This is a genomic window from Bacillus cereus group sp. MYBK5-2 (assembly GCF_051915685.1).
Taxonomy (GTDB): domain Bacteria; phylum Bacillota; class Bacilli; order Bacillales; family Bacillaceae_G; genus Bacillus_A; species Bacillus_A cereus.
Genome location: NZ_JBQAFE010000004.1, coordinates 115,344 through 173,014 on the forward strand (window position 1 = coordinate 115,344; position 57,671 = coordinate 173,014).

The following is a 57,671-nucleotide window of genomic DNA, read 5'->3' on the forward strand; positions in this document are numbered from 1 at the left end:
CGGACAATCCATCTACAAATAAAGAGAAATCAAAGAAATCATTCCAAACTTTCGGAGCGTCTCCCTTCTCGTTACTTGGCATAGTTGTCGTTTTTGGAATACGAAGGTCTTCTTGCGCATGCTCAAGTTGTCCTGGATTAAACGAACCAAACACATCATTGAAAGAACGCGTAACATTTTCATAAGAAGCAAAATCAAATTCTTCTTCTAAGAAATATTGCTTTACTTGATTATATTTTGTCCTGCTCAATCGATTGTATAAAAAGATACTTAAAACAATATCATCAAAAAACTGCTTCGGAGATAAAGGTGGTTGCAACTCATATATGAACATTCGAATATCTTTTTCTTTCTTAATATATACCTTCAAAAGCCCAATTGCCTCTAACTTTACTCGTTCCTCATATACTTCAGGAAGTTGCATTTGCATAGTCACCATAAGGGAATGATGCGTATTCTCTTTTCCAAATACACGATCTTGCTCAAGCTCTCCCCATAGTGTCATGTATAAGCTAAAAGCTCTACTACCTATTAACGGCTGATACAACATCGTTAACACTTTTCGGTCGTAATTGTGCAGTAGTCCTTTCGCACTTACTTTATAACGATCAATCGGCAATAGCTCCATCCATGACTGTTTTTCCATTCTTGCTTTTCCTTTCTCTCATCCAATCTATCCTCTACTTCATTCGTTCTATCTTCATTATATAAATTCTTAGTGAAAAAGAGCTATTAGCTTGCGCTTCTAGCTCTCTTATCCTATTACTTACGGTATGTAAAGAGAATAAAATACAACTTCTACTCTCTTTCTTTTTGCAGTATATCTTTTAATTCTTCAATAAATACATTTAAATCTTTAAATTGACGATATACAGAAGCAAAACGTACGTAAGCAACATCATCAATATCGCGAAGTTCTTCCATAACAATTTCACCAATCATATCACTTTTCACTTCTGATATACCTAAATTACGCAGTTCACGTTCCACGCTTTGTGTTACTTCTTCTAATTGTCTTAAAGATACTGGTCTTTTTTCACACGCTTTAATTAAACCGCGTAAAATCTTTTCTTTATTAAACTCTTCTCGTGTGCCTTCTTTTTTTACAACGATAAGAGGTGACTCTTCTACCCTTTCAAAGGTCGTAAAGCGACTTAAGCAGCTTTCACACTCTCTCCTTCTTCGAATAGAGCGCCCCTCGTCTACCGGACGCGAATCTAACACTCTTGTACCATTATGAGAACAGGATGGACAACGCAATTCATTCACTCCTTTACACTATACTCTTTATTTTTCTCTACTCACTTCACCTAAAATATATATACAATATTATATAACTCATTCTAACTCTCTTACCACTTTAAGTTCCAGCGCATCACTTTATCATCTCATCCTTAAAAATAAGATGGTATATAGGGCACTACCTCATTTGCAAGAATCCAATTTATTCAACTAACGAGTACGTTATATTTTCCCTTTTTTATAAACTAAAAAAGAGGTGCATTATACACCTCTTTACATTTTAAATCAATTATGTTCTTTTTTAAAGAGCTTTTGTTTCTCTCTGCTTAATTTCGAAGCTACCAGTGCCTCGAGGAAGCTCGATGCTCTCACGCGTTTTCGCGTTTAAACCTTCTGCAATATATTCTGCAGCAACATTTGGATCAATACGATCCCCACAAGTATAAACATCAATACTTGCGTAACCGTGCTCCGGAAAGCTATGAATTGTTAAATGTGATTCTGAGATAATTACTACTCCACTTACACCTTGTGGTGCAAATTTATGGAAAGCAACCTCACGCACTTCAGCACCAGCTCTTAGTGCTGCATCCACAAATAATTGTTCAATATACGGCATGTCATTAAGCTTGTCGAAATCGCAATCCCAAAGTTCAGCGATCACGTGACGACCCATCGTATCCATAGTATCCATTCTACAGTTCCCCCTTGTAAATTTATTCTAACTGTTCGAATTGAAAACTAATTTGCAATTTGGCTTGCTCCACTACCACGGGGGAAAGTTAGTCCAGAGAGGTCCTAACCCTTTAAGTAGTGACTACGTACCTCAGCTCTTAAGTTTACGAGTGTTAGTATACTTTGTTTATTTTCATTTTGCAACAACAGTTTTTTCGATTTTCTGTCATATTTTCCTCTTTACTTTTCCCTAAAAAAAATAAACGATTCACAAATGCAGTAATCACAACGTTTCGTGGTATGTCCACTTTTTAAAATATACTTATATAATTTTTTTCCTTTTCAGAAAAAATTAAAAAAAGAGGGCAAATATCGCCTTGCCCTCTCCTCCCTTATTCACTTAAATGTGTTGCACATTTTCTTGTTTCGCTAACTCTTCAACAACTAACGTTACAAGATCTACAACACGACGAGAGTAACCCCACTCGTTATCATACCAAGCAAGTACTTTCACTTTACGATCACCCATTACCATTGTAGATAAACCATCGATAATAGCTGAGTGTGTATTTGTATTAAAGTCGATAGATACTAAAGGCTCTTCGCTGAATTCTACAATACCTTTTAACGCACCGTTTGCAACAGTTTTGAATGCATCGTTAATAGCTTCAACTGTCACATCGCGTTTTACATCTACTACTAAATCAACAAGAGACACGTTTGGTGTTGGTACACGAAGTGCCATACCATGAAGTTTTCCGTTTAAATGTGGAAGAACTTTTGCTAGCGCTTTCGCAGCACCTGTCGTTGTCGGAATGATTGATTGTCCGCAAGCACGTGCTCTTCTTAAATCTTTATGTGGGTTATCAATATTTTTTTGGTCATTTGTATAAGCGTGAACTGTCGTCATTAAACCGTTTTCAATTCCAAACTGCTCATCTAACACCTTCACAACAGGCGCTAAACAATTTGTTGTACAAGATGCATTTGAAATAACAGTATGTTTTGTAATATCTAATTGGTCTTCGTTCACACCAACTACAATTGTTACATCTTCATTTTTACCAGGCGCTGTTAAAATAACTTTTTTCGCTCCAGCTTCAACGTGAAGAATTGCTTTTTCTTTCGAATTAAATTTACCAGTTGCTTCAATTACAACTTCAACACCTAAATCTGTCCAAGGCAATTCCTTTGGATCGCGGTTGTTTAAAAGGCGAATCATTTTTCCATCAACTAATAAGTGATCTTCAAATGCTTCTACTGTTCCGTCAAACTTGCCATGAACTGTATCATATTTAATTAAGTGTGCTAACGTTTCAGATGGATAGCTTGCATTGATTGCTACAATTTCGAATGCGCTTTCTTTTATTGCTTGACGAAATACCATTCTCCCAATACGTCCAAATCCATTAATTGCCACACGAGTCATAATATGTTATCCCCCTTGAATGCGTTATACTATTTATCTCCAATCCCAATAATAGTATAACACAAAAAGGGGATATGTCACTAAGCATTTTCATTAATTTCACAATTTTTTAGTCAATAATGTTCCACTTTTTTAAAATTACCTGCAATTGTGTTTTCGTTCCCATAATTGTGCCATCATTATTTATCACTTCATCTGCATTTTTCACTTTTTCTTCTAACGGCATTTGAGATTGAATACGAGCTGTTGCTTCTTCTTCTAAAAAGTTATTTCGTTTCATTAAACGTTCTAATTGCGTATGCGGCTTAACCGCTACAACTAAAATGCGGTCAACGAGACTTGTTAATTTGCTTTCAAATAAGAGAGGAATATCTAACACAACCGCTTGCATACCTTCTTTTATGTACATTTCCTTTTGCCTATTCATTTCCTCACGCACTGCAGGATGAACAATTTTATTTAACTGCAATCGTTTTTCTTCATTATAGAAAACGACACTTCCTAGTTTTGGACGATCTAGTTCTCCATCCTCTTGTAACACTTCTGTTCCAAATACTTCTACTATTTTGTTATATGCTGGTTTTCCTCGCTCTACAACTTCTCTTGCGATAATATCTGCATCAATAACTGGTATGCTCAGTTCACGAAACATTTGAGACACTGTACTTTTTCCGCTTGCAATGCCTCCCGTTAATCCAATTACTACTGTCATAATAATCCTCCTCATAATAAAAGGCGCGAAACTAATGTTCCACGCCCATACTTACATTTTCCAAATTCCAATAATGATGAGTAATACTCCAGGCAGGAATGTAAATTTTTGTAACCACTTCATATTTGATAAAACCGTTCCAAGTTTCATTCCAATAAATAAAAACAAAGAACTCATAACTGCAACTAATATCGCCATCATAGCGGGTGCATACCCTAATAAAGATGCACCAATTCCGGCACCAAATGAATCTACAGAAAGAGCTATACCAAGAAGTAATGCTTCTCCTGCAGAAATGGTGCCTGATTTATCAAAATCTGCAACAGTCGGTTTCCGTAAAATTTGAATCACTAGGCCTAGCGAGGCAATCTCTAATTTCCAGACCTTCTCCTCTTGCTTCGGTTCTTCTTTTCTCTCACTTCGAAAAAATTGATATAATACCCAAATCCCTATTCCAATAAGAACAAGCCCACCGATACGCGTTGCGATAACAGGTGAAAATACTTTCGCGATCATATGTCCAATTCCCATTGAAACAAGCATAACAGCCGCTGAACACATTCCGATAATTATAATTGATCTTAGTGGAATTCTTACGCTTCTTAAACCATATGTTAGCCCTACACTACAGCTATCTAAGCTTAATGTAAAAGCTAATAAAATAAGAGATAAATAAAGGTACATCAGTAAGCTCCTCCCTTATACATAGCTCTGCTGTATGTATATGACAAATGCCTATCCGATGTTATCTCTTTTCTATATTCTAGGCTGACAAATTGGGCAGTAATGCGTTCCTCGCCCGCCAACAACTGTTTTTTCTAATATCGTGCCACAAGTTACGCACGGCTCTCCTTTTTTCCCATATACATTTAGGAGTTCTTGGAACGAACCAATTTGCCCTTGTGAGTTGATATACGTCCGAATTGTACTTCCGCCACGCTTTACTGCTTCGCCTAGCGTTGTAACGGTAGCCTCATAAATTCGCTCAATTTCTTCTACTGTTAAAGACGAAGCTTCTCGTTCTGGATGGATTTGAGAACGGAATAAAACTTCATCTACATATATATTTCCAAGCCCTACTAAAAGACGCTGGTCCAGTAGCACAACTTTTATTTTACGATTTGTCTTTTGTAATCTTTCTTGTAAATACTGCGGTGTCATTTCAGCATCAAATGGCTCCGGACCTAAGTCAGCAAGAGGCATTTGGTTCATTTCTTCACCTTTCTTAAAGAGATGCATCGTACCAAACTTTCTCACATCTTTATAATGTAATTCCGTTCCATCTGTAAATAAGAAACGGACGTGCGTATGTTTATCAATCGGCTCATCCTCTTGATGTAATAAAAACTTACCTTCCATACGCAAATGTGAAACAATGACATAATTCGTTACATATAAAAGCAAAAACTTTCCTCTTCGCTTTATATTTTCAATCTTCTCGCCTTTTAGCATTTCTTTAAAGATTTCTGCATCATCCGGTCGTTTCACTATTTTTGGATAAGTAACAATAACATCTTCAATCGTTTTTCCTGTTACAAGATTTTCAAGTGTCCGTCTGACGTTTTCAACCTCTGGTAATTCAGGCATTTCATCACTTCCTTATTTTGCGTCGTACCAAGTTGGACCGTAAGAATAATCAACTTTCAGCGGAACTGCAAGTTCAATCGCATGTTCCATTACTTCAGGTACAAGCTGCTCTAATTTTTCGATTTCTTCTTTTGGTGCTTCAAATATTAATTCATCGTGTACTTGCAGAAGAAGACGCGCTTGTAATCCTTCTTCTTCTAAACGATCTGCCATAATAATCATCGCTTTTTTAATAATATCTGCTGCAGTACCTTGAATTGGTGTATTCATCGCTGTACGCTCAGCGAAGCTACGCAAGTTAAAATTACGACTCGTAATTTCTGGAATATAACGGCGACGATTTAATAATGTAGCTACATATCCTTTTTGTTTCGCATCTTTTACGATGTCCTCCATGTATTCTTGTACACCAGGGAAACTTTCTAAATACTTTTCAATAAATTCCGCTGCTGCTTTTCTTGTAATTCCTAAGTTTTGTGAAAGACCATAATCACTAATACCATACACAATTCCGAAGTTAACAGCTTTCGCTTGTCGTCTCATATTTGAAGTTACTTCATCTTTTTCAACGCCAAATACATCCATAGCTGTTTTCGTATGAATATCCATGTCATGTTGGAACGCTTCAACTAGCCCTTTATCATTTGCAATATGAGCTAATACACGCAGTTCGATTTGTGAATAATCAGCCGCATACATAATCCATCCTTCTTCTGATGGAACAAATGCCTGACGAATCTTTCTTCCTTCTTCTAATCGAATCGGGATATTTTGCAAGTTCGGATCCGTTGAACTTAATCGACCTGTTTGCGTTAACACTTGATTAAAGCGAGTATGAATTTTAGATGAATCTTCATGTACAACTTTCAGTAAACCTTCAATGTAAGTTGAATTTAGTTTCCCTAATTGACGATAATGTAAAATATTTGGAATAATTTCATGGTGATTCATAAGCTTATCTAGTACATCAGCTGACGTAGAATAACCTGTTTTCGTCTTTTTAATAACCGGTAAGTTTAAGTTCTCAAACAGAATAACACCAAGCTGCTTCGGTGAATTAATATTAAACTCTGTTCCCGCAAGCTTATAGATTTCCTGTTCCATTTCCTTTAATCTACCCGCAAGTTCTTCTCCCATATTACGAAGACGCTCTGTATCAACTTTTACACCCTTTACTTCCATATCAGCTAATACACGTGCAAGCGGCAATTCTAACTCTGTAAACAGTTCATATTGCTCATTCTTCTTTAACTCTTCAACGAATGTTTGCTTTACATCATATAATACATGCACTTTACGAGCCACATGCTCCGCGACTACCTTTAACTCTGGAACAGCACGTTTCGCACCTTTTCCGTAAACTTCTTCATCTGATTTCACAGCATGCGTTTCTTTCATTTTCGCTACAGTACGGAAATCTTTATCTGTATCAGCCGGGTCAAGTAAATAAGCAGCGATTAATAGATCAAAGTCAATCCCTTGCATATCTATCCCATTCCATTTCAGTGCAACGATTGCACGCTTCGCATCAAATGTATGCTTTCTCATCTCTCCATCTGCAAGCCACTCTTTAAAAGCATCTGACTTAAGAGCAATGTCTGTCTGAATAAAGTAACATCCATTTTCATTTTGAATACCGAAACCTTGAATGTCTGCTTTATGATAGTTATCTTCTTGTACTTCAACGATAAGCGCACTATCTTGCTGAAGCATTTCTTCTGTAACTTCTTCCACAATATCAAATGTAATATCATCTAATTCAGCTGGAGCTGTTTCTTCTGGCGTAACGCCTAATTTATTTAAAAGAGATGTAAATCCTAAACTCTCGAACATTGGAATGACATCACTTGCTTCATATCCTTTATACGCCATATCATCCACATGAACTGTAATCGGCGCATCTGTAATAATAGTTGCAAGATCCTTACTCATAAGAGCTTGTTCTTTATTTTCTTCCAGTTTTTCTTTTAATTTCTTCCCACTTACTTGATCTAGATTTTCATACACTTCTTCAACCGTTCCAAACTGTGTTAACAATTTAATCGCCGTTTTTTCACCAACTCCTGGTACACCCGGAATATTATCTGATTGGTCTCCCATTAAACCTTTCATATCGATAATTTGCTTTGGTGATAAGCTGTATTTTTCAAATAAAGCTTCTTTCGTATATTCATCCACTTCTGTAATCCCTTTTCGCGGAATACATACAAGCGTGTTATCAGAAACAAGTTGAAGTAAATCTTTATCTCCTGAAATAACTTTTACACTCGCCCCTTGCTCACTCGCTTCTTTCGCTAACGTTCCCATGATGTCATCCGCTTCATAATTTTCTAATTCATAACGCGGTACATTGAACGCATCCAGCATCTCACGAATAAACGGGAACTGCTCTGATAATTCAGGTGGAGTCTTTTGACGTCCTCCTTTATACTCACTATACGTTTTATGACGGAACGTTGTTTTGCCTGCATCAAACGCCACTAACATATGAGTTGGCTTTTCTTCCTCTAATATTCTCATTAACATCATTGTAAAACCGTAAATTGCGTTCGTATGTATACCTTTGTCGTTATTTAAAAGCGGTAGTGCAAAGAAAGCACGATACGCGATATTATTACCATCTACTAATACGACCTTTTTTTCCAAAATTGAAACCTCCCCATACAAATTTGAAATGATTTTTTTCACAGAAAAAAACCGTTCCTTTCCTCTCTCTATATTAACATGACTAATAGAGAGAAGAAAAATAACGGCTATTTTCTTTCATATATAAAACAGACTTATATTGGCATAAAGGGAAGTGACGAGAACAGCTTAACTATTCTCGTCCAAAATTACTCCTTGGATGAAGGGGTTTTCATGTATTATATTAACAGAGCTTTATTAATATTTAATTAAGCCATTGTTAATATATTGTAAACATCCTTCATCCTATTTTTCAGTTGCTGATTTCGGTAAAACAACTGTAAACGTTGTCCCTTCTCCAACTTCACTATCTACTGTAATCGTACCTTGATGCGCCTCAACTAAATGCTTTACGATCGACAATCCAAGGCCGGTACCACCAGTATTTCTACTTCTTGCTTTATCCACCCGGTAGAAACGTTCAAAAATACGCGGAATTTCCTCTTTACTAATACCAATTCCAGTATCCGATACTTTTATATAAGCATTATATTTATCTTCCGCTAACTCTACTGAAACAACGCCTCCAGCCGGTGTATATACGATTGCGTTATTAATTAAATTAATAAAGATTTGTTTCAAACGACTTGGATCTCCAATAACAGAGGCACGTTTTAATACATTAACTTGTAAAGAGATTTCTTTTTCTCCTGCTTTATTATCAAGTACCATATGAATATCTTCAAGCAGCCCCTTCATATCAACGGTTCCCATATTTAATTTAAATCCTTGTTGTTCGATCTTCGACAAATCTAATAAATCTTCAATTAATCCTTGCATGCGCTCACTTTCTTTTAAAATAATGTGCAAGAAATGTTCGCAGAATTTTTTATTATCCATCGCTCCGTCTAAGAGTGTTTCTGAAAAACCTTTAATAGAAGTAATCGGTGTCTTTAATTCATGAGAAACATTCGCTAAAAAGTCTTTTCTCATTTGTTCTAATTTCTTTAACTCTGTTATGTCATGGAATACGAGAACAATCCCTTTCCATTCATGGTTTGTCCCGATAATCGGCGCTCCATATACTTCGAAATGCTTCCGTTCAATTCCAAGTGGCAATAACATTTGTTTACGCACTTTCACTTCTGTCATAAAGATTTCTTCTACAAGCTCAATAATTTCTGTATGATGAAACGATTCATAATATAAGCGATCTAAATATTCTTCATCTGTTACGTGGAAAGTTTCCTTATAAGAGCGGTTTACAAGGTTTATATATCCTCGGCTATCAATTAAAATCATTCCGCTTCCCATATTTTCAATTAACGTATGCAGACGATCTTGCTGCATTTCTTGTTCAAGTGTCATCTCTTGTAAATTTCGAGCTAAAATATTAATCGCTTTACTCAGCATTCCAGTTTCATCCGAATGACTTTCGTATGCACGTGCTTTATAATTGCCCTTTGCCAATTCAATTGCAACTTTCGTAACCGATTCAATTGGCCTAATATATTGCCCTGTAATTTTCATACCTAAAAATACAACTACGAGACAAGCAATGACAAATCCGATAATTAATAATCCCCACGTTTTTTGATGTACGTCTCTTAAAGGATCAATTATACTTTTCACCAAAATGTATCCTTGTTTTCCTTCTACATCTTGAACGAACACCGCATGATAAAATTCATTCTTTCGATCCGTTTCTTTCGTAATCACTTTACTTCGTTGTTTTGCCACTTCCGAAGAAAGTTCTTTAATCGTCTCTGGACTAAATGCCAATTCTTGTCCTTTTCTATATTGAACTTTCTTTTTTTCATCCAAAAATACGATAGAAGCTGGTATTTTTTCTTCTAACTTTTCAAATATGTATGGTTTTTTTAAGACATTATCAAAACCTTGCTCTTCTGCTAACGTCGCAACATACTCTGTCTCTTTTACCATTCTCTCTTTAGCATGATCTATATAGTAGTTTTCAAACACAGTTTCTAGTAATAAACCTAGTCCAACTAAAATAAATACAATAAGAGAAACAAATGTAAAAAGAAGCCTGGAACGAAATTTATTCATTCCCTTTTGGCTCCTCTAATTTATATCCTAAACCACGTATCGTTTTAATGTACGTCGGTTTTTTCGTATTTTGTTCAATTTTATCGCGCAAATGGCTAATATGAACATCAACAATTCGTGTATCACCAGCAAAATCGTAATTCCATACAGCACTTAGTAATTGATCACGTGTCAACACGCGACTTTTATTTTTCGCAAGATACACAAGTAGTTCAAATTCTTTTGGTGTTAATTCAAGCTTTCTTCCTTGGAAATAAGCCTCATAAAATTCCGGTAAAATTTTAAGTTCTGCAATTGTGATGCTATCTTCATCTGGCGCTTCTGCAACTTGTTCTTCTTGTTGTAATTTCGTACGACGCAAAATCGCCTTCACACGAGCAACAACTTCTCTTGGACTAAATGGCTTTGTCATATAATCATCCGCCCCAAGTTCAAGGCCTAGCACCTTATCAAACTCATCATCTTTTGCCGTTAACATTAAAATCGGCGTCATAACGCGCTGCAATCGTAATTCTTTACACACTTCCATACCATCCATTTTCGGAAGCATTAAATCTAATATAATTAAATCTGGGCGTTCTGTTGTCGCTTTTTGAAGCGCCATTTCTCCATCCATCGCTGTTATAACTTCAAACCCAGCTTGTTGTAAATTAAATTCGATTAAAGTTAAGATAAATTCCTCATCATCAACTACTAAAATACGATTGTTCATTCTTTTCCTCCAAGTTATAGACTTGAAACCTTCTTCATCCTAGTATTTTCCCCGTTATTCTCATCATACTAGAAAACAAGGTCCCTCTCAATATAATTGTCTATTCATGGAGATCGTTTGTTTAGAATTGAGAAAATAGAAGTAATTACGATTCACCTGCAACTACACAGGATTTTGCCAAACTTTATAGATTGCTCTCTCTTCTTTAAAGCTCACTTCCGTATGAACTATAAAATCTTGATTTTGTGCTAGGAAAAACGAAAGAGCATACGCTATTTTATAATCTGGTGTTTCATATCCATCAAATACTCTCCCGTACATTTCATTCGCAACCCCGTCTGCCCACACTTCAGCTTCTCTTACCGTTTCAAAGATCACGTCTTCTCTTTTCCACCTCACCTAAAAAACCACTCCTTTAATTGACTTCAATTACCGATAATTATATTATTAATCTTAATATATAAATTAATAATATAAGGAGGTCTATTATGCGACTAATACTATCCATTCTATCTTTAGCAGTCACATGTATCCTTGCTTTTAACGCTCCGAGCTGGGATACGATTAAAACGGGGTGCTCAGAATTTGCTGAAGGGTTCAAAGAAGGGTTCTTCAACTAAAAATAGCGCTAGCATCCTTATTAAAGGTATGCTAGCGCTATTCATATTTTCATCTTTTTAAAAATTATCTAATGCTTTTTCCATAATAGAAACTGATTTAAAAGGTGGCGTTACTGTTAATGAACCTTTCACAACAGTTTCTCCTTTTTCATCATGAGCAGATACAAGCATATCAATTGTATGTTCCTCCTCAGAAACAGCCACAACTTCAAAGTGGATTTGTAACGTTTCATAATGGTGAACATGTTTCACGAATGTAAGGTCCTTTCTCGTAATATGACTTCCTGGACCCGGTAAATATTTCGTAACCGCCGTTGTAATCATTCCCGTTAGCATAATGCTTGGTACAATCGGCTTTTCATACGGAGTTTGGGATGCGTAATCATGCTGAATATATAATGGATTGGCATCATTCGTTAACCCTAAGTACAATAACAAATCTTTATCCTCAATTTTTTCAGTGATAGATAATTTCTCTCCTACTGTAATTTCATCCATTTTACGACCAATTTGAACTTTTTTCTTTAACATGTTACAACCCCCTTCGATTTTTTCACCTTATTATCCTACTAAAAGCGATACCTTATCCGAAATTTACTATGATGAGGGCAATGTATAGTATAAATCTACAGTTTCATTATAGGACATTACAAATGATAGCGTTTTCATATTATTTCAAAAAAACAATTCGGTAAATATTAGAAAAAGATTCGGAATCCCGAATCTTTTTCACTACTATTCAATTATTAAACAAGAACTTTCATTACATTACGTACAGATTCTACAGAGCGATCTAATGCTTCTTTTTCATCTGCAAGAAGTTCTAATTCAATAATTTTTTCAATTCCGTTACCACCTAGAATTACTGGTACCCCTAAGTAAAGGTCACTATAACCATACTCACCTTCAAGGTACGCAATAGCTGGTAATATACGGCGTTGATCTTTTAAGATTGCTTCTGTCATTTCAACTAAAGAAGCTGCTGGTGCGTAATATGCACTACCGTTTCCTAATAAGCCTACAATCTCACCGCCACCTTTACGTGTACGTTCTACGATTGCTTCTAAACGCTCTTTCGGAATTAACGTTTCTAACGGAATACCGCCTGCATAAGAATAACGCACAAGAGGTACCATGTCGTCACCGTGTCCGCCAAGAACAAATCCTGTAATGTCTTTTACAGAAAGATTTAATTCTTGTGCGATGAATGTACGGAAACGAGCTGTATCTAATACACCCGATTGGCCGATTACACGCTCTTTCGGGAATCCTGCTTCTTTAAATACAGAATATGTCATTGCATCAACTGGATTTGTTAACACAACAATAATTGCATTTGGTGAATGTTTTGCAATGTCGCGCGTAATACTTTTCATAATTTTAGAGTTTGTTGCTACTAAGTCATCACGGCTCATACCAGGCTTACGTGCAATACCTGCTGTAATAACGACAACGTCAGAATCAGCAGTATCTGCGTAATCAGATGTTCCAATAATGTTAGCATCAAAACCTTGTACTGGGCTCGCTTCTAACATATCTAACGCTTTCCCTTTTGTTGGATTTTCCAGTTGTGGAATGTCCACTAATACAACATCTGCAAGTTCTTTTTGTGCTAATAAGAATGCCGTTGTTGCTCCTGTAAATCCTGCACCGATGACTGAAACCTTCTTGCGTTTGATTGTCATAATTTACCCCCCGCTTTAATTATGCGTTTTTGATTATCGCTACATCCATGTTTTTAATAAGTTCATTAGCGAACTCAGAACATTTCACTTCTGTTGCACCTTCCATTAAGCGTGCGAAATCATAAGTTACTACTTTTGAAGCAATTGTTTTCTCAACAGAAGCAGTTACTAATTTCGCAGCTTCGTTCCATCCTAAGTGTTCTAATAATAATACACCTGAAAGAAGAACAGAAGATGGGTTTACTTTATCTAAACCTGCATATTTTGGAGCTGTACCGTGTGTAGCTTCAAAGATAGCATGTCCAGTCACATAGTTAATGTTTGCACCAGGTGCAATACCAATTCCACCTACTTGTGCAGCAAGTGCATCAGAGATATAGTCACCATTTAAGTTCATTGTTGCAACAACATCGAACTCACGTGGACGAGTTAAAATTTGTTGTAAGAAGATGTCTGCAATAGAATCTTTTACGATGATTTTTCCAGCCACTTCAGCGTCTGCCATCGCTTTATTCGCTGCATCTTTACCATCTTTTTCAACGATACGATCGTATTCAGCCCAAGTAAATACTTTGTCGCCGAATTCTTGTTCCGCTACTTCGTAACCCCAGTTTTTGAAAGCACCTTCTGTAAATTTCATAATGTTTCCTTTATGAACTAATGTAACAGAAGAGCGTTTTTCGTTAATTGCATATTGAATTGCAGCACGAACAAGACGCTTTGTCCCTTCTTCTGAAATTGGCTTAATACCAATACCAGATGTTTCTGGGAAGCGGATTTTATTAACACCCATTGCTTCTTTTAAGAAAGCAAGAACTTTTTCTGCTTCTGGAGATCCTTGCGCATATTCAATTCCAGCATAAATGTCTTCTGTATTTTCACGGAAAATAACCATATCAGTATCTTCCGGACGTTTTACAGGTGAAGGAACACCTTCAAAATAACGAACTGGACGTAGACATACATATAAATCTAATTCTTGACGAAGTGCTACGTTTAGAGAACGAATACCACCGCCAACTGGAGTTGTAAGTGGACCTTTAATCGCGATTAAATATTCACGAATTAAGTTTAAAGTTTCTTCTGGTAACCACTCGCCTGTTTGGTTGAATGCTTTTTCCCCTGCAAGCACTTCTTTCCAAACGATTTTCTTCTCACCATCATAAGCTTTTTCAACTGCTGCTTCTAGTACGCGAGATGCAGCTGCCCAAATATCAGGACCAATTCCATCTCCCTCGATAAATGGAATAATCGGATTGTTTGGTACATTCATAACACCATTAGTTACAGTAATTTTTTCACCTGTCGTCAATGTGATAACCCCCATGTTTGAAATTTCATATGTATGAAACTGAGGGAATAACCCCTCAGTTCAAACCGTTAGTCAAATTAAAATATTCTAATCATTACATCTTTCCGAAAAAATCAGACTTTTGAAAGCGTATTTTCACTATCAAAATAGTGTTATTCGCTTATCGTTGTGCAATTGGAACATACACTTGATGCGTTGGTCCATTATAATCAGCACGCGGACGAATTAAACGGTTGTTTTCATATTGTTCTAGAATATGAGCTAACCAGCCTGACATACGGCTAATTGCAAAAATAGGTGTAAATAAGTCATGGTCAATTCCTAAACAATGGTATACAGAAGCTGAATAGAAATCAACATTTGGTGGAAGACCTTTTTCTTTTGTTACAATGTCTTCAATTTTGATAGACATATTATACCATTTCTCTTCTCCTAAAAGCACGCATAATCTCTTAGACATTTCACGTAAGTGTTTTGCACGTGGATCACCCTGCTCATACACACGGTGGCCAAAGCCCATGATTTTCACTTTATTTTGAAGAGCATTATGAATATATGACTCTACATTTTCTTCTTCACCAATCTCAGTTAACATCTTCATTACATTTTCATTTGCCCCACCGTGAAGAGGACCTTTTAATGCACCGATTGCTGCTGTAATACCAGAATATACATCTGAAAGTGTAGCTACGCAAACACGTGCAGTAAATGTAGAAGCGTTTAACTCATGATCTGCATGAAGTACAAGCGCCTTATCAAAAGCTTCAATTTCAACTTCATTTGGCTCGCGATCATTTAACATGTACAAGAAGTTTGCAGCTAATGATAAATCCTTTCTTGGCTCAACAATATCTAAACCTTTACGGATTCTCGCGTAAGCAGCAACTAAAGTTCCTACTTGCGCCTGTAATTTAACCGCTTTCAAATAATTGGACTTTTCGTCCATAATTTCAGCGCTCTCATCGTATAATGATAGCATGGAAATTGCAGTTCGTAAAACAGACATCGGATGTGCAATTTTTAAATCTACTTGTTTCAAATATGTTAAAATCTCACCTGGAACTTTATAGTATTCTGATACAATTTCATTAAATTCTGCTAGTTCTTTTTCATTAGGAAGCTTGCGGTGCCATAATAAGTACACTACTTCTTCAAACGTAGCATTCTCAGCTAAATCATCAATATTATACCCAACATAAGTTAATGTATCATCAATAATAGAGCTCACAGATGATGTTGTTGCTACTACCCCTTCTAAACCTCGAATAACAGTCATGACATTCTCTCCTTTTCCTGAAAATTCTCCCAACCTTGCTCCTTATATCTATTTGCTCCCCTTTTGAATTATGAACGCCCGTTCACTCTTTAGGCAAGCAAAATGCACGATCATGCAAATTTGTTGCGATGTTCCCCTCTTATTGTCCATTGTTTACATGGAAAGCATGAGCGTGAATGTCTCCCCGAATCCTCACGCTCAAAACAACAAGTTAGTGAGGAAAATTAATTCCGAAGAGTTTTATGATAAAAACAACATAAAACAATATCATTATAAAATTGTTTTATGTTGTTTTTATTTTATCTGGTGTAAAGTCTCTGCTGTTATGTAACTTTTCAAAGTTTCTAATCCTATTATAAACAATTATCTGACTTTTGTGAACAGAAAGAATTCAAAAATTTTATATTACTATAAAATTCCTTATTTAAACATTTGTATAATACTCATAACCGCATAGGCAATTCCAGCCCCAATTAACGGACCAACAGCAACCCCATTAAATAGCGCAACCGCTATAATTGTCCCAAAAACAAGCGCAGTTGTAATGTGGGGATCCGTTGTCAACAATTGTACGCCGCCTTTCGCTAACAAAGCGACCGCTACACCTGAAGCTAAAGCAATCCACGCATAATAAGATTTTGCCGCTTCTCCAAGTTGTTTAAAACCTATTTCCCCCGTCGCAATCGGTACGAGCACCGCTATTGTAATGACCGTTACACCTAGGTTAATTCCTTTCGTTTGTAAATAAGGAAAGACCTTATCTCCTAAAAACGTAAACTTCAATAAAAATAACACACCAATAGCCACAGTAAGCGATTGGTTTTTCGCAATAAGTCCTATAATAAGTAGTATGAATAAAAATAACGTTGACTGACTAATCATGTTTGCACTTCCTTTCTGAAAATAATGAACTCATTTCCAAACAAAAATACCTTTAAACCTATCGTTATACATGATATATCGATGCCTATTCAACATGAATCACTTCATTTTTTATGTATTTTAAAATGATAAATTGAGACTTTCACCATAAAAATTTAAGCGTGTATACATTTTAAAAAACAGACGTCTCTTCTTTCTTTTCTAATTAGAAACAGGTAAAATAAAAAGAAGAGAAAATGAAGTTTTTACCATATAGTAGAAGCATCAACACCAAGCTTTCACAGTCACTCACATACTGAAAAAGCAGGAAAAATCCATCATTCCACTATAACATAAAGTGAAACTTTAATCAGTGGGGCACACTCGTTATAAGTTGAACGAATTAGGATAATCCAAATTGGAATGGGAGGTATACATCTTTGAACCGAAACTTACTATATATGATATTGCGACTCATATTTGTCATTGTAGCAACGGTAGCTGGGTTCTATGTATTACTATACATGTCAGGGCTTATCTATCCTTTTATTATCGCTTTTGCATTTGCTTATTTGATTAATCCTGTCGTCAATTTCCTTAATCAAAAACTACAATTTCCTCGCGCACTAGCAGTACTCGTTAGCTTAATTCTCGTATTTGGAGCTATCGTTGGACTTGTTACATATCTTGTGACTGAAGCAATATCTGCCACAACATACTTACTACAACTTGTTACAGTAAAGTTTCCAGATATCGTTACATTCGCTCAGCAATTTGCACTTAATCATATTATGCCTCTCTACGATGATTTAATCTCTAAATTTAATCATCTTGGAGAACCACAGCGCTATACAATTACACAAAACATTCAAAACTTAGGAACAGAAGCGACAACACAAATGAAAGAACTTTTAACCGCCATTATAAGCGGGTTAACGAATTTCATTAGTGCACTGCCAACAACTTTAACTGTCCTTGTATTCATTTTATTAGCCACTTTCTTCATTAGTTACGATTGGCACCGTCTTGCTCAGAAAGCAAGAAAATTGCTACCGAATCGTGTACATGGCTATGGAAAAACTATTTTTGTCGACTTAAGAAAAGCTTTGTTTGGTTTTGTGAAAGCACAACTTACACTCGTATCTATGACAACTGTCATTGTACTAATCGGGCTTTTAATATTACGCGTACCATACGCCATTACTATCGCGATTATTACAGGGGTTGTAGATTTACTACCATATTTAGGAACAGGCGCAGTCTTTGTTCCATGGGTTATATACGTATTTTTCACTGGCGATACCGCATTCGCCATTGGTCTTCTCATTTTATACATTGTCGTGATTGTCCAAAGACAAATTATGGAGCCGAAAGTACTTTCATCTAACATCGGTCTCGATCCATTAGCAACACTCGTCGCTCTATTTGTCGGCTTTAAACTTTTTGGCTTTTTAGGATTAATCATCGGCCCAGTCACCTTAGTACTACTTAATACATTACACAAAGCTAATGTCTTCCATGACTTGTGGAAATATATTAAAGGTTCACCTTCAAAATAATAGTTTCTAATTCATACACAACAAAAAACTTACATGTAATCAGTGGGAAATTCCCACTGATTATTCCTTGTACTTATTTTTCATACTTATTACATAAAACAAGAGAATTGCACTCAAAAAAGATAATTCTCTTGTTTTTTTGCATGAAAAACGCATATTCCGTGGTGTTTTTACATATTTATTCTATTTATTTTATAATTATCATTTACATTTATTACTTTTTATGTAAATGAATAAATATACAAAATAGCATAAAATAAGACTTCAACTAACAATCTCCGCCTTTTTATATGAATTTTTTACACCAATCGTTCCTCTATATAAGAAAACAAAACTTTAATTTAGCAGTGTTTCCCTCCATCTTATTCATCTAAATTAATAGCACTAAAAAATCACAAGTTTAATCGAAGTACACACAAGAGTTCAAACGAAAATTATATAGCAAATATAATAAGCGAACGTTTTGTTCATCCCCACTCATCATTCGCCCCACATCAGACACTTACGAGCAGCCCAGCTTTGAGATAGAAATTCCACCCCACAAATAGCGCGGTAAAACAAAGCTTCAATCAGCAAGTTCTCTACTTTTACAAGACAAAAAAATAGCACTTAGATTTCTACAATCTAAGTGCTATTTCTGAATAATAATAGTAGAATTCTTTCTAAATTTCCATTCCATCCACTTCATAACAAGCGGCTTCAATAAAGCTCTCGTAATAGGGATCACGCAGATAAACCCTAGCATATCTGTCACATACCCAGGAAGCACTAAGAGAATACCTCCTACAAATACAAAAATACCATCTAGTACCGCCTCACCTGGCATTTCCCCTCTATTCAACTTAGATTGAATCTCTCCAAGCACTTTAAACCCTTGTCTTTTCGCCAAATACACACCTACAACACCTGTAAATACAATCATAGCGAACGTAGACCATAAACCTATTACATGACTTGATCCAATTAAGACCGTAATCTCAATCGCCGGTATTAAAATAAACAAGAATAGTAACCACTTCATAGTTCTACACCTCTCTCACATCTCACTTTTAACGCCCTCACAATGCCTATATACATCATATGAAATATAGATACCCTTTCATATTAAAACCCATAACAAACAGCTTTTAAAAGCAATTCTAGGCGCTTTAAGCTAATTCTATCTCGTTTTTGTGTAAAAAAAAGAGAAGGACTCCGATCCTTCTCTCCGTATTACTTATAGCACTTCCGCATGTCCATTATAAACAATTCCGCGTGCTGCATCAACTGTTACTTCTTGGCCATTTTTTAAAGTTGCTGTTACGCCGTTTACACCAACGATAACAGGAATACCGATTGATACACCTACAACAGCTGCATGGCTTGTTAAGCCACCTTCTTCTACAACTAAAGCTGCAGCTTTTTCGATTGCAGGAATCATATCTTTATCAGTGCTTGTTGTAACAAGGATATCACCTTCGTTTACGTTCGCTACAGCTTCAGCAGCTGTTTTCGCTACAACTACTTTACCTTTTGCAGCTTTACGACCGATTCCTTGTCCTTTAGCAATTTCTTCACCAACAACGTGGATTTTCATTAAGTTTGTTGTACCAGTTTCAGCAACTGGAACACCAGCAGTAATCACTACAGTATCTCCAAGTCCGATTAGACCCGCATCCATACCTGTTTGAATTGCTGTATCTAACATTTCGTCAGTTGAAGCTGCGCGCTTCTCAGCCATAAATGCTTGTACACCCCAAACAAGTGCAAGACGACGTCCTACTTGCTCGTCAGATGTTACAGCTACGATTGGAGATTTTGGACGGTATTTAGAGATCATTTTCGCAGTATATCCACTTTCTGTTGGAGCTACGATTGCAGCTACATCAAGAGCAAGTGCTGTATGTGCAACAGATTGGCTAATTGCATCTGTAATTGTTGGAGTGAACTCTTTAATACGTTTTTTGAACATATCTTCATATTGTAATGATTTTTCAACACGTACCGCAATGTTAGCCATCATTGTTACTGCTTCTACTGGGTATTGTCCAGCAGCTGTTTCACCTGAAAGCATGATTGCATCTGTACCATCGAAGATTGCGTTAGCTACGTCACTTGCTTCCGCACGAGTTGGACGTGGGTTACGTTGCATAGAGTCTAACATTTGTGTCGCAGTAATAACTGGTTTACCTAACACGTTACATTTTTTGATTAGACGTTTTTGTACTAATGGTACTTCTTCTGGTGGAATTTCTACACCCATATCACCACGAGCTACCATTAAACCGTCAGAAACTTCTAAGATTGAATCGATGTTGTCGATACCTTCTTGGTTTTCGATTTTCGGTACGATTTGGATGTATTGAGCGCCATGCTCTTCTAATAATTCACGGATTTCTAATACGTCAGACGCTTTACGTACGAATGAAGCTGCGATGAAATCAACTTTTTGCTCGATACCGAAGATGATATCTTTTACGTCTTTTTCAGTGATACCAGGAAGCTTAATGCTTACGTTTGGTACGTTAACACCTTTTTTATTTTTTACAGTTCCGCTGTTAAGAACTTTTGTACGGATGTTTCCATCAGCTTTTTCGATTACTTCTAGTTCGATAAGACCGTCATCGATTAGAATGCGAGAACCTGGGTCTACATCGTCATAAAGACCAGCATAAGATACAGAGAACTTCTCTGCAGTACCTAATACTTGCTCAGTAGAAAGAACTACTTCTGCACCTGTTACAAGCTCAGCTTGTCCGTCTACGAAGTCGTGAGTACGGATTTCTGGACCTTTTGTATCAAGTAAGATACCAACTGTTTTACCAGTTTTCTTTGAAGCTTCACGAATGTTTTTAATACGAGCTCCGTGCTCTTCATGGCTACCATGAGAGAAGTTTAAACGAGCAACGTTCATACCTGCTTCAATTAATTGCTCTAATTTTTCAATACTTTCACTAGCAGGACCTATTGTACATACAATTTTAGTTTTACGCATATTGCACCTCCGAAAATTATGAAACCGTTCCCAAATATCCGACATTACGCCGATTAGATGGATAATTCTTTAGATAATTGATACATATCTTTATCGATTGTATGCTTTTGAGCTAACGCTTCGATAATATCATGATCAACAAGTTTGTTATCTTGAATACCTACACAACGTCCACCTCTACCAGCAATTAATAATTCAACTGCTCTTGCGCCAAGACGACTTGCTAATACACGGTCTTGTGCACTTGGTGATCCGCCACGTTGTACGTGACCTAATACAGTTACACGAGTATCAAAGTTTGTTGCTTCTTCAATGTGCTTACCGATGTCAATTGCACTTCCAACACCTTCAGCTACAACGATAATACTGTGTTTTTTACCACGTTCACTACCACGCTTCAGACGAGCGATAACATCATCCATGTCATACTCTTCTTCTGGAATTAATATTGTTTCTGCACCATCAGCTAAACCAGCCCATAATGCGATATCACCAGCGTGACGTCCCATTACTTCGATAACATATGTACGTTCATGAGATGTAGCTGTGTCACGGATTTTATCAATTGCATCAATAACAGTGTTTAAAGCTGTATCGAAACCAATTGTGAAGTCTGTTCCAGGGATATCATTGTCGATTGTACCTGGTACACCAACACATGGGAATCCTTGTTCAGTTAATTTTTTAGCGCCTTGGTAAGAACCATCTCCACCAATAACAACAAGTCCTTCGATACCATGTTTCTTTAATTGCTCGATACCTTTTAGTCGTACTTCTGGGTCTTTAAACTCAGGACATCTTGCTGTATATAATTTCGTACCACCGCGGTGGATAATATCGCCAACAGAACCAAGTTCTAATTTTTCAATGTGACCAGAAATTAATCCAGCGTATCCATGGTAAATACCATATACTTCAATATCATGGAAAATCGCTTTACGAACAACTGCACGAATGGCAGCATTCATACCAGGTGAATCTCCACCACTTGTTAATACACCAATACGTTTCATTTGTACTCACCTCATAAAGATTATTTGCCTTATAATAAAATAACACGAAAAAATATAAAAACACAATGGAGAAGATGTGTCTTTTCATAATAAAAACGTGCATTCGCGAAGAGGAACGCACGCTTTTCTTATTTTATCCCAATGGAAGCGTTTGAAAACGAAACTTGCCCAATTTTCATATATTTTTCATAACGTTTTTCGATTAATTCATCTTTCGAAATTCCGTTTAATTGTTCAAAAGTTTTTCTAATCATTAAGTCTATATTTTCTGACTGTTTTAAAAGATTACGGTGAGCTCCACCTTTTGCCTCTGGAATAATTTCATCAATTACACCTAATTCTTTCAAATCTGCTGCTGTAATTTTCATTGCTTCTGCAGCTTCCTTTGCTTTTCCTGCATCTTTCCAAAGAATTGCCGCTGCACCCTCTGGTGTAATAACAGAATAAGTGGAATTTTCTAGCATATGAATGTAATCTCCTACTCCAAGACCTAGCGCACCACCACTACCGCCTTCACCGATAACGATACAAATAACTGGTACCGTTAAACCTGCCATCTCAAATAGGTTGCGGGCAATAGCTTCACTTTGTCCACGTTCTTCAGCTGCTTTACCAGGATAAGCTCCCTTCGTATCGATGAAACAAATAATAGGACGATTAAACTTTTCCGCTTGTTTCATGAGACGCAGTGCTTTTCGATATCCTTCTGGATGAGGCATTCCAAAGTTACGGCGAATATTTTCTTTCGTATCTTTTCCGCGCTGATGTCCAATTACAGTTACAGGCATCCCTTTATATTTCGCAATGCCGCCGACAATCGCTGCATCATCGCCAAATAGACGATCTCCATGACATTCGAAAAAATCAGTAAATAAGTGCTCAATATAATCGAGCGTTGTCGGTCGTTCTGCATGACGAGCAATTTGAACACGGTCCCATACTTTTAGATTGCCGTATATATCTTCCTCTAAATTTTCTAGCTTTTCTTCCAAAATACGAATCTCCTCACTGAAGTCCATCTGGCTGTTTTTCGTATAGTCTTTCAGTTCACGAATCTTATTTCTTAGCTCAACAACTGGTTTTTCAAATTCTAGCTCTGCCATACAGCCAATTCCCCTCCTTGATGAACTTCTAAAATCTTGCGAAGCGATTCTCTCATATCATCACGATGCACCACCGCATCTAATTGACCATGATCTAGTAAGAATTCTGCCGTTTGGAAATCTTCCGGTAGTTTCTCACGCACCGTTTGTTCAATTACACGTCTACCAGCAAATCCGATAAGTGCACCTGGTTCTGCAAGATTATAATCACCAAGTGAAGCGAAACTCGCTGAAACCCCGCCCGTCGTTGGGTGAGTCATAACAGAAATAAATAACCCTCCTGCATTACTATGCTTTTTCAAAGCTACGCTTGTTTTTGCCATTTGCATTAAACTTAATATCCCTTCTTGCATACGGGCACCACCCGAAGCAGTAAAGATAATAAATGGAACTTGTAAGTCGTACGCCTTTTCAACCGCACGGGCGATTTTTTCTCCTACTACAGAGCCCATGCTCCCCATTCGAAAACGAGAATCCATTACTGCAACAACAACAAGCATGTCATCAATTGTTCCTTCACCAGTTACAACCGCTTCGTTCAATTCAGTCTTCTTACGATCGCTCTCTAGTTTCTCTTCATAACCTGGAAACTCGAGTGGATTTAATGAAACCATTTCTTTGTCATACTCACGGAATGACCCTTCGTCCAATATACTATCAAGACGTTCCCATGCATTCATAGGATGATGATATCCACAATTCACACATACTTTTAAATTTTTTAGAAGTTCTTTCGTATACATGATTTTTTTACATTCCGGACATTTTGTCATAACGCCATCTGGTACATCTTTTCGTACTTGTTCTGAAGGTATTGCAGCGTACTTTTTCTTTTTCACGAATAAATCTCTTAGCACAATTTGACCCCCTTCGTTGAGAGCTAAGGTTAGCGTAAGAAGAAAATGGGGCTAACACCAAAGTTTGATGTTAGCCTTATCTTCTCAATCTGTCTAATAACCTCACTCTTTACGTTTAACTTTAACCGCTACGCGGTAGAATGTTTGTCATAACGTGTCATGGTCATTTCGACAAATTTTATACATTACGAGTGAAACTGTATATTCTCTACTAATTCATCGTAAATTTTTAGTGCATCATTTTCTTGTTTTTCTTCCAAAGTAGCATAAAGCTTTCTATACATATCGATAGAATCTCTTGAAACTTTACAAGAAAGAGTTGCTACGTAATCATTTACGATCATCCAAATGCGATATAGTAAATAATTATCGACTTGTTCAATAAGTGTTTTAAAGAACGTTTGATGAAGCGTTGGGATTGAGCTTTCATTTTCTTCAAGTACTTGGTGTAATTTACTTAGTACTTTAGAAAACGTTTCTTTCGGTAAATTACATACAATTCGAATCATATCTTTCTCAAGCAATCGTTTTGTTTGTAATAAATCACGAATTGTTTTCTCATCTTGCAGTAAGAACGGAGCAATTAATTGTACAAGACCGTTATCATAAAAGTTTCGAATAAACGTCCCTTCACCACGTCTCGTTTCAATCAATCCTACCAGTTCTAAAGCACGCAATGCTTCTCTTACAGAGGAACGTCCTACGTTTAAGCGTGAACTTAACTCGCGCTCAGACGGCAAACGATCCCCCGCTACCAATCCATCCTCTTCCATAATGGAACGGATTTTTTTTACAATTTCGAGATATACTTTTGTATTTGATGATGTCAATGGAAATTCCTCGCTTATTCTTTACCAATCAGCGCTAATTGTTTTGTTTTTTCAGCGATCTCATTTGGATCTACTTGACGGCGAGCTACTCCTGTCTCCATTGCTGCTTTTGCAACGTAAGCCGCTACTTGAGGCGCTACACGCGCGTCAAATGGTGCTGGAATGATATAGTCTGCATTCAACTCATCTTCTGCTACAAGCTCAGCAATAGCCTGTACAGCTGCCATCTTCATTTCTTCGTTAATTTGTGTCGCATGTACGTCAAGTGCACCGCGGAAAATACCAGGGAACGCCAGTACATTATTTACTTGGTTCGGGAAGTCAGAACGACCTGTTCCAACAACAGCTGCGCCCGCTGCTTTTGCCAATTCTGGCATAATTTCTGGAACTGGATTCGCCATTGCAAAAATAATCGCATCGTCATTCATTGTACGAACCATCTCTTCTGTTAATGCACCTTCTGCAGATACACCAATGAATACGTCCGCACCTTGTACAACATCAGCTAAAGAACCTTCTATACGATTCTTATTTGTATATTTTGCAACTTCATCCTTCACCGGATTCATACCTGTAGGACGACCATCATAGATTGCGCCTTTACGGTCACACATAATAATGTCGCGTACACCATAGCGATATAAAAGTTTAATAATTGCAATACCTGCTGCACCTGCGCCATTTGCGACAACTTTAATGTCAGACATTTTCTTTCCAACTAATTTCAGTGCATTTACAAGACCTGCTACTGTTACAATAGCTGTTCCGTGTTGATCATCATGGAAGATAGGAATATTTGTTTCTTTTTTCAAACGCTCTTCAATAATGAAGCAGTTTGGTGCTGCGATATCTTCTAAGTTAACGCCGCCAAAAGTTGGCTCCATTAATTTTACAGTTTCAACAATTTTATCTACATCGTTTGTATTTAAGGCAATTGGGAATGCATCTACACCAGCAAAGCTCTTGAATAATACAGCTTTACCTTCCATTACTGGAAGAGATGCTTCAGGTCCAATGTTACCAAGACCAAGTACAGCTGTTCCATCTGTCACAACTGCTACCATATTTCCCTTCATCGTATATTCATATACCTTACTTTTATCGTCATAAATTTCTTTACAAGGTTCTGCAACCCCTGGAGAATATGCAAGACTTAAATCTTTTGCATTTTCTACTTTTACTTTTGATACAGTTTCTAATTTTCCTTGATGCACTTTATGCATGTGAAGTGCTTCTTCACGAAGTGTTGACAAACTATCCACTCTCCTCAAATTATTCTTGCTGATATCAATTTCTCCAAGTGGTCTGACCACGAACACTACTACTATAATAATCGAAGTGTAGGGAAATTGTCCATTATATTTTCACAACTACATTTTCTTCCCCGACAATTTCACGAAGTGCTCCTAAACATTCTTCACTTGGATGAATCGATAAACTCCGAGATAATTGTACCATTTTATGTTCCTTTTCATAATAAATTAGTACTTTCGCAAAACCTGAATAGTCGAACAATATTTTCGTAACCTGATTTAAAAGCTTTTTCTCATACTGAGACGGCAATTTCACGTAAACAGATGCGTCTTTCTTTTCTTCATAAACATCCATTTCCTCTAGCGGATATAGTCCATTTACAATCCATTGCAGCTTATGATTTCTTAGCTCAATCGTACCGTCAACTAAAACAATTGCTCCTTCTTGCAACTTATCCGAGAAATGTATATACGTTTCCGGGAAGAGGACCGCTTCCATTTCATCATTTTGATCACAGAATGTAATAAATGCCATCTTTTGAAACTTTTTCGTACGAATCACTCTCACACTTGTTATATACACAATAGCTCTTTGTACTTTTTTCTTGTGTCGCATCGCCTGAGCGAGAGATGGAATTTCTAATTCTTTTGCTAACTTCACATATTGCGCTGTCGGATAACTTGATAAATAAAAGCCAAGTGCTTCCTTCTCTTTATTTAGTTGTTCAATAAAAGATAACTCTTCTCCTTGTACATATTTTGATTTTGGAACAGCATCTCCTAAATCACGTGCGAGATTCGCGTACTCTAACGCCCCTTTAATACTTTTCCATAAATTCGTTCTCGAAACACCAAAATCGTCAAAACATCCCGACCAGACGAAAGCTTCTAAATTACGCTCCGTTACGAACTTTGACGGCATACGAAGACAAAATTCAAATAAATCTTCGAACATTTTTTTCTCTCGTTCTTCTAATAATGCCGTCACTGTAGCCATTCCAATATTTCGGATCGAAAGTAAACTGTAACGTATCGCATTCCCCTCTATTCGGAAGTTGTAACCACTTTTTTGAAGAGACGGCGGCAAAACATGAAAACCTTTTCGCTTCGTTTCTCGTATATACTGTACAATTTTATCTTCATTTCCAATTGCACTTGATAATAGTGCCGTCATAAATTCCAGCGTATAATTCGCTTTCAAATAGGCAAGCTGATATCCGATCATACTGTAAGCTACAGCGTGACTTCGGTTAAAACCGTAATTCGCAAATCTTACAATTAAATCATAAATTTTCTCTGCGGATGTCTCATCATAACCATTTCGCAAACATCCTTGGACGAAATGCTTACGTTCCTGATCTAAAATATCACGATTTTTTTTACTCACCGCACGGCGCAGTAAATCTGCTTCTCCGAGCGAAAAACCAGCTAACTTCGATGCAATTTGCATAATTTGTTCTTGGTATACAATGACGCCGTATGTTCTTTCTAAAATTGGCTTTAAATCCGGATGTAAATATTCAATTTTTCTTTTTCCATGTTTCGATTCAATAAAAGTCGGTATCTGTTCCATCGGTCCTGGTCTGTATAACGAGTTAACAGCTACGATATCTTCAAACTCATTCGGTTTTAACCCGCGAAGTACATTTCGCATACCACCCGACTCAAGCTGGAATACACCTGTTGTATCCCCTCTCCCTAATAATTGGAACGTCTTTTCATCTTGAAGAGGTAAGTTTCTTATATCGATTTCTTTCCCTGTTTTGTTCGCGATAAATTTTATAATATTTTCAAGTAACGTTAAATTACGTAATCCTAAAAAGTCCATCTTAAGCAACCCAAGTTCTTCTAGCGCATCGGCTGGATATTGCGTAACATAAACATCGTTATGTCCTTCTTGAATTGCTACACTTCCTGTTAGCGGTTCTTGACTCATAATAACACCAGCCGCATGAATAGACGTATGACGTGGTAAACCTTCTACACGTTTTGCGATTTCAAATACACGCTCATGCAGAAGATTTCCTTGTATAAACTCACGAAGTGATTGTGATTCTTCATATGCATCTTTTAACGTTATACCAAGCTTTGATGGGATAAGTTTTGAAAATATATCAATATCTCGCGGCGGAAGCCCCATTACGCGGGCAATGTCTCTAATTGCCGCTTTTGCTGCAAGCGTACCAAAAGTTACAATTTGCGCAACACGGAGCTGACCGTATTTATCTTTCACATAGCGAATCATCTCATCACGTCTTACGTCTGGAAAATCAATATCAATATCGGGAAGCGTCACACGTTCAGGATTTAAAAACCTTTCAAATAATAGATCGTATTCAATTGGATCAATATCTGTAATTTCTAATACGTATGAAACGAGTGAACCAGCTGCCGATCCACGACCTGGTCCTGTTAGAATATGATTTTCATGTGCATACTTCATAAAATCCCATACGATGAGGAAATAATCACTAAATCCCATACGAGAAATAACATTTAATTCATGATCCAAACGCTTTATATGCACTTCTTTCGGTTCACCATATCGTTTCCGCAAACCTTCTTCACAAACACGACGCAAGTATATATCACTCGTTTCATTAGACGGAACAGGAAACTTCGGAAGTTGATTTACATGGAACGGTATTTCTACTTGGCAACGCTCTGCAATTTTTATTGTATTTTGGATTGCTTCCGGCGCATGGGAAAATAGTGCTTCCATTTCATCCGATGACTTTAAATAATACTGATCTGTTTTCAGCCTCGGCCTATCTGGATCAGTCATTTTCGTTCCACTTTCAACAGATAGTAAACATTCGTGAACAAGCGCGTCACTTTGATTGATATAGCGCACATCGTTTGTTGCAACGACTGGAATATTAACCCTACTAATAAATTCAGGTAGTTTCTCTTGTAAAAGCAACTCATCTTGAATCGCATGATGCTGCAAACTCATATAAAAATGGCCAAACATATTTTGATACGTGCGAGCTACTTCTTCAGCCTGACTCTCATTGTCTTCTAGTAATAATTGCTCAATTTCGCCATCTTTACCTGGTGAAATTGCAATTAATCCTTTCGCATAATGCGCAAGCCACTTCTTAGGAATACCTTCTTTGGACTTTGTCATAATACTGCTAGAAATCTTTAATAAATTTTGGTAGCCTATTTCATTCTCAGCAAGTAATACAAGCGGATAAGACCTTTCTTCTTCTTCACTAAAAATAGAAGCGGTTAATCCAATAACAGGCTGTATACCATGTTTCTTACATGCTTTATAAAACGGAATAACGCCATACATAACATTTTCATCCGTAATAGCCAGCGATGAAAAACCGAGTTCTTTCGCCCTGACTACAAGCTCATCAATTTTACAAGCACTTTTTAATAAACTAAAAACGGTTTGACATTGTAAATGCACAAACTTCACTGTTGTACCCTCTCTTTACCTATTTGACTACTTTTATTATAGGTGATGAGGAAAGCGGAAATCAAAACATACTTCTTATACTTTGTCCATATATATGAAGAAGAAAGGGGAATGACGATGGATGTAAGAGAACATACTTTTTTCTCTCTGCTTATTATTAGTTATTTTATTGCCTTCGGGGTTATACTTGGCGGTTCATTAATTGGTGGATTTGGTGCGTTTCTTATCGGAAAACCAGCTCTAACTTACATTAATCAATTCGCCCAAAATTTAAGAATTTGGGCACTCGTTGCAGCAATCGGCGGAACATTCGATACCTTTTATAGCTTTGAAAGAAGTTTCTTTGGCGGAGATATGAAAGATATCGTAAAGCAAATTCTCCTTATTTTTTTCGCAACTGGTGGTATGCAAACAGGTCTCATTATTATTAAATGGCTAACGCAGGAACATGTATGAGAGTACCAAGTGCCAATACAGCAAAAAGATGGTACTTAGTATTAGCTGGGGCTGCTGTTGGAGGCGTGTTGAGCTGGTTTATTTTTTTGTACATATACGGTGTTTTTCAAGAAGAACAAGCTAGTAAAATAGCAGAACAAAGAGAAATTATAGAAAAACAAGAAGCAAAGCTCCACGTCCTTCTCGAAGATCAAGAAAAATTGAACACTGAAAATAAACGGCTCTTAACCATTCAAGAGATTAAAATAAAACTTATCAATCGAGAAAAATACGATTTAGACAATCTCACACTCGAAAATATGACTACATCTATCCATAATGACCTCCAACATCTTTTAACGAAAAACATTCAAAGTATCGCAAAAAATAAAGACCTACTTAAAAAGGTAATCGAAAATAAAACGTACAAACATTACGATCGGCTATACCGTTTTAAAGTCGATACAATATCTTTTGATACAGTGCTTGAAATTAGCATTACTATAGAGAAAGAAAAATAAAGAAGGAGGGCTTTAGCGCCGCTCCTTCTTTTCGTTCTAACATATAGTCTCTTATTTACAAATCTCACGTAAATCAGCAAAAAGACGATCCGCTTCTTCCCAAGAAGATGCCTTCGCACCAGAAGCCATCGGATGCCCCCCGCCGTTATATTGCATTGCTAATTTGTTTATAACTGGTCCTTTTGAACGAAGACGAACACGAATTACGTCGTCTTCCTCTAAAAATAGAACCCACGCCTTTAATCCATCAATATTGCCAAGCGCTCCAACAACACCAGATGCTTCAGAAGGAAGTACATCAAACTCTTCTAATACTTCTTTCGTTAATTTAATGTAAGCTGCTCCTTCTTCTACCATCGTAAAGTTTTGTAAAATATAACCGTTTAAACGAGCAATTTTTTCTTTTGTCTTATACATCTCATTGTATAAATCTGTGAATTTCACACCCATGTCAACAAGCTCACTTACGTAACGAAGTGTTTTTGCTGTCGTATTCGGGAATAAGAAACGACCTGTATCTCCAACAATTCCTGCTAAAATAAGGCGGGCTGCTTCTTTTTTTATTTTTAATCCTTTATCTTTTCCATAGTTATAAAACTCATAAATCATTTCACTTGTAGAACTCGCTGTCGTATCTACCCACGTAATATCTCCATATGGATCTTCATTTGGATGATGATCAATTTTAATTAACATCTTCCCTTTTGTATAGCGTTGATCGTCAACACGTTCTTGATTCGCAGTATCACAAACAATAACAAGCGCATTTTCGTATACACTATCTTCAATATCATCCATTACTCGTAAGTATGCTAGTGACGGCTCATTGTACCCAACCGTATAAATATTTTTCTCTGGAAACGATTCTTGTAGAATTGTACCAAGACCACCCTGTGAACCTAACGCATCTGGATCCGGACGCACGTGGCGATGAATAATAATTGTATCAAACTCTTTAATTGCTCCTAAAATTTGCTCATGCATATGTATAATCTCCTTTTTAATCAACTTCTTCACTTTATCCTCCATTATAACGGAAAGTATTTCATACATGCGAACAATTGCTTTATAATAAAAGTTAGAAAGTTTAGATATTTCTTTTTCTTTTCTATTATTTTTCACAAAGCGATGGGAGTGTTCATTATGCCAGTATTAGTCTTCTGTATTATCGTCTCATTTATGTTGTACCTCTTTTACAAAACAAAATACTTTCGTACAAACCGCCCAATGGAGAAAGGTTGGCTCTCAGGAAAATCCGCAATGGCACTCGGTTCATTCGTTTTATTTTTCGGGATAAACCAATTCTTTTTAGAACTTTCAACCGCTCGTATTATCGTTGGTGTTTTATTCGTTCTATTTGGTAGTGCAAGTGTATTTAACGGGTTTCGCCAATACAAACATTTCTTGCCATTAGCAGTTAAAGAAGCTGAAGTCTATGAAGCAACGTAAAAAAGCATCAATATTGTGATGCTTTTTTACGTCCCTTAACTTTCAAAATCATATACGCAACAAACGCAGATGGTATATTAAATGGGTTCCCTTGTACGTGAAAATGTAATTGTTCTTCTCCAAAAGACATTTTTTCATATAGCTCTCGCTGAGATAATCCTGTCTTTTCCTTTTTTTCATGTAAACCTTGTAAATATAAATATTGAATCGGTATCATTACAAGAAAGTAAAATAGTGCGATACTACCAAAAAAGAGTACGGCTGACGACATAATGTATACCACCTCTCACAATTCCATTTTCTTACAATATAATCATAACACAATATACAACTGAATTGAATTATTATTCCGTCTTTTCTCACATTACTTTTCCACTCCATCCCATACATATTTCACCAAAACTCCCATCTAAAATCATACCTTTCAAATTTAAAACAACAAAAAAAGATGGAACAAATCAAAACGATTTGTTCCATCTTTTTATTTATCGATTAACTGAACCATAAGTAATGCTTTTCCAACAACATTACCTTCATGATGCACCTCTACATCGACCTTACCAAATTTACGTCCAATTTCTAATACTTTCGGATGAACAGATACAACATTATCAATTTGAACCGGCTTTACGAAATAAATCGTTAAGTTTTCAACAATTAAATCACTTTTCTTTTGCGCACGAATGACGCGATTTGTCGCTTCTGTCACAATTGTTGCAAATACACCGTACGATAACGTCCCGATTGAGTTCGTCATTTGCGGCGTCACCGAAAATTGATATAGATGCTCATTCTTCGCTTCTTTTGGTGTCATAAATTGATTCGTTACAATATCATCAATGGTTTCTCCAACTTGTGGCTGACGTTGAATCATTTGCAGTGCCTGAAGTACATCTTGACGGCTAATAATACCTTGCAGTTTGTTTCCTTCCTCAACGACAGGAAGTAATTCAATTCCTTCCCACACCATCATACGTGCCGCAGCTGCGACAGACATTTTACCGTTCACTGTAATTGGGTGTTTTGTCATTACTTTATCAATTGGTGTTTCTTTCGCTACTCCGATCATATCTTTTGAAGTTACGATTCCTAGTACTTTGTTACTTTCATCGACAATTGGATATCTTCCGTGCATTGTCTCTTCGTTATATGCATGCCATTGCTGTACTGTATCACTCGGCTTTAAATATAACGTTTCTTCAATTGGCGTTAAAATATCTTCAACGAGTACAATTTCTTTCTTAATAAGTTGGTCATAAATTGCACGATTAATTAACGTTGCGACCGTAAATGTATCGTAGCTACTTGAAATGATCGGCAGCTTTAATTCGTCTGCTAATTTCTTCACATGATCTTCCGTATCAAATCCGCCCGTAATTAATACAGCGGCTCCAGTTTCTAGCGCTAATTCATGTGCATTGGTACGGTTACCAATAATGAGTAAATTCCCAGCTTCTGTATAGCGCATCATCGCTTCTAATTTCATAGCTCCGATTACGAATTTATTTAATGTTTTATGTAGTCCTTCTCTGCCCCCAAGTACTTGACCGTCGACAATGTTAACGACTTCTGCATATGTCAGTTTTTCGATATTCTCTTTCTTCTTTTGTTCAATTCGAATTGTTCCGACACGTTCAATTGTACTAACATATCCTTTATTTTCTGCATCTTTAATTGCACGGTAAGCGGTCCCTTCACTTACACTCAAATCTTTCGCAATTTGTCTTACAGAAATTTTATGGCCTACTGGCAGGCTATTAATATGTTCTAAAATTTGGTTATGCTTGGTAGCCAAATGGTTTCACCATACTTTCTTTTCCCTAAATTCTTCATGTGTTGTACTTTCAGTATACTATATTTTCAAAACTGTTACACTCTCTCTTTGCATACCTGTACTATTTTTTTTATAACAAAATGACTCTTACATTCCACCAGTCATTCTATTACAACAATGTAATGCTATTGTCATCTCATTCGATAGTTCGTCCACTTAATTGCCTATACAATTAAGACAAGAAATAAAACAAAGGAGCGAACACATGATGAAAAAATTTTTAGAGGTTGTAGGTGCTGTATTTTTAGCTTTCGTAGATGGGAAAAAAGTTGCAATGGAATTGAATGAAACACCTGAACAACCACGTACCAAAAGAAAAGAATCACCAAAACAAATACAAGCATTAAAAGCTGTCCTACACACGTAAAAAACCCTTCACTTTTCTTTTCAAATGAAGGGTTTCTTTTCTATAGTGTAATACTTTCTCCAGCTTCTAATACTTTCCCTGTACAATTTTGTAGCTTTTCTACAAATTGATATGGATCTTGTTCAATAACTGGGAACGTATTGTAATGCATCGGTACAACAGTTTTCGCATTAATCCATTTTGCCGCTAGTACAGCATCTTCTGGTCCCATTGTGAAATTATCACCAATTGGTAAAAATGCTAGATCAACTTTATTTAATTCTCCAATTAACTTCATATCAGAGAATAGTGCAGTATCTCCTGCGTGGTATACAGTTTTCTCTTCTGCTGTAAATAAAATACCTGCTGGCATACCTGTATATGTAATCGTCTTATTTTCTTCATCAATATAACTAGAGCCGTGGAATGCTTGTGTAAACTTCACTTTTCCGAAGTCAAATTCATGTGAACCACCAATATGCATCGGGTGTGTATTTACACCTTGCCAACTTAAAAATGTTGCTAGTTCAAATGGCGCTACAACAACTGCATTATTTTTCTTCGCAAGTTCTACTGTATCTCCAACATGATCACCGTGTCCATGCGATAAAAGAATTGCATCCACTTTTACATCTTCAGTTTTTAAATCTGTTTTCGGATTACCTGTTAAAAACGGGTCAATTAAAATAACTTTTCCATTCGCCTCAATTTTCACAACTGAATGTCCATGATAAGATACTTTCATTATTACATTCCTCCCCTGTTCACATTCTCACTTTGTATTCTACATGATTTTTCAATTCCCTGTCTTTTCTAACATCTATTTACTTGTCATAACGCTTTCTTCCGAGTTAAAGTTATATTTGTAATTAAATATCTCGGGGGTGCCAATCGATGAATGCTAGATTAGAAAATTTAATGCAATGGCTAAAAGAAAAAAACGTAGAAGCTGCGTTCTTAACTTCTACACCAAACGTCTTCTACATGACAAACTTCCACTGTGAACCACACGAAAGATTACTTGGTATGTTTGTATTCCAAGAAAAAGAACCTATTTTAATTTGCCCTAAAATGGAAGAAGGTCAAGCACGTAACGCTGGCTGGGCACATGAAATTATCGGATTTACTGATACTGACAGACCATGGGATATGATTGCAAAAGCAATTAAAGACCGCGGCATCAATGCAAATGCAGTTGCAATTGAAAAAGAACATTTAAACGTAGAGCGCTACGAAGAATTAACGAAATTATTCCCAAATGCAGCTTTCAAATCAGCTGAAGAGAAAGTTCGCGAACTTCGTTTAATTAAAGATGAAAAAGAACTTTCTATTTTACGCGAAGCAGCTAAAATGGCGGACTATGCTGTTGAAGTTGGTGTAAATGCAATTAAAGAAGATCGTAGTGAACTAGAAGTATTAGCAATTATTGAACACGAATTAAAAACAAAAGGCATACATAAAATGTCATTTGATACGATGGTATTAGCAGGTGCGAACTCAGCTCTTCCACACGGTATTCCTGGCGCAAACAAAATGAAACGCGGTGATTTCGTACTATTTGATTTAGGCGTAATCATTGACGGTTATTGCTCTGATATTACACGTACAGTGGCATTCGGCGAGATTTCTGAAGAACAAACTCGTATTTACAACACTGTACTTGCTGGACAACTACAAGCAGTTGAAGCATGTAAACCAGGTGTTACACTTGGCGCAATCGACAACGCTGCTCGTTCTGTTATCGCAGATGCAGGTTACGGAGACTTCTTCCCACACCGACTTGGTCACGGACTTGGAATTAGCGTACACGAATATCCAGATGTAAAAGCTGGTAACGAGTCTCCATTAAAAGAAGGTATGGTCTTCACAATCGAACCTGGTATTTACGTACCAAACGTAGGTGGCGTTCGTATTGAAGATGATATTTACATCACAAAAGACGGATCAGAAATTTTAACGAAATTCCCGAAAGAGTTACAAATTGTAAAATAATAGAAAAAGGCAGCGGGAGTGCTGCCTTTTTCTATTTCCCTACTATTTCAAATTTCTCTACAATCATTTTTGCTGGATAACTTTCAAGTATTTGAGAAAACCATACTTTTATTTTATCCCCTGTTTTTAACTGTTTATATGCGTCTTTGTCCTTAAAGCTCAAGACTATATGTGCTGGATGCTCTTTATTCATTTGTTGTTCTATATAATGTTGCAACTCTACTTTTGTTTCAACCGTTTTATCATCGGCAAAAAACATCGTGTCATTTCTTAATATGATATACCCTTCTTTAGGTACTTCTTTTACCGTTACTTGCTCTACTTGTTTTGTATCACACGCTGATAATACGACTAGAAATACACTTAAAAACATAACAATTTTCATATGCCTATTCATTTTTAACTCCTTACTCTAGGCTATTTCAAATTTAACACCATCTTCTCCTCATACTTATCATCCCATTTAATCACAACTTCTATAGGTTCATCTTTAGAGATAGGCGCGCAACTTACACAAGAAGACTTCATTTCAACCTTTGCTCCTCTATGAACTTCTGACGTTTGTGTCATTGTACTAAAGGCTCCATTAATAGCAATCTCTAAGTTTTTAAATTCTGTCTTTCCATCCCCGCCCTTATATTGAAACGTAAACATTCCATCTTCACTGTCATCCTTAATATGCCCTTTATATTGTCCAGTCCAACTTTTGCTCTCGCTAGAAAAAGTAAAATACCAAATCGAGCAGCTTCCTAAAAAGAAAATACTAATGAAAAAGAATAACGCTCTCTTCATCATGCCCCTCCATTCAAATGCACTTATTTATTGTCTATTTCTTCCTTCTATTATACTATTGAAATACAGAATTTTCTAAAATAGGGGGTTTATATGTTACAACAACAGTTAGAAGAAATTCGTAATAATAATTACATACTGGATAACACACTTAACATTGATTCTTTAAGTTCCAATATGCTTGAGCAAATTGGCGATACTGATAGCTATTTAAGGGACAAACTCATCTACTCTACTTTTTTTCATCTCATCAAGAAGGAATATCTTTCACACACACAATTACAGAAACTATTATTAGAAAGCATCGGTGAAAAATATTTATTGTATAAGATTCATTCAGATGATGAAGATGCGGTATTTACCCGAGCATTTACAACATTATTAATTGCCCTCATTATTGATGCTGATACAAATCATAATTTCTTATCACAGACTGATATTTCAAATGTAAAAGATCAACTAATTCTATATATGAACAACGAACATGATTTCCGGGGATATGTGCAAAAACACGGCTGGGCACATAGTATCGCTCATGCTTCTGATACATTTGAGGCGCTTGTGAATAGTCCTAAACTGGAAACTTTATATTACGAAGAAATATTACAAACTTTATTAAACAAAGTTTGTGTTCATTCCATCTATTACAAATATGAAGAAGATGAGCGTATCGTTTATCCGATTGTCGCAATGCTACAAAATGGCTTAAAGGAAGAAGCACTCATATTAGCCCTTCGTGATTTAGTAGCTCAATTACCCGTTCAAAAACAAACATTACATATTGAATCATACGAGTTTCTATACGGAAATATAAAATCTTTCTTACGCAGCTTATTTTTCAGACTGCGCAAGCTTTCTATATGTGAAGAAACAGAATGCGAAATTGAAAAATTGCTACAAGAACTTCCAAAATATTATTAAAAAAAGAAGGCCACTCAAAAAGTGCCTTCTTCTATTTCACTAATATTTAATTGAAATTTCACGATCCAAACTGAGAAAAGGTGGACAAGAAGCGCAAACGCCATACATGCTCCGCTTAAAAAAGTTAGTATAGGATGCGAATACACGTGCCCCAATCCATAGGATACCGCCACGAAAAACATTGTTATGTAAATATAAATTGCTCCATGTATTTGCCTCATATAAACCTCCTTTTCCCATATTATAACATAAATTTTCTGATTATTCACATTAATTGCTTGTAATCAATATTTCTCAACTGTTACACCTCTTACAGCAGCCTTAATATATGGTGCTCCTTGTAAACTTTGTAAATCCTCTGTTTTGCCTGTTACGACTACACCGTATATTGGTAGGTCTTTTGGTTTGGTGTTTTTTATTTCTTTATCCCGCATTAACGGGCAGTAAGACCTCACATCAAAATTCAGCGGAAGCAAGAAGTTAGATGGGGGATGAACCCCACACTGATTAAAGTTTCACTTTATAGTTTATCCTAAAATATTCTCAGTATCCCTCTTTATTTTCACTTAAAGACATCCAAATGCAGCTTTTATAAATTGTTTCATAATAAAAAGCACATCCATTTTGATGCGCTTCTCTGAAATACTATTCTATTATTTCATCGCGTCCTTCACAACATCTTGAATCATAACGACTTCTGTTTTCATATCAACAGAGGGTGCTTCTTCATCAATACACTCATACCAAAATTCCAAGTGCTTTTTATCAATTTCATAATGAGAATTTTCGACAAGAGCCCCACCTTCTCCTTGCACAGAATACCAATATAAGTACTCTTCTCCATCTCTTATTTCCCGGAAAATTGTCTCAACGTACATCTTTTCGTCGTTTAATGTCAAAAGTACTTCTTTCATATTGTCATTCAGAAGCTGCATCCATTCATTTACTCGATGACTTTTATCTTGTTTCACTTTAAATCTCGTTAACTCCACATTCATTTTTATTCCCTCGTTTTCTTACGTACAAACAATCTATATTCTATTGGATGATAAAAACTTAATTTACTAGCTAATTTTTGCGAAGGAATATTGTCTACATAACAATCCCAGCACGGTATAATATCATTTTGTATGCAATGTTCAATAAACCTTGCTGCAACAGCTTGGGCTAATCCTTTCCCTTGATATGCTTTATGCGTCACAATATCAATTTCAGCAAATCCGTTCCCACTAAATATTGAAACACATTCCGCTACAATCATTCCTTCTAGTTCTATACAAAATCCAAAACCACCGTTTAAAAACGTTTCTTTTGATCCCCAATATTCTTTGTAGTACTCCTCTGTAAATTCACTGCTTCGTTCTATATCTCTTCTATCAATACGCTTCACTTCATATGTATTTTTGTTACAATCTCGTTTTCTCTCTTCAAAGGTTACGCTTTGAAATTTCATTCGCGGAATGTTTCGAAGTACATGACTAAAACGTTCTTCTATCATCATTTCCCACTCGTTACTCGAAGAGAACAATGTAAATCTCTTCTCTGTTTTTTCAATAGCCTTTTTTATAAAAGAAAATAAATCTTCGTTATAATTTTGATCATCAGTATCACCAAATAAATAATAAATACCGTTAGCTGTACGAATTAGTCCTGCTGTTAATTTCTCGTTTGCAAAAACCTCACCATCTATCACTTGATCACATACCGCATAAGCAAACGTCGTCGTTTTTGTATGACTTTCTAAAATCGGAAGGATTTTTCTATACTCGGCTACGGATAATTTTTTCATAATTGCTCCACTTTAATCGTATCCGCCTCTATATGTTCAAAACAAAGATTTACAGTTCTCTTTAATGCTCTCGTTCTATGAATCTTACATGCTGGAATTAAGATTGAATCATTTGGCTTTAAAACCGCTGTTTCTCCATCTTCAAAATCAATAAGTAATTCTCCCTCTAACACAATAAATAATTCATCCGAATTAGAATGATAGTGCCAATCATATTCACCAGTAAATACAGCGATTCGTAAGCAATGACTGTTTATATTTGAAACGACGAAGTTTTTATGTTGATCTTTAATATCCTTTGTTAATTCTATTAAGTTCACAGTTTCCATATTTCGTCCCATCCTTTCATTAGTCGTTCTTCTAAAAAACTAACTTAATCTCCACCACCTCCGCAATCTCCTCCACCATCACTTGAGCTACTACAGTCATTGCTACTGTAGTCACCGAATCCACTTGATGAGCTTGAAGCGTATGAAGATTTTTTGCTTCTTTTTCTATCTTTTTTACTTTCATGACTAGGCCATACTTTATCAAATAATATAAAGAATAAGATTCCTTCTACCATAACAAGTAGAACGCCTAAGGTACTTTCAATAACATTGGGGGTTATCCCCAAACTTTTAAATATCCCACATAAATACAAGCAAAAAATCACATACAAGAACATACAAATATACCGAAATGTTTTCTCTATCGTAATGACTACTTTTTGTGAAAAAGGTATGTTCTGTTCCTGTTTTTTCTTTATATACCTTTGTCTCTTTGCCTGTTTTTTCTTCCTCTTTTTGCTCCCCATCGAATCCCCTCTTTTTATTATATAATTCTAAATTATCATAATAAAAATCGTTTTACACCAATAAATAACAATTATTCACATGTTATTTCTCCATATAAAAAAGACCCTCCTCACGAAAAGGAAGGTCTCAAATGTATTTCTATTATGATAAAGCAGGAGCTTTTTCAAGAAGCTCTTTTGCATCAGCGTATTGTAAGCCGTGAGCTTCCGCAACTGCTTCGAATGTTACATAACCATCTAATGTGTTAATACCTTTTAATAATGCAGTGTTGCCTAAGCAAGCTTCTTTGTAGCCCTTGTTAGCAATTTGTACTGCATATGGTACTGTTACGTTTGTTAATGCAAGAGTTGACGTACGTGGAACTGCACCTGGCATATTAGCAACTGCATAATGAACAACGCCATGTTTTTCGTAAGTTGGGTTGTCATGAGTTGTAATACGATCAGTTGTTTCGAAAATACCACCTTGGTCAATCGCGATATCTACAACGACAGAACCTGGTTCCATTGATTGAATCATTTCTTCAGTTACAAGTTTTGGCGCTTTTGCACCCGGAATTAATACTGCTCCAATAACAAGGTCAGATTCTTTAACAGCTTCTGCAATGTTGTATGGATTAGACATTAATGTTTTTACTTGGTTACCGAAAATATCATCTAATTGACGAAGACGTTCTGCACTTAAGTCAATGATTGTTACATCTGCACCTAAACCTACTGCAATCTTAGCTGCGTTTGTACCAGCTTGACCACCGCCAATGATTGTTACTTTACCGCGTTTTACCCCTGGAACGCCTGCAAGTAAAATACCTTTACCGCCTTTGTTTTTCTCAAGGAATTGTGCACCGATTTGTGCAGACATACGACCAGCCACTTCACTCATAGGTGCAAGTAATGGTAAAGAACGATTGTCTAATTGTACTGTTTCGTATGCGATTGATGCAACTTTGTTATCGATTAATGCTTTCGTTAATTCTGGTTCTGGAGCTAAATGTAAGTATGTGAATAAGATTAAGCCTTCACGGAAATAGCCGTATTCACTTGCTACTGGCTCTTTTACCTTCATAACCATATCTTGATTCCATGCTTCTTCAGCAGTTTCTACAAGTTTCGCACCAGCTTGTACGTATTCTTCATCTGTAAAGCCAGATCCTAAACCTGCTCCTTTTTGAACAAAAACTTCGTGACCATTTTGTACTAAATGTACTGCTCCCGCTGGCGTCATTGCCACACGGTTTTCATTGTTTTTAATTTCTGTTGGAATACCGATACGCATGATTAGTTCCCCCTTGAGTTATGAAATGACCCCTGAATCATTTTTTAAAGCGCTTTCTACGCTCTTATATTTTAACATAATATCTCAATATTTGACAAAAAAATAACACGAGTTTTCCGATAGATTTAATTTTATATTAAAGGACAGTATTATCCGCACCTCTCAGCACAATGGATAAACTGTCCAATTATTCGAAACTTCATCTTATTTTATTCTATCGATGTCTATGAATAACATCCACTGCACCAGTCACTTCAATAATTGTACCGGTAATCATATCGGAATCGTCCTCACATAAAAACGAAATGGTTCTTGCAATATCTTCACCTGTTCCAGATCTACCAATCGGTGTGTTATGCTCTTTCAGCTGACGTGCTTCTTGAATAGTTGCCTCTTTCATATCGCCAATAATATCACCAGGACATACCATGTTCGCAGTGATACCATACTCCGCTTCTTCATAAGCAACTGTTTTCGTTAATGAAACAAGTCCTACTTTCGCTGCGGCAAAAGCTGAACGATAAATCCATCCTGGTGCACTATCCGCCCCTTGAAATCCGTAATTAATAATACGGCCAAAGTTCTGTTTTCTCATGACCGGAACGACAAGTTTTAATAAATGAAATACCGCTGTTAAATTTCCCTGAATCATTTCATTCCATTCATCTTCTTCATAATCAACTAACTTTTTTCGTTCAAATACATATGGACCAGCATTATTAATTAAAAAGTCAATTTTGCCAAAACGGCTCATCGCTTCTTCTACTATTTTATGTAAATCTTCCTTTTTCGTGACATCCGCTTGCACGAATTGTAGACGCTCTTCCACATCTTTATATGTTTCTTTCATCGTTTCCATAGCCGTGATATCGCTATGGTACGTTACTGTTACTGAATAGCCTTTAGCCAATAACTTTTCTGTTACTTGCTTTCCTAAACCTTTCGTACCGGCTGTAATGAGCGCATGTCTCACAAAACTGCCCCCTTTTAAATTGCTATACTTCATATGTAACAAGTTCTCGCTCCAATTACAACTAAAATGAATTGAAACAGAGTTTTCAAAATTCTGTAACGTTTCTGGCAAGCACGTTACCAAAATTTGTTTTATAATTAAGTTGTAAACAGTTATAAAACAGATTGGGAGGAATTTACTATGAATAATACATATACAAATATTTTAATCGCGGTGGATGGTTCTAAAGAAGCAGAAAAAGCCTTTAAAAAAGCAATTCAAGTCGCAAAGCGCAACAATGCAACATTAACAATTGCTCATATCGTTGATGTAAAAGCATACTCAGCAGTAGAAGCTTATAGCCGTGCAATTGCGGAACGTGCAAATCTATTTGCAGAAGACCTATTAGAAGACTACAAAAAAACTGCGCTTGAAGCTGGTCTTGAAAAAATTGAAACTGTATTAGAATTCGGTAATCCTAAATCAAAAATTTCAAAAGAAATCGCTCCAAACCATAAAGTAGATTTAATTATGTGTGGTGCGACTGGTTTAAATGCTGTTGAGCGTTTCCTAATTGGTAGCGTCTCTGAACATATTATTCGCTATGCGAAATGCGATGTCCTTGTTGTTCGTGGTGATGAAGAGCAAGGTGAGCTTTAATTTATAGATAAAACACCAAGTCCACATAGGCTTGGTGTTTTTCATTTTATAAACTTCACTATAAACAAAAGACATGCTACGACAACAACGGTAATTGCCAACACATAAGGCGGAAGAAACTTCAAAGACCATAATGCCATCATAATCGTCGCAACCGTTAAGTACGTTCGCCTTGCACCTTCTGTCATTTTTTTACGAAATAAGAAAACATACAAATAACCAATTGGCGGCGTAATAAAGCAAAGAACGTATATGATTTTTGATTTTAAATACCACTTTTGTTCTCCAAGTTTCTTTATATCCCCTTCTATTCTCTTATGCTCTTGTTCTTTCTCTTCTTCTACAAGCGGATTTTCCTCTTCTCCTCGCTTTTCTTTCATATAAGGAAGAAAGTGCATAAAAAAATAGTATGCGAATACGAATGCTCCAAATCCAATATTTACTCTTTCTAATGGAATATGTTCACTAAAAAAAGCAGCAGTAAGCACTAAAGACAAACAGTATGTCATCATCCAAAAGGAACGTTTTCTCTTTTTCCGTTCCATTTCTTTTTTGCCTTGTATATCTTTTCTTTTCGAAAGCCATATAGAAATAAAGCAATCTACTACAAATAGAGCAAAAATAAATATCGCAACGTGTACTGTTTCTAAATCCTCAAATGAAAAGATATTTGGGAATGCAACATGTAATACAATGAATGTGTACAAAATTAGCCCTATAAAATAAATACGTCTCATTTTCCATCCCTTTCTTATTTCCTAACATTACGTTAACATACATTTTTTAGAAATAGACGGACAAAATATATATGTGTAAAAAAGGAGGATGCTATATGGATGATTCTGAACGCATTATTTTAGATGTGAACGGCAAAGAAATTGAAATGCTAGATACGATTCGCACTCATTTTAAAGAGAAGCACGGCGTTGAACTAAGTAATGGTGCATTACTTCGTGATTTGATGGATATTGAGTATATTCGAATTACGGAAGATCGACATAAGTATGATTAAAAGAAAACGACTGCAGGCGAATGCCATCAGTCGTTTTCTTTCTTTATTTAAGCTCTTGATGTTTCCCGCCCATACCACCAGACTCATTGCTATCTTGGTGTACAGTTAGTTTATTTGTTTTCGCATCTTTTAAAACTCTATATGTATATGATTCATTTGGTTCATCTTTAAACTGTACATTCATACCATACGAATCCATTTTGCTATAAAAGGCCGGTTTTATATATAAAATATCACTTTCTTTATATCCTTTATCTTGTAAATGCCACATCGTTGCGATAACCGCTTCTTCTCGCTTTTCTTTTTCACCAACATACATATATTTATCCAAAAGAAACACTTTAGCATTTGCAATTAAGCTAATTAACAGTACAATGATCAACACTATTTTTTTCATAGACTTCCCCTAAATTGTTATTTTTTACTACATTGTAACTTAAATGCTAGTAAAAAATAAAGTACGCCAGACTTTAATAGACTGGCGTACTTCCCAACTCAACTCTTAATAACTTCTTTCGTTAACCCCTTCGCCTTCTCCAAAGCGTTTTTGATTTGTTCAAACCCAGTCCCGCCAGCACTGTTACGACGCTTTACAGCTGCATATGGTGACAGCACTTCATACAAATCTTCTTCAAATAAGGAGCTCATTTCTTTATATGTTTCAAGAGAGACATCTAATAAATAAATTCCTTTTTGTGTGCAATATAGCACTAACTTTCCAACAATTTCATGAGCTTGACGGAATGGTAGTCCTTTGTTCGCTAAATAGTCAGCAATTTCTGTTGCGTTGGAGAAATCTTGCGTCACAGCTTGCCCCATTTTTTCTTTGTTTACAGTCATCGTTTCAAGCATGCCCGCCATAATATGAAGGCATCCTTCTACTGTTTTAACTGTATCAAACATTCCTTCTTTATCTTCTTGTAAGTCTTTATTGTAAGCGAGCGGTAATCCTTTCATTACTGTGAGTAAACTGAATAAATTACCGTATACTCTGCCTGTTTTACCACGGATTAGTTCCGCCATATCCGGGTTTTTCTTTTGCGGCATAATGCTGCTTCCCGTTGCATATTGATCGCTCATTTCAATAAATTGAAACTCTTGGCTACTCCATAAAATAAGTTCTTCGCAAAAGCGTGATAAGTGCATCATAAGCATAGAGGAGTTACTTAGGAACTCCAGTATGAAATCACGATCGCTTACTGCATCTAAACTATTTTCATAGATTCCATTAAATCCAAGAAGCTCCGCACTATACTCTCGGTCAATGGGGAATGTCGTTCCAGCTAACGCTCCTGCTCCTAATGGCGAAATGTTAATACGTTTTAACGAATCTTCATAACGATTCACATCACGCTCTAACATCCAAAAGTAAGCGAGAATATGATGAGCAAATGAAATCGGCTGAGCACGTTGCAAATGCGTATAGCCAGGCATAATGGTTTCAATATTATTTTCTGCTTGATGAACAAGAACAGTTTGCAATTGCTTTGTAGCTTTTATAATATGTTCTACCTTTTCTTTTAAATACAAATGCATATCTGTCGCTACTTGATCATTACGACTTCGGCCAGTGTGAAGTTTTCCTCCTACTTCGCCAATTTGTTCAATTAACATTTTTTCGATGTTTAAATGAATATCTTCTGCTTCTACTGAAAATTGTAGCTTATTCTCTTTTGCTTCTTTCAATAAATATTGAAGACCTATCTTTATTTTCTCTGCTTCTTCTTGCGTAACGATGCCTTGCTTTGCTAGCATCGTTACGTGTGCCATACTCCCATTTATATCTTGATTTACTAATTGTTGATCGAAGGAGATGGATGCTCCGAACTCTTCAACCCATGCTTCCGCTTCTTCTGTAAAACGTCCGCCCCAAAGTTTGCTCACGCTTCCACCTTCTTTTGATTCACTTGGCTGTATACTTTCGTCGGTAAACCGAATAATGAAATGAATCCAACTGCTGCATCATGATTAAATTCATCTTGAGCAGTATATGTTGCTAATTTTTCATCGTATAAAGAGTATTCAGATTTACGTCCTTCTACAATCGCATGACCTTTAAATAATTTCACACGCACTGTACCTGTTACATTCTTTTGCGTTTCTTGTAAAAATGCATGAAGCGCTTGTTTTAAAGGCGAGAACCATAAACCATTATAAATAAGTTCTGTTATTTTCTGTTCAATCACTGGTTTAAAATGTGCTACTTCTTTTACGTGTGTTAAATCTTCCAACTCTTTATGCGCAGTGATTAACGTCATTGCTGCTGGGCATTCGTATACTTCACGAGATTTAATACCGACAAGACGATTTTCTACGTGATCAATACGTCCAACGCCGTGTTTTCCAGCAAGCGCATTTAACGTTTTAATTAATTCTGCAAGTGAATATGCAGTGCCATTTAAAGTAGTCGGTACGCCTGCTTCAAATCCGATTTCTACAAACTCTGGTTTATTCGGTGTATCTTCTAATGCCAATGTCATCTCATATGCATCTTCTGGCGGCGCTGCCCATGGATCTTCTAAAATTCCACATTCGTTGCTGCGTCCCCATAAGTTTTGATCGATTGAAAACGGGCTATCTAAATTAATCGGAATTGGTACATCGTTTTCTTTTGCATAGGCAATTTCTTCTTCACGTGACCACTTCCATTCACGTACAGGTGCAATCACTTCTAAGTAAGGATTTAATGCTTGAATAGAAACTTCAAAACGAACTTGATCATTTCCTTTCCCTGTACATCCGTGTGCAACTGCAGTTGCGCCTTCTTGTTCTGCGATTTCTACTAATTTCTTCGCAATAAGCGGACGAGATAATGCAGAGACAAGAGGGTATTTCCCTTCGTATAATGTGTGTGCTTGCATCGCCATCAATGCATATTCGTTTGCAAATTCTTCTTGAACATCAATCATATATGATTTAATTGCACCTACTGAAAGTGCCTTTTCTTTTACAAATGCTAAGTCTTTACCTTCCCCTAAGTCTAAACAAAGCGCGATAATATCATAATTCTTCTCTTGTAACCATTTAATTGCAACGGAAGTATCAAGACCTCCGGAATATGCTAATACAACTTTTTTCTTCTCCATTTTGCATCCCCCTAAAGAATAAATATTCATTTTCTTTTATAATAATTCACACTTTACCACCTTTCACAAAATGTATCAAGAGTCATTTTCAAATTTTTTCAAACAATTTCGTCGAACTTCTTTCTGTTTTTATGTACAATATAAGCAGGAAAACGGGGGTGAACTTATGGAAAAGTATTTCTTATACGATGAACATCTAGGAATTGAAATTCCACATTTACAAGAAGACTGGGAAGAAATCCCCGAAAAAATGCAACATGCTATTTTACTAAAATGGGAACAAGTTCGCGGGAAAATTCCTGATCGTATAAAAGAACTTGAGCACTATATTAATACAAAACAACATTATTTAAATAACGAAGAAGACTTCGAAGTTTCTTGTAAACTAAATTCAGAAATTGCCGATCTTGCTTCCATCATTAATGACCTTTGGCTTTGGTATCGACTCACTCAAAATGTATCTGAGGGGAAAGCACACCAATGAAAAAAGCATGCCCCTCAATAACTTTGGGTCATGCTTTTTTGTCGTAACATGATTTACAATATATTTCTTGTGCTGTTTTCGCCAAACATACATCGAATGGACCAACTAATATACTTCTTTCTTTCGGCAACTTTACAAAAGCAACAAGCTCTTCTTCATATTGAATTTTTTTCTGACATGAAATGCATATTAATTCTTTTCTTTTGAACATGTCTTTTAGCATACCTTCACTCTCCCCTTCATCTATCTATATTAATATACTCTCATAATAGTTAAGACTTGTAAAAAAATGACACATTCTGAATCGAATGATTCATATACTATGTACAAAAGGAGGTTTAAAAATTATGCGTGCTTTCGTTATTATCACTTTAACTTTTTTAAGTGTAATTAGTTGGGATGCGTTTTTTAAAGATAAAAGTGATGAAAAGAACACAACGGAATAAAACCCTTTTTTCTTACTTATTGGACAAACCGTTATAAACTGTCCAATCCTCCGAAATAACTTAGGCTTTTCTACAAAAATATTTAAACATAACATTTTTTGTAGATTCCCTCCGTTTATTGTCGGTTTCCATCCGCATACATTTTTTAAAAGTATGATATAATAGTATAAATCTTGAAGGAAGGGATTTTGATATCATGATCGCTCGAAGGAGCATGTGGCATCGTATTGACGAATCATACACGTAGCGTATTTTTCAGCTCAGATACTTTAGTCTAGCGAAAAAAATACGAGAGTGGGGAAATTATGATTGCCCGAAGGATAATTTGGCAAAAAAAAGACTCTTCTTACACATAGCGTTTTGTTTAGGACTTAATTGTTACTAACTAAACAAAACAAAGAAGAGCAGGATTGCTAAATGACGAATCCTACTCCACGTTTTGTTTAGTCGTTTTAAGACTTAAACTAAAACGAAGGTAGGGAGAATTGATGGACGAGAGGATTATTCGTTATTTCTTCAGCGACATATAGCGTAGTTAGTTTTTTCGTAAACTAACTGAAAGCTACATGTGAGCTCGTAGTTAGTTTACAACACAAAAAGGACTACTAACTACGGAAAGAAGGAATAACGATGAGGAACATCCAAAGTCGGCAAATTATTAAAGAAATTTTTATGGTTTTAATCGGTTCATTTATTTTAGCAGCAGCGCTATATCACATTCACTTCCAAAACCACTTAACAGAAGGTGGATTTGTAGGAATTGCACTATTCATTCAAAACTTTTATGATATTTCACCATCTATTTCAACTGTATTAATGGATATCCCAATTATTTTACTGTGCGCTTCATTTTTAGGTAGAAAAATGGTTGGTTATTCATTCCTAGGTTCAATTTCATTCGGAGTATTTTATTCCTTTATGGAAAATTATTCTCCATTTACGGTAGATTTATCAAATAACTTATTTATAGCTGCAGTAGTTGGCGGTGCGTTAGCTGGTATTGGACTCGGTTTTATATTACGATTTGGCGGTGCAACCGGTGGAGACGATATTTTAACAATTGTATTAAGTAAACGAACTCGTTTTACAATTGGGCAAATTTTCTTCGTCTTTGACGCGATTGTTCTTGCGCTTTCATTATATTATTTAAATTGGACAGAAATTGCTTTTACTATTCTTTCGATTGCCGTACAGGCAAAAACATTGGATTTAATTTATTATCCAAAAACAGCAGAAAAGCAGCCAGTATCTGTTCCAATGTCCAAAAAACATGCAACAAATTAAAAAAGCGAAAGGCTTCGGCCTCTCGCTTTTTTTATGCTCTTTTTTCTTTCTCGACTATATGGCGCACTTGATAAAATCTATTTGCAAATTCAGTAACGTTTCTTGTTAAACGATAATTCACTGTAGATCCAATTGCCATTCCAATTACCGGTATACCTTGGAATAATTTACGACGAAGAGCATAAATCGAAAATGTCTTCAAAATTTGTTTTAACACAACCTCAGTAGAAGCTGTTTGTAGCACTGCTTCGTCTCCTTCGTAAAAGAACGAATCTTCTTGCTCCAGCTCTTGCAATAAATTGTACCATGCATATTGCTGAAGTCTTCCTGGTAGTAATGACGCATGAAACACCTTTAACGCAAGCATCATTTCATACGGCTTGTTCACATCATGTCCAAATGATGTTGCAATAAGTTGGACTGCCTTCACATTTAACGCGATCATAACCGGAAAATCCGCCGTTAATAATAATAAACCTCCAGCACCTGTTGCCCCACCTTGTACAAATGAATATAGACGATGACGTGCTGTTTGCTGCTCTGCTATGTATGTTAATTGATCAATAGATAATGCTTTCAAATCTTCAAGCTGTTCAATCGATTCATCAAATAATCTTGATGTTCCTAAAATCCGATTACGTGCATCTAACTGTGCTTGTGAACTTTGAATAAATGCATGCAAATGAAAGAGCCATCCATCTGCTTTCGTGAAGAATTCTTTTCGCTTTTTCTCAGGTAATTTCGCAACTGTAGTATGTAACCATTTATCAAACACTTTTTGAAAATCGGTCGCTTCTTGCTCAACTAATTGCGCTTCCCATTCTTTTATATTGTCTAAAATGGCTTGTTCTCGCTTCGATCGCATCGTAACAACCACCTCGTTCGATTTTTTTCTATTGTAACATATTTCTGCTTATTCTTTGCAAATATGCTTGTCTATCTTTATTCACATACCATTTTTGAATGGCATAAAATATTAACAAAAAGGATGAGATAAATCACATGAATCTATCCGATATAAAAAAAGAATATAATGCGGTATTCAGCTTAGGACAAAACTGCTGGCCCGCTTGGGCATTATATCAATTAGAATTATCACCATTTTTTGGCGTTATTGATTTTATGCTAAGTCCCTCATTAGAAAAAGTGAATGTATTATTACAAAATCGATTTGACCGCTTTTTAAATTTCGAAAATTTATCCTTCATCTCATTTTGGGATGATGATGCAAAATTAAGATTAAGGGACAACCTTTATGAAATTGACTCCTGTCATGACTTTAAAACAGATGTAAACACACCAACTTCTTGGCCTTCTTATACAGAAATTAAGTTAAACTATGAACATCGTATTAATCGTTTTCTAGCTACAATTGAAACGGCAGAATCCATATTATTTATTCGAACTGGAGGAACATATGAAGAAGCATGTTCCCTAGAACAAATTTTATCTCAAATCGTTACACATACATTCTCTGTCCTGTTACTAATTCCTGCCGATATACCAACTATCACCCAAGAAGATTGGGGATTACAACGTATTTGCGTTATGAAATGTCCTATTATGGATGTATACCAATACAATGAAGCATTTTGGAAAGACTTATTTGATGGAATTACAGTTAGACCGCACACTTAAATACACGATACTTTTATCACACCATACATTATAATCGTCCTTATACAAAACAAATAAGGAGTGATTCTATATGTATCCACGTGCAAAAGCTTTCGGTCTTGCTGTACATCAAGATCGCCTTCTCGTACAAGAATATTATACAGAAGGCGAAATATATTATCGTCCTCTTGGCGGTTCAATTGAACTTGGTGAAAAATCAGCACATACTGTTATTCGGGAGTTTAAAGAAGAGCTTCATACTGAGATAGAAATCACCAATTATTTAGGGTGTTTAGAAAATGTCTTTCATCTCGATGGAGACATTGGTCATGAAATCATTCAACTATATTCTTTGCGTTTATTAGACACGTCACTATATGAAATGAAAATATTAAATATACAAGATGAAGAAACAGTAGCGTATGCGAAATGGATTCCTATTACGGCATTCATTCAGAAAGAAAAAATATTATATCCAGATGGAGTTTTAAAATACATCCAAAAGAAAAAAGACGAAATCCTATAGGATCTCGTCTTTCTTTTCATATATTAACCAATATCTCCAAGACGTAGTACGTCACGAGCAATCATAACTTCTTCGTCAGTTGGAATTACGATAATTTTTACTGGAGAGTGTGGGAAGCTGATGAATGCTTCTTCACCGAATACGTTATTACGTTTTGCATCGAAGTATACGCCCATGTACTCAAGGCCTTCTAATACACGCTCACGAATAATCGCACTGTTTTCACCTACACCAGCTGTGAAGATGATTGCGTCTACACCTTTCATACGAGCAGTGTAAGAACCGATGTATTTGTGGATACGGCTTACGAATACATCAAGTGCTACTTTCGCACGGTGGTCGCCTTCTTCTTCTTTCGCAATGATGTCACGTAGGTCACTAGAGTAACCAGTAAGACCTAACATACCACTCTTCTTGTTTAATACGTTAACTACTTCTTCTACTGTTTGGCCTGTTTTTTCCATGATGTATGGAATTAACGCAGGGTCAAGGTTACCAGAACGTGTACCCATTGTTACACCAGCAAGTGGAGTGAAGCCCATAGAAGTATCGATAGATTTACCGCCTTCTACTGCTGCGATACTTGCACCGTTACCTAAGTGACAAGAAAGTAAGCTTAAGCTTTCAATTGGACGACCTAATAATTCAGCCGCACGCTCAGTTACATATTTATGAGAAGTTCCGTGGAAACCGTATTTACGGATGCCGAATTTTTCATAGTACTCATATGGTAAGCTGTATAGGAATGCAGATTCCGGCATTGTTTGGTGGAATGCTGTATCGAATACTGCTACTGCTGGTACGTTTGGTAATACTTCTTGGAATGCTTTAATACCAACAACGTTTGCTGGGTTATGAAGTGGTGCTAAATCGCTTAATTCTTCGATATCAGCTAATACTTCATCAGTAATTAAAACAGAGTCAGCAAATTTTTCGCCGCCGTGAACAACACGGTGACCGATACCGCCAATCTCATCTAGAGATTTAACGATTCCGTTTTCAGTTAATTTTTTAAGAAGCATATTAACTGCTACTGCGTGATCTGGAATGTTTGTAATTTCTTTTTGTTTTTCGCCATCTACAGTAATAGTGAAGATACTATCTTCTAAACCGATACGTTCTACTAAACCTTTTGTTAATACTGTTTCACTTGGCATTTCAAATAATTGGAATTTTAAGGAAGAGCTTCCTGCGTTAATCGCGATGATTTTTGACATCTAGTCTTTCGCCCCTTTTTCTCTTGGTAGTTGTGTGGATGTTTCCACAAACCGCTCGATTTTATCTGATCAAATTCACCAAATATGAAAACGTTTCATCATTAGCAAATTTTATACTCACGATTTTAATTTAAACATCGTACGACATATATTTCAAGTGAAAAAATTGTAACACCAAGAAAAAATATATATTACAGATTTCAAAAAAATTCAGTTAAATCTTGTATATATTTAAAAATATGACATATTATATAAAACTGTACTACACGAATCACTAATGCTGTTACATATACCTAGCTTTATTTATGTGTTGCAAACCAAGTATTTAATTGATCCATAATGTCTTCCATCGCCTTCATGTTAGAGAATTTAGGCAACTCCACTAATAACGCCTGTTTTGGCATTGTTACATTAGCGCCTTTCTTTTGGAGAACAAATATACTTTTTGCATTTTTCTCGTTTTTAAACATGGAAACAGGAAGCTGTAATAACCCTTGAATAAAGCATGTTTCTTTAATAAATGCATGTAATTTTGGTGCCTGGTCACTTTCAAAAATGAAGTTTGGTACTAAGAAGAATAAGTAACCGCCCTCTTTCGTATGTTTCACACTTTGTTCAATAAATAAGTGATGGGCATACGACATTCCTTCATCTGCTTTTAATTTATATTCACTTGCACCGATTTCGTTTGGATAATAACCAACCGGTAAGTCTGAAACGACTGCATCAACTGGATCGATATAAAGTGGTGCTAGTCCATCTTGATGGAAGAATTCGATTGCATGCTTTTGTAAATTTGCATTTACTAAAGCAAGTTTAATTAGCACTTCATCCACTTCTACACCAAATCCACTCATTGTTAGTCCTTCTTTGGCGCTATTAAACACTGTAGTCATTAAGTTACCTGTTCCAATTGCAGGATCTAAAACTGTAATTTCATTTTGACCTTGCATAAATTTATGGAATAAGTAACTCATGAACATCCCAACTGCATCAGGTGTCATTTCGTGATTCGCTTGTACGCCTTCTTTCATTCCTTTTAAGATGGCTAACTGAAATGCTTTACGAATTTCTTCACCTTTATATGTTTCTTCATTAAACGTACTATATTCACGATTCAGCCTTTCAATTGCTGATTCGGATAATTCCTCTTGTAAAATCGCTCCCTCAAACAAGTTATCACCTGTTTCTACAAGCGCCTCTAAATATGTTACATCTAATTCTTTACGTAAAACTACCGCAGAAGAATCAAAAATAGAAAATAATGTTTCTACTGTCTGACTCACGTACATTCCTCCTTCTCTCTTTTACACATAACTTATATCATACCACAAAGTGATTTTTTCCAAAAAGAAAAAGCGACCTCCTGTAAAGAGCTCCCCTTTAGTTATATATGATATAACGTTTTTTCTCATATATCGATGCTGTTACAGAGCAATATATGAGAAAAAACGACCTCTTTATAAGAGGTCATTCTCTTCACATTACTTCGCAGATTTAGCTGCTTCTAATGCTGCTTCATAGTTTGGATGGCTTGTACCTTCACTTACGTATTCTGCGTAAACTACTTTGTCATTGCTATCTACTACGAATACTGCACGAGCAAGTAAACGAAGCTCTTTCATTACTAAGCCGTAAGCTTCACCGAATGAAAGGTCGCGGTGGTCAGAAAGTGTTACAACATTTTCTAAACCGTTTGCTGCACACCAGCGTTTTTGAGCGAATGGTAAATCAGCGCTAATTGTTAATACTTTCGCGTTTTCAATACCTGCTGCATCTTGGTTAAAACGACGAGTTTGTGCATCACACACACCTGTGTCGATTGAAGGTACAACACTAATTAATTTCACTTCACCTTTGTATGTTTCTAAACTTACTGGAGATAAGTCGTTTGCTAATACTTGGAAGTTTGGCGCTTGATCGCCAACTTTAACTTCTGTTCCAACTAAAGTCATTGGATTACCTTTAAAAGTTACGTTTGCCACTTGAAAATCCTCCCTTATTTAAACAAAATATGTACAATGTAAATGATAGTTTGTCCCTATCGATAATGCAAATAAAATCGCTTTATTTACAAAAAAATTAAAGAAGCTAACCTATTGATTAGCTTCTTTATTCGTTAAATTTGAAATTCAGGATCATCTTCTTTTCGTTTATCCATCATTTCTTTCACTTTATCAACAGCTTGTGGCGCTAATTCAATTATTTTATCGATGACGTGTGTTTGTTTATCTAAGTGCAATACTTTCACACCATCTCCATTTATAACAAGAAAGGCAACAGGATTAATAGAAACTCCTCCACCACTTCCCCCGCCAAATGGATGACGGCCTGAATGTTCTACTTTACCAAATTCACTTCCACCAGCAGCAAATCCGAAACTTACTTTCGAAACTGTAAGAATTACGCTTCCATCTGCCGCTTTAATTGGGTCACCAACAATTGTATTTACATCAGTCATTTGTTTTAAATGCTGCATTGCTGTTGTCATTAAACCTTGAATTGGATGGTCCATTCTATATCCCCCCTATGCTTGAACAGATTTTTCTGTCATACCAGATCTTTGTCTTCTCATAAATACGAGTAATTTGACGCCAGTTTTTATAGCGCGGAATATACGAAAAGATGCTGTTAACTCGCATCTTGATGCAAATCCTTTCCCTTGAAAAACTGGGGTAATTTCAAATTCTGGTACGTCGACAATATGCATATATTGTCCGACAACTCCAGCAGCCATACCTTTTGTCCCCCATGCATATCCAGTGACAATTCCAGTACTAGCTGCATCGCCTGCTCCAATTTGTGTATGCCATTTCCAACCATTGATTTTCACTCGTTTGAGAAAATCTTTAACAATAGTATGAACTTCTTGAAGCTTTTTTATCAGTTCACCAATGCTGTCAAGTTGCGCCATAATTTTATTATCGAGTCCGCCGTCCTCTTCAGCTTTTTCGATTTTCTGTCCTGTCTTTTTCTGCTGTTTTTCAATTCTTTCCAACACATCAAATGTATATCGAATCATCCATATTTTCACTTGAAGCAAACATTGCTTTTCCATTTCTGAATATAAAAATGTCACCTTAAGCTTTATTTTCGACAATAGTATAAACAAAATAAATAGAAGAAGAATTATTATTCCAATTACGAGCCACTTCATACGTATCATCCTTTCACTCCGTACCCATTATCGACAAGTTTATTCATCGTTAAACAGAGTTTTATAAGATTGAATATAAAAATTTTTCTAAAAATAAAAAGGTATTTTGACAATTTATATCGAAATATATTATTTGAACATATCATCAGGGAACGGACTCTAATGATATGTAGCACGAAAAACAGAAAATTTAACTGCAGTGGAGGGATACATAATGGCAGATCGTCGCAATTTATTTTTCTTTTATGGTGATGACAAAGCAACGCTCGTTGAAAAAATGAAACCAATCTATCGTATTTTAGAAGAGAATGGATTTACCATATTAGATCATCAAAAAAATGCAAACGCTATCGTCAGTGTTGGAGATGATGCAACCTTCTTACAAGCCGTTCGTAAAACTGGTTTTAGAGAAGATTGCTTATACGCAGGGATTTCTACGAAAGATGAAATTTCTTTCTACTGCGATTTCCATATTGATCACGTTGATACAGCCCTTCAAGAAATTACAAAAAATGAAATTGAAGTGCGAAAATATCCAACAATTCAAGTAGATGTAGATGGCAGTACATCTTTCCATTGTTTAAATGAGTTCTCATTACGTTCTAGCATTATTAAAACATTCGTTGTAGATGTTCATGTTGATGATTTATATTTCGAAACATTTAGAGGGGACGGTTTAGTGGTTTCTACCCCAACAGGAAGTACTGCTTACAATAAATCATTGCATGGTGCAGTTGTTGACCCGCTTATCCCATGTTTCCAAGTAAGCGAACTAGCATCTTTAAACAACAACACTTACCGTACGCTCGGTTCACCTTTCATTTTAAATCACGAACGTACATTAACTTTAAAACTAAGACCAGACGGTAACGATTATCCTGTTATCGGCATGGATAACGAAGCGCTTAGCATTAAACAAGTGGAAAAAGCTGTTGTACGCTTAAGCGATAAACAAATTAAAACAGTTAAATTAAAAAACAATTCTTTCTGGGAAAAAGTACAGAGAACGTTTTTATAAGATTAAAATAACCGCAGAATTATGAAATTCCATAATTCTGCGGTTATTTATTTCCCCCGATTGACGCGAACAATACTCTCTTACTATCCGGCCGTTATTCTTGTCAGTTTTTGTCGGTAATTCGATATATTCCGAAAACCGCTCATATATTTTTACGCATCTTTTCTATAGACAACTTGGCCATCTATTACGGTCATTTCTGCTTGTACTTCTTTTATTTCTTCTGCCTCAATTTC

64 protein-coding genes and 1 pseudogene (2 of these 65 cut by a window edge) are annotated in these 57,671 nt (G+C 36.1%); 15 read left to right on the forward strand and 50 right to left on the reverse strand.

The window, feature by feature from the left end:
• The 11 genes from ACTFP3_RS16295 to ACTFP3_RS16345 form a co-directional block, all read right to left on the reverse strand.
• Positions 1-646 carry the start of a replication initiation and membrane attachment family protein gene (locus ACTFP3_RS16295; protein WP_000415049.1) on the reverse strand. The gene continues 764 nt to the left of window position 1, outside the view, so the window shows 646 of its 1,410 coding nt (coding positions 1-646); the start codon lies at positions 644-646; the stop codon falls past the left edge of the window.
• Between the two features lie 152 nt (positions 647-798).
• Entirely contained in the window at positions 799-1,260 is a 462-nt protein-coding gene (gene nrdR / locus ACTFP3_RS16300) for a transcriptional regulator NrdR (RefSeq protein ID WP_001203687.1), read from the reverse strand.
• Positions 1,261-1,543: 283 nt separating this feature from the next.
• On the reverse strand, positions 1,544-1,927 hold the full coding sequence (speD, locus tag ACTFP3_RS16305) for an adenosylmethionine decarboxylase (RefSeq protein ID WP_002003660.1): 384 nt from the start codon (positions 1,925-1,927) through the stop codon (positions 1,544-1,546).
• Between the two features lie 390 nt (positions 1,928-2,317).
• Positions 2,318-3,346 (reverse strand): glyceraldehyde-3-phosphate dehydrogenase, encoded by a 1,029-nt coding sequence (locus ACTFP3_RS16310; protein ID WP_000198974.1) that lies wholly within the window; start codon positions 3,344-3,346, stop codon positions 2,318-2,320.
• Positions 3,347-3,455: 109 nt separating this feature from the next.
• Positions 3,456-4,058 (reverse strand): dephospho-CoA kinase, encoded by a 603-nt coding sequence (coaE, locus tag ACTFP3_RS16315; RefSeq protein WP_000219314.1) that lies wholly within the window; start codon positions 4,056-4,058, stop codon positions 3,456-3,458.
• A 51-nt stretch (positions 4,059-4,109) separates the two neighbouring features.
• Positions 4,110-4,742 (reverse strand): sporulation membrane protein YtaF, encoded by a 633-nt coding sequence (ytaF, locus tag ACTFP3_RS16320; protein ID WP_000281747.1) that lies wholly within the window; start codon positions 4,740-4,742, stop codon positions 4,110-4,112.
• 72 nt (positions 4,743-4,814) lie between these two features.
• Positions 4,815-5,645: a DNA-formamidopyrimidine glycosylase gene (mutM, locus tag ACTFP3_RS16325; protein WP_001114478.1), complete on the reverse strand. Its 831-nt coding sequence runs from the start codon at positions 5,643-5,645 to the stop codon at positions 4,815-4,817.
• A 12-nt stretch (positions 5,646-5,657) separates the two neighbouring features.
• Positions 5,658-8,291 carry a DNA polymerase I gene (gene polA, locus ACTFP3_RS16330; protein WP_000412825.1) on the reverse strand — a complete coding sequence of 878 codons (2,634 nt, stop codon included), beginning with the start codon at positions 8,289-8,291 and terminating at the stop codon, positions 5,658-5,660.
• Between the two features lie 285 nt (positions 8,292-8,576).
• Positions 8,577-10,340: a sensory box histidine kinase PhoR gene (gene phoR, locus ACTFP3_RS16335; RefSeq protein ID WP_074047987.1), complete on the reverse strand. Its 1,764-nt coding sequence runs from the start codon at positions 10,338-10,340 to the stop codon at positions 8,577-8,579.
• Positions 10,333-11,052: a two-component system response regulator PhoP gene (gene phoP, locus ACTFP3_RS16340; protein WP_001065220.1), complete on the reverse strand. Its 720-nt coding sequence runs from the start codon at positions 11,050-11,052 to the stop codon at positions 10,333-10,335. Before phoP ends, phoR begins: the two co-directional genes overlap by 8 nt.
• 162 nt (positions 11,053-11,214) lie before the next feature.
• A complete protein-coding gene (locus ACTFP3_RS16345; protein WP_001267383.1) occupies positions 11,215-11,451 on the reverse strand; it encodes a hypothetical protein in 237 nt (78 codons plus the stop codon).
• 89 nt (positions 11,452-11,540) lie between these two features.
• On the opposite strand from ACTFP3_RS16345, the gene ACTFP3_RS16350 reads away from it, so the two are divergent.
• Complete coding sequence (locus ACTFP3_RS16350) at positions 11,541-11,672, forward strand: hypothetical protein (protein WP_001237022.1); 132 nt, start codon at positions 11,541-11,543, stop codon at positions 11,670-11,672.
• 57 nt (positions 11,673-11,729) lie between these two features.
• Here the strand turns inward: ACTFP3_RS16350 and ACTFP3_RS16355 are convergent, their stop codons facing one another.
• The 5 genes from ACTFP3_RS16355 to ACTFP3_RS16375 form a co-directional block, all read right to left on the reverse strand.
• Positions 11,730-12,203 carry a MaoC family dehydratase gene (locus ACTFP3_RS16355; protein WP_000914180.1) on the reverse strand — a complete coding sequence of 158 codons (474 nt, stop codon included), beginning with the start codon at positions 12,201-12,203 and terminating at the stop codon, positions 11,730-11,732.
• A gap of 215 nt (positions 12,204-12,418) precedes the next feature.
• Entirely contained in the window at positions 12,419-13,357 is a 939-nt protein-coding gene (gene mdh / locus ACTFP3_RS16360) for a malate dehydrogenase (RefSeq protein WP_000153230.1), read from the reverse strand.
• Between the two features lie 19 nt (positions 13,358-13,376).
• Positions 13,377-14,669, reverse strand: coding sequence for an NADP-dependent isocitrate dehydrogenase (icd, locus tag ACTFP3_RS16365; RefSeq protein WP_000206898.1), 1,293 nt, complete (start codon positions 14,667-14,669; stop codon positions 13,377-13,379).
• A 160-nt stretch (positions 14,670-14,829) separates the two neighbouring features.
• Positions 14,830-15,978, reverse strand: a complete 1,149-nt coding sequence (gene citZ, locus ACTFP3_RS16370; RefSeq protein ID WP_000503652.1) for a citrate synthase — start codon at positions 15,976-15,978, stop codon at positions 14,830-14,832.
• Positions 15,979-16,365: 387 nt separating this feature from the next.
• Positions 16,366-16,827 (reverse strand): DUF441 domain-containing protein, encoded by a 462-nt coding sequence (locus tag ACTFP3_RS16375; RefSeq protein ID WP_000625507.1) that lies wholly within the window; start codon positions 16,825-16,827, stop codon positions 16,366-16,368.
• A gap of 419 nt (positions 16,828-17,246) precedes the next feature.
• On the opposite strand from ACTFP3_RS16375, the gene ytvI reads away from it, so the two are divergent.
• Entirely contained in the window at positions 17,247-18,365 is a 1,119-nt protein-coding gene (gene ytvI / locus ACTFP3_RS16380; protein WP_001081388.1) for a sporulation integral membrane protein YtvI, read from the forward strand.
• Between the two features lie 631 nt (positions 18,366-18,996).
• On the opposite strand, the gene ACTFP3_RS16385 is transcribed toward ytvI, so the two are convergent.
• The 8 genes from ACTFP3_RS16385 to dnaE form a co-directional block, all read right to left on the reverse strand.
• Positions 18,997-19,386, reverse strand: a complete 390-nt coding sequence (locus tag ACTFP3_RS16385) for an FxsA family protein (RefSeq protein WP_000871628.1) — start codon at positions 19,384-19,386, stop codon at positions 18,997-18,999.
• 195 nt (positions 19,387-19,581) lie between these two features.
• The gene (gene pyk / locus ACTFP3_RS16390) at positions 19,582-21,339 is read right to left on the reverse strand and encodes a pyruvate kinase (RefSeq protein WP_113304713.1); all 1,758 of its coding nucleotides are present in this window, start codon (positions 21,337-21,339) and stop codon (positions 19,582-19,584) included.
• A 53-nt stretch (positions 21,340-21,392) separates the two neighbouring features.
• A complete protein-coding gene (gene pfkA, locus ACTFP3_RS16395) occupies positions 21,393-22,352 on the reverse strand; it encodes a 6-phosphofructokinase (RefSeq protein WP_000821158.1) in 960 nt (319 codons plus the stop codon).
• A 128-nt stretch (positions 22,353-22,480) separates the two neighbouring features.
• Complete coding sequence (gene accA / locus ACTFP3_RS16400; RefSeq protein WP_000818801.1) at positions 22,481-23,455, reverse strand: acetyl-CoA carboxylase carboxyl transferase subunit alpha; 975 nt, start codon at positions 23,453-23,455, stop codon at positions 22,481-22,483.
• Entirely contained in the window at positions 23,443-24,312 is an 870-nt protein-coding gene (accD, locus tag ACTFP3_RS16405) for an acetyl-CoA carboxylase, carboxyltransferase subunit beta (RefSeq protein WP_000942855.1), read from the reverse strand. The genes accA and accD overlap by 13 nt, the downstream gene beginning before the upstream one ends.
• A 185-nt stretch (positions 24,313-24,497) precedes the next feature.
• Entirely contained in the window at positions 24,498-25,142 is a 645-nt protein-coding gene (locus tag ACTFP3_RS16410; protein WP_326036132.1) for a GntR family transcriptional regulator, read from the reverse strand.
• Between the two features lie 14 nt (positions 25,143-25,156).
• Positions 25,157-26,365, reverse strand: coding sequence for an NAD(P)-dependent malic enzyme (locus ACTFP3_RS16415; RefSeq protein WP_161508111.1), 1,209 nt, complete (start codon positions 26,363-26,365; stop codon positions 25,157-25,159).
• 133 nt (positions 26,366-26,498) lie between these two features.
• The gene (gene dnaE, locus ACTFP3_RS16420) at positions 26,499-29,825 is read right to left on the reverse strand and encodes a DNA polymerase III subunit alpha (protein ID WP_326036133.1); all 3,327 of its coding nucleotides are present in this window, start codon (positions 29,823-29,825) and stop codon (positions 26,499-26,501) included.
• A gap of 42 nt (positions 29,826-29,867) precedes the next feature.
• On the opposite strand from dnaE, the gene ACTFP3_RS16425 reads away from it, so the two are divergent.
• Together ACTFP3_RS16425 and ytrI are read left to right on the forward strand one after the other, a co-directional pair.
• Positions 29,868-30,281 carry a YtrH family sporulation protein gene (locus ACTFP3_RS16425; protein WP_002005839.1) on the forward strand — a complete coding sequence of 138 codons (414 nt, stop codon included), beginning with the start codon at positions 29,868-29,870 and terminating at the stop codon, positions 30,279-30,281.
• Complete coding sequence (gene ytrI / locus ACTFP3_RS16430) at positions 30,278-30,781, forward strand: sporulation membrane protein YtrI (RefSeq protein WP_001265736.1); 504 nt, start codon at positions 30,278-30,280, stop codon at positions 30,779-30,781. The genes ACTFP3_RS16425 and ytrI overlap by 4 nt, the downstream gene beginning before the upstream one ends.
• A 51-nt stretch (positions 30,782-30,832) precedes the next feature.
• Here the strand turns inward: ytrI and ACTFP3_RS16435 are convergent, their stop codons facing one another.
• Positions 30,833-31,765, reverse strand: coding sequence for a DHH family phosphoesterase (locus ACTFP3_RS16435; RefSeq protein ID WP_440010839.1), 933 nt, complete (start codon positions 31,763-31,765; stop codon positions 30,833-30,835).
• A gap of 159 nt (positions 31,766-31,924) precedes the next feature.
• On the opposite strand from ACTFP3_RS16435, the gene ACTFP3_RS16440 reads away from it, so the two are divergent.
• Entirely contained in the window at positions 31,925-32,230 is a 306-nt protein-coding gene (locus ACTFP3_RS16440) for a YtpI family protein (protein ID WP_001144776.1), read from the forward strand.
• Between the two features lie 7 nt (positions 32,231-32,237).
• Here ACTFP3_RS16440 and ACTFP3_RS16445 read toward each other — a convergent pair whose 3' ends face one another.
• Together ACTFP3_RS16445 and ACTFP3_RS16450 are read right to left on the reverse strand one after the other, a co-directional pair.
• The gene (locus ACTFP3_RS16445; protein ID WP_000093045.1) at positions 32,238-32,501 is read right to left on the reverse strand and encodes a DUF3949 domain-containing protein; all 264 of its coding nucleotides are present in this window, start codon (positions 32,499-32,501) and stop codon (positions 32,238-32,240) included.
• Positions 32,502-32,711: 210 nt separating this feature from the next.
• A complete protein-coding gene (locus ACTFP3_RS16450) occupies positions 32,712-34,025 on the reverse strand; it encodes a CBS domain-containing protein (RefSeq protein ID WP_000201572.1) in 1,314 nt (437 codons plus the stop codon).
• A gap of 247 nt (positions 34,026-34,272) precedes the next feature.
• On the opposite strand from ACTFP3_RS16450, the gene ACTFP3_RS16455 reads away from it, so the two are divergent.
• Positions 34,273-34,431, forward strand: coding sequence for a hypothetical protein (locus tag ACTFP3_RS16455; RefSeq protein WP_170925758.1), 159 nt, complete (start codon positions 34,273-34,275; stop codon positions 34,429-34,431).
• A 40-nt stretch (positions 34,432-34,471) separates the two neighbouring features.
• On the opposite strand, the gene ACTFP3_RS16460 is transcribed toward ACTFP3_RS16455, so the two are convergent.
• Positions 34,472-35,155: a metal-dependent hydrolase gene (locus tag ACTFP3_RS16460; protein WP_000868927.1), complete on the reverse strand. Its 684-nt coding sequence runs from the start codon at positions 35,153-35,155 to the stop codon at positions 34,472-34,474.
• A 149-nt stretch (positions 35,156-35,304) separates the two neighbouring features.
• On the opposite strand from ACTFP3_RS16460, the gene pepQ reads away from it, so the two are divergent.
• A complete protein-coding gene (gene pepQ, locus ACTFP3_RS16465) occupies positions 35,305-36,402 on the forward strand; it encodes a Xaa-Pro dipeptidase (protein ID WP_322356440.1) in 1,098 nt (365 codons plus the stop codon).
• Between the two features lie 31 nt (positions 36,403-36,433).
• On the opposite strand, the gene ACTFP3_RS16470 is transcribed toward pepQ, so the two are convergent.
• Positions 36,434-36,799, reverse strand: coding sequence for a DUF3221 domain-containing protein (locus ACTFP3_RS16470; RefSeq protein WP_001079377.1), 366 nt, complete (start codon positions 36,797-36,799; stop codon positions 36,434-36,436).
• 20 nt (positions 36,800-36,819) lie between these two features.
• Entirely contained in the window at positions 36,820-37,194 is a 375-nt protein-coding gene (locus ACTFP3_RS16475) for a hypothetical protein (protein WP_000816717.1), read from the reverse strand.
• Between the two features lie 93 nt (positions 37,195-37,287).
• Here ACTFP3_RS16475 and ACTFP3_RS16480 point away from each other — a divergent pair, with 93 nt between their 5' ends.
• Entirely contained in the window at positions 37,288-38,115 is an 828-nt protein-coding gene (locus ACTFP3_RS16480; RefSeq protein WP_000941475.1) for a DUF2785 domain-containing protein, read from the forward strand.
• A 14-nt stretch (positions 38,116-38,129) separates the two neighbouring features.
• Here ACTFP3_RS16480 and ACTFP3_RS16485 read toward each other — a convergent pair whose 3' ends face one another.
• From ACTFP3_RS16485 to ACTFP3_RS16520, 8 genes and pseudogenes are all read right to left on the reverse strand, one after another.
• Entirely contained in the window at positions 38,130-38,336 is a 207-nt protein-coding gene (locus ACTFP3_RS16485; RefSeq protein WP_001248908.1) for a hypothetical protein, read from the reverse strand.
• 63 nt (positions 38,337-38,399) lie between these two features.
• A pseudogene (locus ACTFP3_RS16490) lies at positions 38,400-38,540 on the reverse strand (anti sigma factor C-terminal domain-containing protein); the annotation flags it as partial.
• A gap of 228 nt (positions 38,541-38,768) precedes the next feature.
• Entirely contained in the window at positions 38,769-39,113 is a 345-nt protein-coding gene (locus ACTFP3_RS16495) for a DUF6176 family protein (RefSeq protein WP_440010841.1), read from the reverse strand.
• Positions 39,114-39,115: 2 nt separating this feature from the next.
• Positions 39,116-39,904 carry a GNAT family N-acetyltransferase gene (locus ACTFP3_RS16500; RefSeq protein WP_440010843.1) on the reverse strand — a complete coding sequence of 263 codons (789 nt, stop codon included), beginning with the start codon at positions 39,902-39,904 and terminating at the stop codon, positions 39,116-39,118.
• Positions 39,901-40,233 carry a cupin domain-containing protein gene (locus tag ACTFP3_RS16505; protein WP_000450925.1) on the reverse strand — a complete coding sequence of 111 codons (333 nt, stop codon included), beginning with the start codon at positions 40,231-40,233 and terminating at the stop codon, positions 39,901-39,903. Before ACTFP3_RS16505 ends, ACTFP3_RS16500 begins: the two co-directional genes overlap by 4 nt.
• 44 nt (positions 40,234-40,277) lie before the next feature.
• Positions 40,278-40,700, reverse strand: a complete 423-nt coding sequence (locus tag ACTFP3_RS16510) for a hypothetical protein (RefSeq protein ID WP_086389540.1) — start codon at positions 40,698-40,700, stop codon at positions 40,278-40,280.
• A gap of 142 nt (positions 40,701-40,842) precedes the next feature.
• Positions 40,843-41,976 (reverse strand): alanine dehydrogenase, encoded by a 1,134-nt coding sequence (gene ald / locus ACTFP3_RS16515; protein WP_001219403.1) that lies wholly within the window; start codon positions 41,974-41,976, stop codon positions 40,843-40,845.
• A gap of 214 nt (positions 41,977-42,190) precedes the next feature.
• Positions 42,191-42,982 carry an SDR family oxidoreductase gene (locus ACTFP3_RS16520; protein ID WP_002024902.1) on the reverse strand — a complete coding sequence of 264 codons (792 nt, stop codon included), beginning with the start codon at positions 42,980-42,982 and terminating at the stop codon, positions 42,191-42,193.
• 147 nt (positions 42,983-43,129) lie between these two features.
• On the opposite strand from ACTFP3_RS16520, the gene ACTFP3_RS16525 reads away from it, so the two are divergent.
• Positions 43,130-43,588 carry a universal stress protein gene (locus ACTFP3_RS16525; protein ID WP_001066673.1) on the forward strand — a complete coding sequence of 153 codons (459 nt, stop codon included), beginning with the start codon at positions 43,130-43,132 and terminating at the stop codon, positions 43,586-43,588.
• Positions 43,589-43,629: 41 nt separating this feature from the next.
• Here ACTFP3_RS16525 and ACTFP3_RS16530 read toward each other — a convergent pair whose 3' ends face one another.
• Positions 43,630-44,325 carry a hypothetical protein gene (locus ACTFP3_RS16530; RefSeq protein WP_001252878.1) on the reverse strand — a complete coding sequence of 232 codons (696 nt, stop codon included), beginning with the start codon at positions 44,323-44,325 and terminating at the stop codon, positions 43,630-43,632.
• Positions 44,326-44,420: 95 nt separating this feature from the next.
• Here ACTFP3_RS16530 and ACTFP3_RS16535 point away from each other — a divergent pair, with 95 nt between their 5' ends.
• Entirely contained in the window at positions 44,421-44,600 is a 180-nt protein-coding gene (locus tag ACTFP3_RS16535) for a hypothetical protein (RefSeq protein WP_000342760.1), read from the forward strand.
• A 43-nt stretch (positions 44,601-44,643) separates the two neighbouring features.
• Here the strand turns inward: ACTFP3_RS16535 and ACTFP3_RS16540 are convergent, their stop codons facing one another.
• The 3 genes from ACTFP3_RS16540 to ACTFP3_RS16550 all read right to left on the reverse strand — a co-directional run bounded on the left by ACTFP3_RS16540 (position 44,644) and on the right by ACTFP3_RS16550 (position 47,686).
• Complete coding sequence (locus ACTFP3_RS16540) at positions 44,644-44,997, reverse strand: DUF3139 domain-containing protein (protein WP_000725032.1); 354 nt, start codon at positions 44,995-44,997, stop codon at positions 44,644-44,646.
• A gap of 98 nt (positions 44,998-45,095) precedes the next feature.
• Positions 45,096-46,484: an argininosuccinate lyase gene (gene argH / locus ACTFP3_RS16545; protein ID WP_000041295.1), complete on the reverse strand. Its 1,389-nt coding sequence runs from the start codon at positions 46,482-46,484 to the stop codon at positions 45,096-45,098.
• A complete protein-coding gene (locus ACTFP3_RS16550; RefSeq protein ID WP_000412315.1) occupies positions 46,481-47,686 on the reverse strand; it encodes an argininosuccinate synthase in 1,206 nt (401 codons plus the stop codon). Before ACTFP3_RS16550 ends, argH begins: the two co-directional genes overlap by 4 nt.
• Positions 47,687-47,852: 166 nt before the next feature.
• Here ACTFP3_RS16550 and ACTFP3_RS16555 point away from each other — a divergent pair, with 166 nt between their 5' ends.
• Positions 47,853-48,170 (forward strand): hypothetical protein, encoded by a 318-nt coding sequence (locus ACTFP3_RS16555; protein ID WP_000417218.1) that lies wholly within the window; start codon positions 47,853-47,855, stop codon positions 48,168-48,170.
• Between the two features lie 28 nt (positions 48,171-48,198).
• On the opposite strand, the gene ACTFP3_RS16560 is transcribed toward ACTFP3_RS16555, so the two are convergent.
• Positions 48,199-48,393, reverse strand: a complete 195-nt coding sequence (locus tag ACTFP3_RS16560; protein WP_000910273.1) for a hypothetical protein — start codon at positions 48,391-48,393, stop codon at positions 48,199-48,201.
• An 853-nt stretch (positions 48,394-49,246) separates the two neighbouring features.
• On the opposite strand from ACTFP3_RS16560, the gene ACTFP3_RS16565 reads away from it, so the two are divergent.
• The gene (locus tag ACTFP3_RS16565; protein WP_063220474.1) at positions 49,247-49,900 is read left to right on the forward strand and encodes a YitT family protein; all 654 of its coding nucleotides are present in this window, start codon (positions 49,247-49,249) and stop codon (positions 49,898-49,900) included.
• Between the two features lie 31 nt (positions 49,901-49,931).
• Here the strand turns inward: ACTFP3_RS16565 and ACTFP3_RS16570 are convergent, their stop codons facing one another.
• Positions 49,932-50,765 carry an EcsC family protein gene (locus tag ACTFP3_RS16570; protein ID WP_001256853.1) on the reverse strand — a complete coding sequence of 278 codons (834 nt, stop codon included), beginning with the start codon at positions 50,763-50,765 and terminating at the stop codon, positions 49,932-49,934.
• A 137-nt stretch (positions 50,766-50,902) separates the two neighbouring features.
• Between ACTFP3_RS16570 and ACTFP3_RS16575 the strand changes: the two genes are divergently transcribed.
• Complete coding sequence (locus ACTFP3_RS16575; protein WP_001053729.1) at positions 50,903-51,538, forward strand: DUF1796 family putative cysteine peptidase; 636 nt, start codon at positions 50,903-50,905, stop codon at positions 51,536-51,538.
• 70 nt (positions 51,539-51,608) lie between these two features.
• Positions 51,609-52,043 carry an NUDIX hydrolase gene (locus ACTFP3_RS16580; protein ID WP_000283500.1) on the forward strand — a complete coding sequence of 145 codons (435 nt, stop codon included), beginning with the start codon at positions 51,609-51,611 and terminating at the stop codon, positions 52,041-52,043.
• Positions 52,044-52,066: 23 nt separating this feature from the next.
• On the opposite strand, the gene ackA is transcribed toward ACTFP3_RS16580, so the two are convergent.
• From ackA to ACTFP3_RS16605, 5 genes are all read right to left on the reverse strand, one after another.
• Positions 52,067-53,260, reverse strand: a complete 1,194-nt coding sequence (gene ackA, locus ACTFP3_RS16585) for an acetate kinase (protein WP_000034575.1) — start codon at positions 53,258-53,260, stop codon at positions 52,067-52,069.
• A 299-nt stretch (positions 53,261-53,559) separates the two neighbouring features.
• Complete coding sequence (locus ACTFP3_RS16590) at positions 53,560-54,546, reverse strand: class I SAM-dependent methyltransferase (RefSeq protein ID WP_000084367.1); 987 nt, start codon at positions 54,544-54,546, stop codon at positions 53,560-53,562.
• 198 nt (positions 54,547-54,744) lie between these two features.
• Positions 54,745-55,245: a thiol peroxidase gene (gene tpx / locus ACTFP3_RS16595; protein ID WP_000024525.1), complete on the reverse strand. Its 501-nt coding sequence runs from the start codon at positions 55,243-55,245 to the stop codon at positions 54,745-54,747.
• A gap of 134 nt (positions 55,246-55,379) precedes the next feature.
• On the reverse strand, positions 55,380-55,775 hold the full coding sequence (gene ytfJ / locus ACTFP3_RS16600) for a GerW family sporulation protein (RefSeq protein ID WP_000350003.1): 396 nt from the start codon (positions 55,773-55,775) through the stop codon (positions 55,380-55,382).
• 12 nt (positions 55,776-55,787) lie between these two features.
• Positions 55,788-56,426 carry a DUF2953 domain-containing protein gene (locus ACTFP3_RS16605; protein ID WP_002164419.1) on the reverse strand — a complete coding sequence of 213 codons (639 nt, stop codon included), beginning with the start codon at positions 56,424-56,426 and terminating at the stop codon, positions 55,788-55,790.
• 205 nt (positions 56,427-56,631) lie between these two features.
• Between ACTFP3_RS16605 and ACTFP3_RS16610 the strand changes: the two genes are divergently transcribed.
• Positions 56,632-57,435 carry an NAD kinase gene (locus tag ACTFP3_RS16610; RefSeq protein WP_440010846.1) on the forward strand — a complete coding sequence of 268 codons (804 nt, stop codon included), beginning with the start codon at positions 56,632-56,634 and terminating at the stop codon, positions 57,433-57,435.
• 152 nt (positions 57,436-57,587) lie between these two features.
• Here ACTFP3_RS16610 and ACTFP3_RS16615 read toward each other — a convergent pair whose 3' ends face one another.
• Positions 57,588-57,671 carry the 3' end of an amidohydrolase gene (locus tag ACTFP3_RS16615; RefSeq protein ID WP_000504018.1) on the reverse strand. 1,485 nt of this gene lie beyond the right edge of the window, so the window shows 84 of its 1,569 coding nt (coding positions 1,486-1,569); its start codon lies beyond the right edge, outside the window — the gene reads right to left on this strand; it ends in the stop codon at positions 57,588-57,590.

Excerpts from the sequence above, each read along its gene's own strand:
- speD (WP_002003660.1), bottom strand. The coding sequence starts at position 1,927 with ATGGATACGATGGGTCGTCACGTGATCGCTGAACTTTGGGATTGCGAT.
- ACTFP3_RS16310 (WP_000198974.1), bottom strand. The coding sequence starts at position 3,346 with ATGACTCGTGTGGCAATTAATGGATTTGGACGTATTGGGAGAATGGTA.
- coaE (WP_000219314.1), bottom strand. The coding sequence starts at position 4,058 with ATGACAGTAGTAATTGGATTAACGGGAGGCATTGCAAGCGGAAAAAGT.
- ytaF (WP_000281747.1), bottom strand. The coding sequence starts at position 4,742 with ATGTACCTTTATTTATCTCTTATTTTATTAGCTTTTACATTAAGCTTA.
- mutM (WP_001114478.1), bottom strand. The coding sequence starts at position 5,645 with ATGCCTGAATTACCAGAGGTTGAAAACGTCAGACGGACACTTGAAAAT.
- phoR (WP_074047987.1), bottom strand. The coding sequence starts at position 10,340 with ATGAATAAATTTCGTTCCAGGCTTCTTTTTACATTTGTTTCTCTTATT.
- phoP (WP_001065220.1), bottom strand. The coding sequence starts at position 11,052 with ATGAACAATCGTATTTTAGTAGTTGATGATGAGGAATTTATCTTAACT.
- ACTFP3_RS16350 (WP_001237022.1), top strand. The coding sequence starts at position 11,541 with ATGCGACTAATACTATCCATTCTATCTTTAGCAGTCACATGTATCCTT.
- ACTFP3_RS16355 (WP_000914180.1), bottom strand. The coding sequence starts at position 12,203 with ATGTTAAAGAAAAAAGTTCAAATTGGTCGTAAAATGGATGAAATTACA.
- mdh (WP_000153230.1), bottom strand. The coding sequence starts at position 13,357 with ATGACAATCAAACGCAAGAAGGTTTCAGTCATCGGTGCAGGATTTACA.
- ACTFP3_RS16375 (WP_000625507.1), bottom strand. The coding sequence starts at position 16,827 with ATGATTAGTCAGTCAACGTTATTTTTATTCATACTACTTATTATAGGA.
- ACTFP3_RS16385 (WP_000871628.1), bottom strand. The coding sequence starts at position 19,386 with ATGAAGTGGTTACTATTCTTGTTTATTTTAATACCGGCGATTGAGATT.
- pyk (WP_113304713.1), bottom strand. The coding sequence starts at position 21,339 with ATGCGTAAAACTAAAATTGTATGTACAATAGGTCCTGCTAGTGAAAGT.
- pfkA (WP_000821158.1), bottom strand. The coding sequence starts at position 22,352 with ATGAAACGTATTGGTGTATTAACAAGTGGTGGAGATTCACCTGGTATG.
- accA (WP_000818801.1), bottom strand. The coding sequence starts at position 23,455 with ATGGCAGAGCTAGAATTTGAAAAACCAGTTGTTGAGCTAAGAAATAAG.
- ACTFP3_RS16415 (WP_161508111.1), bottom strand. The coding sequence starts at position 26,365 with ATGCATAAAGTGCATCAAGGAAAATTAGAAACTGTATCAAAAGTAAAA.
- ytrI (WP_001265736.1), top strand. The coding sequence starts at position 30,278 with ATGAGAGTACCAAGTGCCAATACAGCAAAAAGATGGTACTTAGTATTA.
- ACTFP3_RS16435 (WP_440010839.1), bottom strand. The coding sequence starts at position 31,765 with ATGCATGAGCAAATTTTAGGAGCAATTAAAGAGTTTGATACAATTATT.
- ACTFP3_RS16440 (WP_001144776.1), top strand. The coding sequence starts at position 31,925 with ATGCCAGTATTAGTCTTCTGTATTATCGTCTCATTTATGTTGTACCTC.
- ACTFP3_RS16445 (WP_000093045.1), bottom strand. The coding sequence starts at position 32,501 with ATGTCGTCAGCCGTACTCTTTTTTGGTAGTATCGCACTATTTTACTTT.
- ACTFP3_RS16455 (WP_170925758.1), top strand. The coding sequence starts at position 34,273 with ATGAAAAAATTTTTAGAGGTTGTAGGTGCTGTATTTTTAGCTTTCGTA.
- ACTFP3_RS16460 (WP_000868927.1), bottom strand. The coding sequence starts at position 35,155 with ATGAAAGTATCTTATCATGGACATTCAGTTGTGAAAATTGAGGCGAAT.
- pepQ (WP_322356440.1), top strand. The coding sequence starts at position 35,305 with ATGAATGCTAGATTAGAAAATTTAATGCAATGGCTAAAAGAAAAAAAC.
- ACTFP3_RS16470 (WP_001079377.1), bottom strand. The coding sequence starts at position 36,799 with ATGAATAGGCATATGAAAATTGTTATGTTTTTAAGTGTATTTCTAGTC.
- ACTFP3_RS16475 (WP_000816717.1), bottom strand. The coding sequence starts at position 37,194 with ATGAAGAGAGCGTTATTCTTTTTCATTAGTATTTTCTTTTTAGGAAGC.
- ACTFP3_RS16480 (WP_000941475.1), top strand. The coding sequence starts at position 37,288 with ATGTTACAACAACAGTTAGAAGAAATTCGTAATAATAATTACATACTG.
- ACTFP3_RS16485 (WP_001248908.1), bottom strand. The coding sequence starts at position 38,336 with ATGAGGCAAATACATGGAGCAATTTATATTTACATAACAATGTTTTTC.
- ACTFP3_RS16495 (WP_440010841.1), bottom strand. The coding sequence starts at position 39,113 with ATGAATGTGGAGTTAACGAGATTTAAAGTGAAACAAGATAAAAGTCAT.
- ACTFP3_RS16500 (WP_440010843.1), bottom strand. The coding sequence starts at position 39,904 with ATGAAAAAATTATCCGTAGCCGAGTATAGAAAAATCCTTCCGATTTTA.
- ACTFP3_RS16505 (WP_000450925.1), bottom strand. The coding sequence starts at position 40,233 with ATGGAAACTGTGAACTTAATAGAATTAACAAAGGATATTAAAGATCAA.
- ACTFP3_RS16510 (WP_086389540.1), bottom strand. The coding sequence starts at position 40,700 with ATGGGGAGCAAAAAGAGGAAGAAAAAACAGGCAAAGAGACAAAGGTAT.
- ald (WP_001219403.1), bottom strand. The coding sequence starts at position 41,976 with ATGCGTATCGGTATTCCAACAGAAATTAAAAACAATGAAAACCGTGTG.
- ACTFP3_RS16520 (WP_002024902.1), bottom strand. The coding sequence starts at position 42,982 with ATGAAGTATAGCAATTTAAAAGGGGGCAGTTTTGTGAGACATGCGCTC.
- ACTFP3_RS16525 (WP_001066673.1), top strand. The coding sequence starts at position 43,130 with ATGAATAATACATATACAAATATTTTAATCGCGGTGGATGGTTCTAAA.
- ACTFP3_RS16530 (WP_001252878.1), bottom strand. The coding sequence starts at position 44,325 with ATGAGACGTATTTATTTTATAGGGCTAATTTTGTACACATTCATTGTA.
- ACTFP3_RS16535 (WP_000342760.1), top strand. The coding sequence starts at position 44,421 with ATGGATGATTCTGAACGCATTATTTTAGATGTGAACGGCAAAGAAATT.
- ACTFP3_RS16540 (WP_000725032.1), bottom strand. The coding sequence starts at position 44,997 with ATGAAAAAAATAGTGTTGATCATTGTACTGTTAATTAGCTTAATTGCA.
- ACTFP3_RS16550 (WP_000412315.1), bottom strand. The coding sequence starts at position 47,686 with ATGGAGAAGAAAAAAGTTGTATTAGCATATTCCGGAGGTCTTGATACT.
- ACTFP3_RS16555 (WP_000417218.1), top strand. The coding sequence starts at position 47,853 with ATGGAAAAGTATTTCTTATACGATGAACATCTAGGAATTGAAATTCCA.
- ACTFP3_RS16560 (WP_000910273.1), bottom strand. The coding sequence starts at position 48,393 with ATGCTAAAAGACATGTTCAAAAGAAAAGAATTAATATGCATTTCATGT.
- ACTFP3_RS16565 (WP_063220474.1), top strand. The coding sequence starts at position 49,247 with ATGAGGAACATCCAAAGTCGGCAAATTATTAAAGAAATTTTTATGGTT.
- ACTFP3_RS16570 (WP_001256853.1), bottom strand. The coding sequence starts at position 50,765 with ATGCGATCGAAGCGAGAACAAGCCATTTTAGACAATATAAAAGAATGG.
- ACTFP3_RS16575 (WP_001053729.1), top strand. The coding sequence starts at position 50,903 with ATGAATCTATCCGATATAAAAAAAGAATATAATGCGGTATTCAGCTTA.
- ACTFP3_RS16580 (WP_000283500.1), top strand. The coding sequence starts at position 51,609 with ATGTATCCACGTGCAAAAGCTTTCGGTCTTGCTGTACATCAAGATCGC.
- ackA (WP_000034575.1), bottom strand. The coding sequence starts at position 53,260 with ATGTCAAAAATCATCGCGATTAACGCAGGAAGCTCTTCCTTAAAATTC.
- ytfJ (WP_000350003.1), bottom strand. The coding sequence starts at position 55,775 with ATGGACCATCCAATTCAAGGTTTAATGACAACAGCAATGCAGCATTTA.
- ACTFP3_RS16605 (WP_002164419.1), bottom strand. The coding sequence starts at position 56,426 with ATGATACGTATGAAGTGGCTCGTAATTGGAATAATAATTCTTCTTCTA.
- ACTFP3_RS16610 (WP_440010846.1), top strand. The coding sequence starts at position 56,632 with ATGGCAGATCGTCGCAATTTATTTTTCTTTTATGGTGATGACAAAGCA.